This is a genomic window from Streptomyces sp. NPDC002463 (genome assembly GCF_042889835.1).
Classification (GTDB): domain Bacteria; phylum Actinomycetota; class Actinomycetes; order Streptomycetales; family Streptomycetaceae; genus Streptomyces; species Streptomyces nymphaeiformis.
On the sequence record NZ_JBIARL010000032.1, the window covers coordinates 1 to 56,704 of the forward strand.

Genomic DNA, 56,704 nt, shown 5'->3' on the forward strand with positions numbered 1-56,704 from the left:
AATCTGGCGTTGATTTTTGGCACGCTGTTGAGTTCTCAAGGTGCGGACGCTTCCTTCGTTCCTGTTTCCAGGCCCTCCGGGCGCTTCCTTCGTTTTCCAGCTTAGCAGATCCGGTTTCCGTTTCTGCCACCCGCTGGAGCGGGCTGCTGGGGCAGGAATTCGCTATTCGCGTTTTCCGTTCCCGGCGGGGTTGAACGTTACCAGGCTTTCTCGGCCCCCTTGACCACATCCCCTGCGAGCACGCAGAGGTGTAGACCACTGGGGTTAGGATCTGGCTTGATAGGTGCTGCCGACCCGCGACTCAAGGCCGCGTTGGGGTCAGGCAGGAGTACGACAGTACATCCCACCGTCAGTAGAGGCAAATCGTCCAGGTAGTCCCTAGCTCCGCAGAACGGGTACGTCTCGTGCGGAACCGGGACTTCCTATGACATACGCTTCAGAACAGTACGCCGTCCAGGACAGGTAGTGACGGCGTAACACGATCTCCGCCCCTGGGAGGCTTCCCATGACAACCGTGACGTCGCCGCTTGCTGGACGCGCCATCGGTCTCGCCGCAGTTCCCGACCCGGTCTTCTCCGGTGCGATGGTCGGTCCCGGTACCGCCATCGATCCCGTACGTGAGCCTTCGGAGGCCGTCTCCCCGCTCGACGGGGTCATCGTCTCCATGCACCCGCACGCGTTCGTCGTCGTCGACGACGAGGGACACGGTGTGCTGACCCACCTCGGCATCGACACCGTCCAGCTCAACGGCGAAGGCTTCGAGCTGCTCGTCAGCAAGGGTGACCGGGTGACGCGCGGACAGGCCGTCGTCCGGTGGAACCCCGCCTCGGTCGAGGAGGCCGGCAAGTCCCCCATCTGTCCCATCGTGGCCCTCGAGGCCACCGCGGACTCGCTCTCCGGAGTCGTCGAGGACGGCGACGTGAAGGCCGGCGACCAGCTCTTCGGCTGGAGCTGAGCCGGTCCGTCGTCGTGACGACCGCGAGTTCGACATTCAACGCGGCGGCCGGAGCCGCCGCTCAATCGGAGACGGGTGAGATGGAGACAACGCTGCGAGGCGTCGGCGTCAGCCACGGAGTGGCGATCGGCGAGGTCCGGCACATGGGCACGGCGGTGCTGGAGCCGCCGGCCAAGCAGATCCCCGCGGACGAGGCGGAGCGCGAACAGGGGCGCGCCCGTCAGGCCGTGGAGGCTGTGGCCGCGGACCTGATTGCCCGGGGCAATCTGGCCGGCGGTGAGGCCCAGGCGGTGCTGGAGGCCCAGGCGATGATCGCCCAGGACCCGGAGCTCATCGCCGACGTCGACCGCCGGATCGCGGTCGGCAGCACGGCCGAGCGCGGTATCTACGACGCCTTCTCGCACTACCGCGAGCTGCTGGCGGGTGCCGGCGAGTACATGGCCGGCCGGGTCGCGGACCTGGACGACGTGCGGAACCGGATCGTCGCGCGGCTGCTCGGTGTCCCGATGCCGGGCGTGCCGGACAGCGACGAGCCGTACGTACTGATCGCGCGGGACCTGGCGCCCGCCGACACGGCGCTGCTCGACCCGGCGCTCGTGCTCGGCTTCGTGACGGAGGAGGGCGGGCCGACCAGCCACAGCGCGATCCTCGCGCGGGCGCTGGGTGTGCCGGCGATCGTGGCGCTGCCGGGCGCGGGTGAGCTGGCCGAGGGCACGCTCATCGCGGTCGACGGTTCCACGGGTGAGCTCTTCGTGGACCCGAGCGAGGAGAAGAAGGCGGAGCTGACGAAGGCCGCGGCGGAGCGCAAGGCCGCGCTGGCCACGTCCAGCGGTCCCGGCGCGACCTCCGACGGGCACAAGGTGCCGCTGCTCGCGAACGTCGGCGGTCCTGCGGACGTGCCCGCGGCGGTGGAGGCCGGTGCCGAGGGCGTCGGTCTGTTCCGTACGGAGTTCCTCTTCCTGGACGACAGCAAGAAGGCGCCGTCCGAGGAGAAGCAGGTCGAGGCGTACCGCAAGGTTCTCGAGGCGTTTCCCGAGGGCCGTGTGGTCGTGCGGGTGCTCGACGCGGGCGCCGACAAGCCGCTGGACTTCCTGACGCCGGTGGACGAGCCGAACCCGGCGCTCGGTGTGCGGGGTCTGCGGTCGCTGCTCGACCACCCGGAGGTGCTGCGGACGCAGCTGACCGCGCTGGCGAAGGCGGCCGAGGGGCTGCCGGTGTACCTCGAGGTCATGGCTCCGATGGTGGCCGACCGTACGGACGCGAAGGCGTTCGCCGACGCGTGCCGTGAGGCGGGGCTGCGGGCGAAGTTCGGTGCGATGGTCGAGATTCCCTCGGCCGCGCTGCGGGCGCGCTCGATCCTGCAGGAGGTCGAGTTCCTGTCGCTGGGCACCAACGACCTGGCGCAGTACACGTTCGCGGCCGACCGTCAGGTCGGTGCGGTGTCCCGGCTCCAGGACCCGTGGCAGCCGGCGCTGCTCGACCTGGTGGCGCTGTCCGCCGAGGCGGCCAAGGCCGAGGGCAAGAGCTGCGGTGTCTGTGGCGAGGCCGCTTCGGATCCGCTGCTCGCGTGTGTGCTGACCGGTCTGGGCGTCACCTCCCTCTCCATGGGTGCGGCGTCGATTCCGTATGTGCGGGCGACGCTCGCCAAGTACACGCTGGCGCAGTGCGAGCGGGCCGCGGCCGCGGCGCGTGCCGCGGACACTGCGCATGACGCGCGGATGGCCGCGCAGGCGGTGCTGTCCGGGGAGTGATCTCCCGGGGTGCTTGACGAAGGGGCTTTCCGGCACGTGGTGGCGGGGAGCCCCTTCGTCGTGTGCGGGGTCAGTGGTGGTTGGTCCAGTCGTCGTCGGGGTCGGGGGCGAGGGGGAGGCCGGCGCGGTACTCGACGCCCGGTTCCGGGGAGAGCGGATCGCCGGTGCGGGCGTCGGTGCAGTAGGCGGCGAAGACCTCGGCCTCGGTGAGGGGGGTCAGGCTGCCGTCGGTGAGGCGCCAGCCGTGGAGCCGGTCGGGTGCGCCGGGGGTGGTGGTGCGGAGGACTACTCCGCCGCGTGCCGCGAGGGCGATGCCGGTGGCGAGTACCGCGGTGAACTCCGGTGCCGCGGTTTCGTCGGTGGGTGGTGTGGTGCCGTGGGTGTGGAGGACGGCGAGGAGTTGGTCGTCGGCGGCCTGGACGCTGCAGACGAGGTGGTGGGTGCCCGGTCCGGCGGCTTGGAGGAGTCGTAGGAGCAGGCGGCCCGCCCGCGCGTAGGCGGCTTTGCCGATGTCCTTGCCGCAGCGGGCGCAGTCTCCTGCGGTGGCGAGGACGGTGGTGGCGTACTCCCAGGTGGCCTGGCGGACGGCGGTGTCGACGAGTTCGGGGAGGAGGGTGGTGAGGGGCTGCCCGGTGTAGGTGACGCGGGCGCCGGTGGTGGCCAGGTGGGCCGTGAAGCGGCTGCGGCTGGCGGGGTGGTCGGGGTCGGTGCCGGTCTCGGCGCACCAGGCCGCGTACTCCTCGGGGTCGAAGAGGGTGACGGTGGTGTGGCCTCCCTGGTTCGCGAGGGTCCGCAGGAGGGCCTCGATCTGTCGCAGGTAGGTGGCGTGGTCGTCGAAGACGAAGGTGCGGTACCGGCGCATGGCGGCGAAGTCCTGCTCGTCGGCGAGGAGTCCGACGGTGCTGGGGACTTCGCGGCGCAAGGCGCGGCGGAGGTGTGCGGTGGTGGTGCCGGTGCGGGTCATGCTCTCCCCCTGGTGACGCTCCGATCAGTGCTCACTCACCGTAACCTTCGCCACTGACAGTGACGGTTCGGTGAGGCGTCGGCGGACGAGGCGGTTCTGTGCGGCGGTGGTGGCGACCAGGGCGGTACCGAGGAGGGGCCAGGCGAGGGGGCCTGCGGAGATGAGGCCGGTCATGAGGAGGGGGCCGGCGAAGCGCTGGGTGGACTGGGCGAGGCCGTGGACTCCGAGGTAGGCGCCCTGGGCGTCGTCGGGGGCGAGGGCGACGGAGATCTCCCAGGAGGCGATGGTGTGGATCATCTCGGCGAAGGTGAGGGCGACCGCGGCCGTGATCATGGCGGTGGTCGCGAGGGTGCGGCCGCCCAGGGCGGAGACGGCGAGGGCGAGCGTGGCGACCGCGAAGAGGCCGGCCAGGGGGCGGAGCAGGCGGCGGGCGGCTTCGGTGGTGGCTCCGAAGCGGGAGAGCGGGACCTGGAAGAGCACGACGAGGGCGCTGTTGACCACCATCAGGAGCGGTGCGAGGCCGACGGGGGCCTCGGTGGCGTGGACGATCCAGAGCGGCAGGGCGACCTGGATGATCGAGTCGTGGAGGTAGAAGACGGCGTCGCCGGCGGTGAAGGCGAGGAAGCCGCGGTCGCGCCAGGGGTTGGAGGGCTTGGCGGCGGGGGCCGGGTCGGTGGAGACGGCGGCGACGCGTGAGGTCGCGGGGGCCGGGGGTTCGGCGCAGCGGAGGGTGAGGGCGGCCATCACGAGGTAGGACAGGGCGTCGCCGATGAGCAGGAGCTGGAAGGCGGTGGCGGAACCGATGGCGAGTGCGGCGGCGGCGCCGAGGCCGCCGAGTGTCCAGCCGAGGTTGGAGATGGTGCGGTTGATGGCCTGGTAGCGGACGCGGTCGGGGCCGGCGACGCGGGCCGCGTAGAGCTTGGTGAGGACGTTGGTGGCGCGGTCGGGCAGGGCGCCGGCGGCGGAGAAGAGGACGAGGAGCAGGTAGTCGTCGGTGGTGAGGAGGGCGAGGAGGGCGGCCGCGCGCAGGAGTTGGGTGCAGACGATGACGCGGACGAGGGGGAAGCGGTCGGCGAGACGGCCGCCGAGGGGGGCGCCGGCGATGCCCGCGGCGCCGGAGAGGGCGATGAGGAGACCGACCTGGCCGAGGCCGAGGCCGGTGACGTAGGTGAAGTAGAGGGCCATGGCCGTGGACCAGAGTCCGGTGCCGCACTTGTCGATGAAGCCGACGAGGAGCATGCGGCGGCCGTCGGTGCCGCCGGGGATGCGGTCCTTGAGGGGCTGTCGGGTGGGTGGTGTGGTGCTGCGGCTCATGGGTCCCCCTTGCGAACTTCTTTGTATCGATACATAATTGATTACGTGGCAGCACAATATGCGATCGAAGGGGCGACGGCCAAGGGGATTGCCGCGTCCGTGGAGCGGGGCGTGTCCGAGGGCGGGCTCGCCCCGGGCGACGCCCTGCCGCCGGTGCGGCGGCTCGCCGACGAGTTGGGGGTGAGTCCGGGGACCGTCGCCACGGCCTACAAGGAACTGCGGCAGCGGGGGCTGATCGTCACGCGGGGCCGGGGCGGGACCGTGGTGGCGGACGTGCCGTCGGTGGCCTCCCGGCGTCCGCCGCGCGTGCCCGCCGGTCTGGTGGACCTGGCCGGCGGACATCCGGACCCGGCCTTTCTTCCCGTACTGCGCCCCCCGGCGTCGGTCGCCCCGGTGTACGGATCCCATCGCGCCGCGCCGCGGCTAGCGCACCTGGAGGCGCTGACCAGGACGTGGTTCGAGCGGGACGGGGTGCCGGCGGAGCACGTGACCTTCGCGCACGGCGCCCTCGACTGCATCGCGCGGCTGCTCTCCACGGAGCTGCGGCCCGGGGACGCCGTGGCGGTGGAGGATCCGGGATTCCACCATCTGCTCGACCTGGTGCCCGCGTTGGGTCTGCGGATGGTGCCGGTGGCGGTGGACGGCGAGGGGCTCGTACCGGAGGCGCTGCGCGCCGCGCTGCGGGGCGGGGTGCGCGCGGTGGTGTGCAGTCCGCGGGGCCAGTGTCCGACCGGCGCGTTCTTCACGCGCGCGCGTAGGGACGAACTGGTGGCGGTGCTAAGAGAGTTCCCCGAGGTGCTCGTCGTCGAGGACGATCACAACGCGGAGGTCGGCGGGGCCGCGGCGTACACCCTCGCGGCGGCCGGTCTCGACCGGTGGGCTCAGGTGCGGACCGCGTCCAAGCACCTCGGCATCGACCTGCGCTGGGCCGGGGTCGCGTGCGACGCGGTGACGCTGGCGCGGCACGACGGGCGGATGCTGATGACCTCGGGCTGGGTCAGTCACGTCCTGCAGGAGACGGTGGCGGGCCTGCTCGCCGACGTGGCCGTGCAGGACCTGGTGGCCGCGGGCGAGGCGGCGTACGCGGAGCGGCGCGCGGCGCTGATCGGCGCGCTCGGCGCGTACCGGATCCGTGCGATGGGGGCGAGCGGCCTGAACGTGTGGGTGCCGGTGCGGGACGAGTCGGCGGTCGTGAACGGGCTGCGGACGCAGGGCTGGTGGGTCGCCGCGGGGGCGCGGTTCCGGATCGCGGCCGCGCCGGCCGTACGGATCACGACGGCGACGCTCGCGCCGGCGGACGCGGTGCGGCTTGCGGCGGACTTCGCCGAGGTCCTGGGAGACGCCCAGGCGACGTACGGCGGTTGACCGCGGCCGGGGTGCGCTCGTGACGCACGGACGCTCCGGGGAGGGCCGATGCCCTTCCCGGAGCGTCCGGTCGGCGTGGGTCAGCGGGTGCGGAAGGCGCCCCGCTGGGTCTGGGTGAGGGTGTTGCCCTGGGTGTCGGTCAGTTCGGCGCGGAGCGAGACGGTCTTGCCGGGGCCGGGGGTGCGGAAGCCCGCCTTGCCGTCGACGACCGGGACGCGCGTCCAGGTGGTGCCGCCGTCGGCGGACATCGACACGGTCAGGGACCGGACGCCGGTCCCGGCGGCCGCGCCCTGGACGGTGACCGGCACCTGGAGCAGGGTCCCGGCCGGGGCGGTGCCGTCGAGGGCGAGGTCGGGGGCGAAGCGGACGATGCTCAGCGGCAGGGCCGTGGCGCCGGTGGTGGCGGCCGAGCTGAAGGTCCAGGAGGCGGTGACGCTTCCGGCCGACGCCGTGCCGTCGCCCCGGGTCGCCGAGGCGGTCAGCCGGTACGAGGCCTTTCCGGGGGTGGTGGTGAACTCGGCGCGGCCGGGCTCGCCCTGACGGGTGCCGATCAGGACGCCGTCGCGGTGGAGCGTGGTGGTCGCGGTGCGGAAGCGCGGTGCGCTCGGGGTGTGGCCGTCCCCGTCGGCGAGCAGCGGGATGTCGAGCGCGATCGTCCTGCCGTCGCGGACGCCGGCCGGGCGGGCGCCGGGCGTCGTGTCGAGGGCGGGCCCGAAGACGGCGTTGTCGAAGGTCTGCGTGACGGTCGCGCCCGCGTGGACCGCGATTCCGTTCGCCTCGTAGCGGTTGGGCGGGGTCTCGGGCGCGGCCGGGCCCGTGAAGGTGACGTCCCAGCGGCCCCGCTCCGGGGTGACCTTCACGGTCGCGGTGGCGGGGAGCTGCAGGGACTGGGCGAGACCGACGGTGGGGCCCGCGCTGGGCTGGACCGAGAGGAACCCGGTGCCCGTCGTGCCCTCGGCGGCCGCTCCCCGGATCTTGACCGTGGCCAGCTCGTCGGCCGCGGGGTGGCGGACGAGGCCGGTCAAGGCGCGGTCGGAGGTGAAGGTGTAGCCGAGCGCGTAGTCGGAGCGCGCCCCGGACCAGTAGGTGTCGAACCACTCCTTGACAGAGCCCGATTCGGCGGCCGGGCCGAGGTGGGCCACGCGCAGGCCCTCGCGACCCATCAGGATGTTCGCCGAGCGGGTGGTGCCCTCGTGGGTGACCTCGACGAACCCGATGCTGTTCAGGTAGCGGGCGCCGGACTCCGGCGGGCGGACGTCCACCGGGGAGGTCGTCCGGGCGTCGACGGTGACGGTCGTGTCGCCGTTCAGGTCCAGGCGGGGCTGGACGACCCAGTCGGTGCCGGTGGCCGGATCGGGACCGGACAGCGTGGAGTCGAGCAGGTAGCGCCCCTTGGGCAGGCGGACGGTGACCGTGCCGGACGCGTCGTAGGGAGCGGCCTCCTCCTGCGCGCCGGGGCCCGAGATGCCGGTGACGTGGGTGCTGTAGCCGCCGGTGGCGGCGCCCGCGCGGTCGAGGTGCCGGATCGTCAGGGTGTACGTCTCGGGGGTGCCGGACGCCGCGACGGCGGTCGGGGGCAGGGCGGAGAGGGTCGTGCCGGCGATGACCGCGGTGAGGGCCAGGGAGCGCAGGAGGGTGCGGCGGCCGGGGGTGCGGGGGCCGGTCGGGCCGGCTGCGGTGGTGGTGTCCGTCGTACGGCTGGGTGTCGAGGAATCGTTCATGCCCAGCACTGCTCGCAGCGGGAGCGGCGTTCCCGTGACCTGGGTCACATCGGCCGGGAGGTCGATGGGGTCGGCGAGGCGTGTGGTCCAGGTCACGGGAACCCCGGCGAACCGGCGCCCAGTGCCAGATGTGGAATCACCTATGAGAGATCGTTTCCGCGCCGGGGACCCCACGGCGCTCGGAGAGGCGTACGACGAGCACGCACGCGTGCTGTACCACTACGCCTACCGGGTGTGCGGGGACCGGGCGGCCGCGGAGGACGTCGTGTCCGCCGCCTTCCTGGAGGCCTGGCGCTGCCGCGGGAAGGTGCACGCCGACGGCGGCAGCCTGCGGCCGTGGCTGCTCGGCATCGCGACCAACATCATGCGCGGCGCGGCCCGCGAGGCGCGCCGACGGGACGCGGCGCTCGCCAGGATCCCCGAGCGCGGCGTCCTGCCGGACTTCGCCGACGACGTGCTCGCCCGGATGACCGACGGCGAGCAGATCCGCGCCGCGCGTGCCGCGCTCGGCAAGCTCAAACGGCGCGAGCGTGAGGTGTTCACGCTCGTGGTGTGGGCGGGTCTGGACTACGCCGCCGCCGGGGAGGCCCTCGGCATCCCGGTCGGCACCGTGCGCTCCCGGCTGTCCCGGGCCCGTGAACGGCTCCGGAAGCTCGCCGAGGCCGAACTGCGCTCGGCCCGGCGCCGGGAGCGGTCCGCCGCTGCCACGGTCCGTTCGACCGGGCGGGCCGCCCGGGGCGGCGACGCGGGCGGGGCGGCGGGCTCGCCCCCCGCCTCCGACGGGGCACTCCCCCACGCCGGACCCGCCCCCAGGCCGGGAGCCGCACCCGGACCCCTCACCGTGCCCGAATCCCTCGCCGTACCCGGCGCCCTCTCCGTCCGCTCGACCGTCCGCCCGGCCCTCGCGCCCCGACCCACCCCGGAGAACCAGGCATGAACGCCTTCGCCCCCCGCCCGCCGCACGCCGACGCGGACGAGCTCCTGCGTGCCGAGCTCACCGAGCTGCTGCCCCCGCCTCCGGTGCCCGAGCCGACCGCCGAGCGGAACCAGCACCTCAGGCACGCCGTCCTGCGGACCGCCCTGGCCGCCGGGGACGGCGCGAGCGCCCGCCCGGTGCGCCCGGTCCGGCCGCGCCAGGGGATCCGGCTCGGCTGGATCGTCGCGCCGATGGCCGCCTGCGCGGTCGTCGCCGGTGTCGCCGTGCTCGCGCCCCAGGACGGAACCACGGGGACCCCGGGCCGCATCTCCGCCGGGCCGGCCTCCTCGGCCGAGGCCGTGAAGGTCCTGTCCGGTGCCGCGCTCGCCGCGGCCGCCGCTCCCGCGCCGTCCGTCCGGCCCGGTGAGTACGTCTACGTCAGGAGCCTCGTCGCCCACGCGGGGCGCGACGCGGCCGGCGGTGCCGCCACGCTGCCGCCCGCGCATCGGCGCGAGGTGTGGCTGTCCGTCGACGGCAGCCGGCCCGGGCTGCTGCGCGAGCCCGGTGCCCCCGACACGGAACTCGGCGCCGAGCTGCCCGTGTACGAGGTGGACCACCGAGGGGCCACCCCGCGGAAGACCACCATGGAGGCGGCGCCGCCGAGCGTCACCAACCCGACGCACGCGTACGTGGCGACCCTCCCCACGGATCCGGGAGTGCTGCTGCGCCTGATCCAGGACCAGACGCGCGCGGGCGGGGGCGATGCCGATCAGCGGGCGTTCGCCACGATCGGGACGCTGCTCGCCGAAACCTGGGCTCCGCCGAAGGTCACCGCCGCGCTGTACGAGGCGGCGGCGCGGATCCCCGGGGTGACCGTGCTGCCGTCCGCGAAGGACGCGGCCGGGCGCGAGGGCGTCGCCGTGGCCCGTACCTCCCACGGCGAGCAGACCCAGTGGATCTTCGACCGCACGTCGTCGGCGTTCCTCGGTGAGCGCACCGTCCTCACCGAGACCACCTCGGCGGGCCGGGCGGGGACGGTCCTCGGGGTCTCGGCTGTGCTCGCCAAGGCGGCCGCCCCGGCGCCCGGCGAGCTGCCGAAGGGCTGACCGCCGAAACGAGCGGGGCCCGCCGATCCGGTCGGATCGGCGGGCCCCGCTCGTGCGCTCAGCCCCGGCGGTTGGCCGCGAGGGTCTCGTAGAAGTGGAGGAGGCCGAGGTCGTCGACCGAGCCGGCGTTGACGGCCTTGGCCAGGGGGGTGCCCTGGAGCAGGCGCTTGACCGGGACCTCGATGCGCTTGCCCGTGAGGGTGTGCGGGACGCCCGGGACCTCGATGATCTCGTCGGGGACGTGGCGCGGGGAGAGTTCGCTGCGGATCGTCCGCTTGATGCGGTCGATCAGCTCCTCGTCCAGCGTGGCGCCGTCCACGAGGTGCACGAAGAGCGGCATCCAGTATCCACCGTCCGGTTCCTCCAGGCCGATGACCAGGGACTCGCGGATCTCGGGGAGGCGTTCGACGGCCTCATAGATATCGGCGCTTCCCATCCGGACGCCCTGGCGGTTCAGGGTGGAGTCGGAGCGGCCGTGGATGACGACCGAGCCTCGGTCCGTGATCGTGATCCAGTCGCCGTGGCGCCAGACCCCCGGGAACATCTCGAAGTAGCTGTCGCGGTAGCGGCTGCCGTCGGGGTCGTTCCAGAAGTGGATCGGCATGGACGGCATGGGGTTGGTGACGACCAGCTCGCCGACCTCGCCGATCAGGGGCTTCCCGGAGGGGTCCCAGGACTGGAGGTCGGTGCCGAGGCCCGCGGCCTGGAGCTCGCCGATGTGGACGGGCAGCGTGGGGACGGCGCCCGCGAAGCAGGAGCAGACGTCCGTGCCGCCGCTGACGGAGGCGATCCACAGGTTCTCGCGGACCTCGTCGTGGAGCCAGCGGAAGCCGTCGGGGGGCAGCGGGGAGCCGGTGGTGGCGACGCACTTCACGGCCGAGAGGTCGAAGTCCCGACCGGGGTGGACGTCCGCCTTGGCGCAGGCCATCACGTACGCGGCGGAGGTGCCGTACAGGGTGGCGCGGGTGCGCTCGGCGACGCGCCACTGGGCCGCGGTGTCGGGGTAGCCGGGGCTGCCGTCGTACAGGACGACGGTCGTGCCGGTGAGGAGGCCGGAGACGAGGAAGTTCCACATCATCCAGCCGGTGGAGGTGTACCAGAAGAACACGTCCTCGGGGCCGAGGTCGCAGTGCAGGCCCAGCTGCTTGACGTGCTCGACGAGGATGCCGCCCTGCGACTGGACGATCGCCTTCGGCAGGCCGGTCGTGCCGGAGGAGTACAGGACCCACAGCGGGTGCGCGAACGGCACCTGCTCGTACACCGGCTCGACGTCGGCGGCGACCAGGTCGGACCAGGCGAGGGTGCCCTCGGGGGCCGGGGTGCCGAGGAGCGGGATGTGGACGACGGCGCGGAGGGTCGGGAGCTCGGCGCGCAGCTCGGCGACGGTGTCGCGGCGGTCGTGCTCCTTGCCGCCGTAGCGGTAGCCGTCGACGGTGAAGAGGACGACCGGCTCGACCTGCTGGAAGCGGTCGAGGACGCTGCGGGCGCCGAAGTCCGGGGCGCAGGAGGTCCACACGGCGCCCACGGCGGCGGTGGCGAGGAGCGCGACGACGGACTGCGGGACGTTGGGCAGGTAGCCGCTGACGCGGTCGCCGGGCTTCACGCCGAGGGCGCGGAGTTCGGCGGCGAGGGAGCCGACCTGGCGACGGAGCTCGCCCCAGGTGATCGGCGTGGGCTCATGTGTCTCGTCCACATGAAGCAGGGCCGTGTCATGGGGGCGCTCTTCGGCGGCGCGCAGGGCGTGCTCGGCGTAGTTGAGGGTGGCTCCGGGGAACCACTCGGCGCCGGGCATGGAACGGTCGCCCAGGACCCGCTCGTACGGGGTGGAGAAGCGGAGGTCGAACCACTCGACGACGGCCTGCCAGAAGGCTTCGAGGTCCTCGACCGACCAGCGGTGGAGCGCCGCGTACCCGCCCTCGGCGGGGGCGCCGTGGTGCTCAGCGGCCCAGGCCTGGAAGCGGGTGACGGCGGCCGTGGCGATGCGTTCCTCGTCCGGCTGCCAGAGCGGCTCGGTCGGCACTGCTGATGTCATTTGGGGCGGCTCCCTGGCTGTACGCGGGTCTGCGTGTGTCTCGCGCACGTGCTGGGGTGTGCGCGTGACGCGGCTGACAGGACGATGCCATGTGATCGTCGATCGCACCAGGTCTGCCCGCCCATGGTCGGGCAGTTGAACATGTGCTCCCACCACGGGTGAACGGCAGCTGAACGGAACCGGTTCATGCTCCGGCGGGTGGCAGGGTGAGCTGCATGGACGGTCGGGAACTGGTGCGTTCGATGAAAGTGTTCGGTTCGGTGCAGGGCTTGCGGGCGGTGCGGTCGGCGTGGCGGCGGCGCCGTACGGACGCGTGGGGGCTGCCGCCCCGGGGGGCGGAGCGGGCGAGGGTGCCGGGGCTCGCGGTGGAGGCGGAGGCGGCTCCGGGCGGGGGGACCGTCCGGTTCGCCCGGTCCTCGCTCCGGATCTGCGTGTCGGCGGGCGGCACGGTGTTCTGGGGATGGGACGGGGCCGAACCGCTCCCCTCGTACGCCCTGGCCGACGAGGCGCCCGACCCGGATCCTCGGGCCTCCCTCGAACCGGACACCGACGGGGGGTGGCGGATCGTCTCGGAACGGGTGACGGTGACGGTCTCCCGGCACGGGGCGGTGGAGATCCGGACCCCGGGCGGGGTGCTGCTCCGCCGTGACCTCCCGCCGCGCTGGTGGGAGCCGGTGGCGGGCGGGGGTGCGGCGTCCGCGGCCGGTGACGGCGACGCGGGGTCGGTGGCGGGTGACGGCGCCGGGGCGATGGCCGGCGAGGGTGCCGGGACGGTGGCGCCGGGGGGCGGGCGGTGGGTGCAGCGCAGTGAGGTGCCGGCCGACGCGCGGTTCTTCGGGCTCGGCGGGCGGTCGGCGGGGCCGCGCCTCCGGGACGGCTCGTACCGGCTGTGGAACACCGACCCCAAGGGCGGCTTCGGCCCCGGCGACGATCCGCTCTACCTGACCATGCCCGTGCAGTTCGTGGTCTCGGACGCAGGTACGCACCTGGCCTTCCACGACAACACCTGGGACGGCCGGATCACCCTCGCCGAGGGCGAGGAGGGGGCCGGGTCCGGGCACGACCGGCCCGGCACCAGCGAGGTGCGGATGACGGGCGGGCCGCTGCGCTGCTGGGTGGTCGTCGGCACCCCCGCGCGCGTGCTGCACGGCTGGGCGGCGCTGACGGGCGCGCCCGCGCTGCCCCCGTCCTGGGCGCTCGGGCCGCAGCACGCGCGCTGGGGCTTCGGCAGCGCGCGGGAGGTACGCCGGGTGGTGGCCGGGTACCGGGAGCGGGGGCTGCCGCTGTCCGCCGTGCACCTGGACATCGATCACTACGACGGGCACCGGGTGTTCACGGTCGACCGGGAGCGGTTCCCCGATCTTCCGGGACTCGCGGAGGAGCTGCGGGAGCAGGGCGTGCGCCTGGTGTCGATCGTGGACCCGGCGGTGAAGGCCGAACCCGGCGACCCGGTCTACGACGGCGGGGCGGCAGCCGACGCCTTCGTGAAGGACGCGCGCGGCCAGGAGGTGCGCGGGGTGGTGTGGCCCGGCGAGTGCGCCTACCCGGACTTCACCGATCCCGCGGTACGGGAGTGGTGGGGCGGTCTGTACGAGGAGCGGCTCCGGCAGGGCTTCGCCGGGGTGTGGCACGACATGAACGAGCCGGTGTCCTTCGTCCCCTTCGGCGATCCGACCCTGCCCCGCTCGGCGCGGCACTCCCTGGAGGGGCGGGGCGGCGACCACCGGGAGGCGCACAACGTGTACGGACTCGCGATGGCCCGGGCCGGCTACGAGGGGCTGCGCCGGCTGCGGCCCGACGAACGGCCCTTCCTCTTCTCGCGGTCCGGCTGGGCGGGCATGCAACGGTACGGGGGCACGTGGTCCGGCGACGTCTCGACGGGCTGGCCGGGGCTGCGGGCCTCGCTCTCGCTGGTCCTGGGTCTGGGGCTGTGCGGGGTGCCCTACTCGGGTCCCGACGTGGGCGGTTTCGACGGCAGCCCGTCGCCGGAGCTGTTCCTGCGCTGGTACCAGCTGGGCTCGTGGCTCCCGCTCTTCCGCACCCACGCGGCGATCGACGCGGGACGGCGCGAGCCGTGGGAGTTCGGCCCCGAGGTCCTGGAGCACGCGCGCGTGGCGCTGGCCGAACGGGAGCGGATGCGGCCGTACTTCACGACGCTGGCCCGGCTGGCCCGGATGACGGGCGCGCCGTACGTCCGCCCGGTGTGGTGGGGGAATCCCGAGGACCGGGCTCTGCGCGACTGCGAGGACGCGTTCCTGCTCGGCGACGGGCTGCTCGTCGCGCCGGTCCTCACCCGGGGTGCGGACCGGCGGGCGGTGCGGCTGCCGCGCGGACGCTGGTACGACACGACGACGGGGCGGGCGTACGAGGGTCCGGGGCAGGTGCTGCTCGACGCGCCGCTCTCCCGCGTGCCGGTCCTGGCCCGGGCGGGGGCCGTGCTCCCCGTGCGCGGCGAGGAGGACGAGCTCGTCCTGGAGGTGTGGGCCCCGGCCGCGGGGCGTACGGGCGGCGGGCTCGTCGTGCGGGACACCGGGGACGGCTGGGAGCCGGCCGCGATCGAGCGGTACCAGTCGCGGCTCGTGGACGGACGTGTGGTGGTGGAGCGGGTCACGGACGACGGGGTGGAGGAGACGGGGCTGCCGGTGCGGGTGCGGGGGTTGTGAGGGCGTGGATCCAGTAGCCAGTAGGCGGATCCAATCTCCAATATCCAGTAGCCGAATATTGGAGATTGGATCCGGATCCTGGAGATCGGATCCCCGGTGGTAGATCCCGGGTGCTGGATCCCAAAGGTTGGATCCCGGTGATTGGATCCCGAGCGCTGGATCCTGGAGGCTGGATCCAGCACCCGGGGCCAGTCACCCGTACGCCCCGTCGAACCACTTCCGTACCGCCTCCGTGTGCAGCGGGAAGGCCAGTTCCTCGGGGGCGTGGAGCAGGTGGTGGCCGCTCGTCTCGTCCGTGGGGGTGGACGGCGGGAGTTGGGCGGCCGGGCGGGGTGGGAGGAGGCCGAAGAGAAGGAGGTGGCCGGACGGGGAGCTCATGGCGTCGGCGAGGCGGATCTCCTCGGCCGAGGCGGGGATGCCGGTCTCCTCGCGGAGTTCGCGGGCGACGGCGGCGCGCCAGTCCTCGTCGTGGTCGATGAAGCCGCCGGGCAGCGCGACGCCGCCCAGGGCGGGTTCGATGGTGCGGGTGACGACGACGAGGCCGGTTCCCCGCGTGTCGGTGACGGGGAGGAGGGCGACGGCGACGGGCAGCGGGTTGCGGTAGACGGTGTGGCCGCAGGCCGGGCAGGTGCGGGGCCAGCCGGCGTCGGCGGGGTGGGCCGCGCCGCAGGAGGAGCAGTGGGAGTCCTTCACGGCCCGACGGTATGCGATCACCCTTTCCCGGCGCTGCCGGAACTGATAGACGGTGCGCATGACTGGACTCGCAAACGCTTTCCGTACCCTCGCCGTCGCGGCCGCGGCCGGACTCCTCGCCGTCACCGGTTCCGTCGTCGCGCCCGCTCCCCCGGCCTCGGCCGCGCCGGAGCCGAAGGCGCCGCGGGAGTTCGTGGCCCTGGGCTCCGTGGACCCCACGATCCTTCAGGAGATGCGCTACACGACCGAGCACAACTTCGTCGGCGAGCCGGTGGACGGCTACCGGCAGCCGCTCTGCATCCTGACCCGCCCCGCCGCCGAGGCGCTGCACCGCGCGCAGGTCCGGCTGCTCGCCCGGGGCTACACGCTGAAGGTGTACGACTGCTATCGGCCGCAGCGGGCCGTGGACCACTTCGTGCGCTGGGCGAAGGACCTGGAGGACGAGCGGATGAAGAAGGAGTTCTATCCGCTCGTCGACAAGTCGAGGCTGTTCGCGGACGGTTACATCGCGGAGAAGTCGGGGCACAGCCGGGGGTCGACGGTCGATCTGACGATCGTGCGGCTGCCGGCGGCGCCCACGCGCGCGTACGTACCGGGTGAGGAGCTGGTGGAGTGCTGGGCTCCGCAGGCGGAGCGGTTCCCTGACAACTCCGTGGACATGGGGACCGGGTACGACTGCTTCGACACGCGCTCGCACACCGAGGACCCGCGGGTCCAGGGCGTGCAGCGGGCCAACCGGCAGCTGCTCGGGGGCGCGCTCGCCGAGCAGGGGTTCGTGAACCTGCCGGAGGAGTGGTGGCACTTCACCTTCAAGCCGGAGCCGTTCCCGGCCACGTTCTTCGACTTCCCGGTGGCGCGGAGGTCGGTGGCCGGGCATTGAGCCCTTCTCAGTACCGACCTCCCATGGCACACTTCTGACGCTTCGTCAGATCACGGGAGGTCCCGATGGCACGGACGCGCAGACCGGTGGCGGCCGGATGGTTCACCGACGACACCGTGCCGGAGGCGGAGTTCCGGCTGCTCGGCACCCGCTGCACGGCCTGCGCGTCGGTCTTCTTCCCGCGCGAGGACGACTGGTGCCGCAACCCCGGCTGTCCGGGCGGCGGGGAGCTGGCGGAGGTCCCGCTCTCGCCGCGCGGCCGGGTCTGGTCGTACACCGACGGGCGGTACCGTCCGCCCGCCCCGTACGTCTCCGATCCGGACGCGCCCTGGGAGCCGTACACCCTCGTCGCCGTCGAGCTCGTGGCCGAGGCGATGGTGGTGCTCGGGCAGGCGGCGCCCGGTGTGTCGACGGCCGACCTCGCCGTCGGGACGGAGGTCGAGGTGGTGCCCGGGGTCCTGAACGAGGACGAGGAGCACGTCTGGACCACATGGAACTGGCGGCCGGTCGCCCGCGGCGTACAGGAGGAGCGGTCGTGAACGACATCGCCGTGCTCGGGGCCGGGATGCACCCCTGGGGCAAGTGGGGCCGGAGTTTCGTCTCGTACGGGACGACCGCCGCCCGCGCCGCGCTCGCCGACGCCCGTCTGGAGTGGTCCGACATCGGCTCGGTCGTCGGCGCCGACACCATGCGGTGCGGCTACCCCGGGTACGTGGCGGGGGCGACCTTCGCACAGGCCCTCGGCTGGCAGGGGGCGCGGGTCACCAGCGTGTACGCCGCCTGCGCCTCGGGCGCCCAGGCCATCGGGACCGCCCGGGCCCAGATCCTGGCGGGACTCGCCGACGTGGTCCTGGTCGTGGGCGCGGACTCGACGCCGAAGGGGTTCCTGGCCCCGGCCGGCGGCGAGCGGCCCGGCGACCCGGACTGGCTGCGGTTCCGGGTGCTCGGGGCGACCAACCCGGCGTACTTCGCGCTGTACGCGCGCCGCAGGATGGCGCTGTACGGCGACACGGTCGAGGACTTCGCCCAGGTGAAGGTGAAGAACGCGGCGGCCGGCGCGCTCAATCCGCTGGCCCGCTACCGCGCGCGCGTGACCGCCGAGGAGGTCGCGGCCTCGGCCGTCGTCGCCGATCCGCTGCGGCTCCTCGACATCTGCGCGACCTCGGACGGAGGCGCCGCGCTCGTGCTGTCCAGCATGGAGTTCGCGCGGCGGCACGGGCACCCCGACCCGGTCCGGGTCCGGGCGGTGTCCACCGTCTCCCCCACGTACCCCAAGGCGGTGCTCGACCTCCCCGACATCGCGACCGACTCGGCGGCGGCCGTCTCCCCCGCCCCGCTCGCCTTCCGCGCCTCGATCGCCCGCGCCGCCTACGAGGAGGCGGGGGTGGGGCCCGAGGACCTGTCCTTGGCCGAGGTGTACGACCTGTCCACCGCGCTCGAGCTGGAGTGGTACGAGGACATCGGGCTCTGCGCGCCGGGCGAGGGCGCGAAGCTGCTGCGGGACGGCGCGACGGCCCTCGGAGGACGCGTCCCGGTCAACACCAGCGGCGGCCTGGGCTCCTTCGGGGAGGCGGTGCCCGCGCAGGCGATCGCCCAGGTCTGCGAACTGACCTGGCAGCTGCGCGGTACGGCGGGCGACCGGCAGGTGCCGGGGGCCAGGGTCGGGATCACCGCGAACCAGGGCCTGTTCGGGCACGGTTCGGCGGTGGTGGCGGTGCGGTGAGCCCGCCGTGAGGTGCCCTGGGGCCCAGCGCTGGGCCCCCCGCCGTCAGGTCGTGACGGCGGCGGGGCTGCGGTCCGCGAGGACGAGGGCGTGCTGGACGACCGCCACGAGGACGTTCTTCACGGACTCGCGGTCCCGGGCGTCGCACATCAGCAGCTCCACCTCGGGGTCGAGGTCGAGCGCACCGCGCACGCTCTCCGCCGGGAACCGCTGTGCGCCCTCGAAGCAGTTGACGGCCACCGTGAACGGGATGCCGCGCCGCTCGAAGTAGTCGATGGCGGCGAAGCTGTCCTCCAGGCGGCGGGTGTCCGCGAGGACGATCGCGCCCAGGGCTCCCTGCGCCAGCTCGTCCCACAGGAACCAGAAGCGGTCCTGCCCGGGCGTGCCGAAGAGGTAGAGGACGAGGTCCTCGCGGAGGGTGATCCGGCCGAAGTCCATGGCGACCGTGGTGGTCGTCTTGGTCTCGACGCCGTGCAGGTCGTCGACGGGCCGCCCGGCCTCGGTGAGGACCTCCTCGGTCCGCAGGGGCCGGATCTCGCTGACCGCGCCCACCAGCGTCGTCTTGCCGACCCCGAACCCGCCCGCGACGAGGATCTTCAGGGTCACCGGCTCGACGAACGGCTTGGTGCGGCTAGAGCGCCCGAAGGCCATTGATCACCTCGCGAAGGATGCTCACGTCCGGCAGCTCGGCCGGCGGAACGGGGCGGGTCACATGGACGAGTTCGTCCTCGACGAGATCGCCGACGAGGACCCGGACCACCCCGACGGGGAGGTCGAGTCCGGCGGCGAGCTCGGCGATCGACTGTGGCTGCTCGGAGCAGCGTTCGACGATCTCCACGTGTTCCGGGGAGAGCGTCTGGTCCCGGCCGGGGTCGTCGGCGGCGGGCTCGGGGACGACCACCGCGATCAGGTCGAGCCGGTGGCGGGTGGCGGCACTCGTCCGTCCGCGGGTCATCGCGTACGGACGGACCACCGGCCCGGCCTCGTCGTCGAACCAGTGGTGGTGGCCGGGGGTCGGGCCCGGCTCCCGCCGGCTGCGCTCGGCTTCGTCACTCATGACGTCCCACTCACCCTCCCGAGGGCAGGCCGGTCCGGGGAGCCGTCGTGAGGTGGGCCCCGACCCGCTTCACCATCAGCGTCATCTCGTAGGCGACCTGGCCGACGTCCGAGTCGGCGTCCGCGAGCACCGCCAGGCAGCTGCCGTCGCCGGCGGCCGTGACGAAGAGGAAGGCGTCCTCCAGCTCGACGACCGTCTGGCGGACCTTGCCCGCCTCGAAGTGGCGACCGACGCCCTTGGCCAGGCTGTGGAAGCCGGAGGCCACGGCGGCCAGGTGCTCGCCGTCCTCGCGGGTCAGCTCCTGGGAGGCACCGGTGGGAAGTCCGTCGCTGGAGAGCACCAGGGCCTTCCGGATGGACCCGACGCGCTGGACGAGCTCGTCGAGGAGCCAGTTCAGTTCGCCGTTTCCGGAGGTCGTGCTGGGTGCTGCGGCGTTCGGTGCGGTCATCGACCGTCCCCCTCGGGTGTCGTTCCTTGTGCTGTCGGGTCGTCCGGCTCTGTGGTGTCCCGCCGGCCGCGCTGCCAGCCGCGCTGCATGGCGGCCATGCGGGCGCGTACCTCCTCGGCGTCGCGCTCGAAGGAGTCGGGCCCGTCGGACGGAGCCGTGGTGCCCGTACGGGTGTCGGTGCGGCTTCCCGCGCCCCGGCCGGCCTTGGCCTCGGTCTCGCGCAGCTGGGGCGCGAGGCTGGCCTGGCGGACGCGGCGCGGCAGGCCGCCGAACGGGTCCGGGTCCTCCGGCGGTACGGGACCGTCCGGCGGTACGGGGACGAGGACGGGACCGGCGCCCGGCCCCGGCAGGACACCCCGCGCGTCGCCCTGCGGGAGACCCGGCCAGTCGCCGTGCCTGGCGCCGCGCCGGTCGTCCTGCGGGAAGTCCGTCCGGTGCTCCTGCGGGTGCGCGCGATCGGGCTGCGGCTGGGAGCGGTCGGCCTGCGCGTGGGCGCGGCCCGGCTGCGGGTGCCCGCGGTCGGCCTGCGCGTGGGCGCCGTCCGGTTCGTCGAGGCGGCGGCCGTGGTCCACGACGAGCGTCGGGGTGCGGCGGCGCGGCAGCTGTACGGGGCCGGGGAGCGTGCCGTCGGCGGGCGCGTCCTGGTCGCCGCGGCCCGCGGTCCGGTCCGGGGCCTGCTCGTGCTGCTCTCCGGCGGGCGCGAGTCCGCTGCGGCGCCGGTCGCGGGGCCGGAAGAGGCCGCCGCGCTCGCTGTCGCTGTCGAGGAGGTCGGCGGACCGGTCGAGGAGGACGTCGAAGTCCTCGGTGCCGAGCGGTGCCTCCAGCTCCACGGGGCCGTCCAGCGGTCCGGGCGCCTCGGTCACGTCGGGGACCTTGGTGAGGGCCGGCCTGCGGAGGGGCAGGGCTGCGTCGGTGGACGCGTCGTCGGTCCCGCCCGGGCGCTCCAGGGTCTTGCGGTCGAGCCGGAATCCGGCGCCCTGGGTCTCGGGCGCGTCGGTGAGCAGGGCGGCCGGGATGAAGACGACCGCGGTGGTCCCTCCGTACGGGGAGGTCTGGAGCGAGACCCGGACGTTCTGGCGCTGGGCGAGCCGGCTGACGACGAACAGGCCGAGCCGGTCGGTGTCCGAGAGCTCGAACTCGGGGGTCTCGGCGAGCCGGAGGTTGGCGTCGAGCAGGGCGTCGGGGTTCATGCCGAGGCCGCGGTCGTGGATCTCCAGGGTGAAGCCGTTGGCGACGCGCTCGCCGAGGACCTGGACGGCGGTGTGCGGGGGCGAGTACACCGTGGCGTTCTCGAGGAGTTCCGCGATGAGGTGGGTGAGGTCCGCGACGGCGGGGCCGCCCACGCCGAGGCGGGGCAGCCGGCGCACCTCGATCCGCTCGTAGTCCTCGACCTCGGCGACGGCGGCGCGGACCACGTCCATGAGCTGGACGGGCTTGCGCCACTGGCGGGAGGGGGCGGCGCCGGACAGGATGACGAGGCCCTCGGCGTGCCGGCGCATGCGGGTGGTGAGGTGGTCGAGCCGGAAGAGGTCGGCCAGCTCGTCGGTGTCCTCCGTGCGCCGCTCCATGGTGTCGAGGAGGGTCAGCTGACGGTGGAGCAGGACCTGGTTGCGGCGGGCGAGGTTGACGAACACCTCGGAGACGCCGCGGCGGAGTTCCGCCTGCTTGACGGCGGCCTCGACGGCGGCGCGCTGGAGGGTGTTGAGGGCCTGGCCGACCTGGCCGACCTCGTCCTCCCCGTACTTCAGGTGCGGCACCTCGGTGCCGACGTCGACCTGCTCGCCGGCGGCGAGGCGGCGCATGACGCTGGGCAGCCGGACGCCGGAGACCTCCTGGGCCTCCTTCTGCAGGCGGCGCAGGTCGCGGATGAGGCGGCGGCCGATGCGGACGGAGATGACGATCGAGGCGAGCAGGGCGAGGAAGCCGAGGACGCCGGCGATGCCGACCTTGAGGAGGACGCTGTACGCGGCGGGCTTGACGCGTTCCTGGTAGCGGTCGCCGGCGGCGGTGTTCTCGCGGGCGAGGTCGTCGAGGACGGGGCTCGCCTGGTCCTGCCAGCGTGCGGCGGTGATGGCGCGCGGGCTGTCGGTGGGGCCCTCTTCGATGATCGCGTTCTCGGCGGTGCGCAGCGGCTGGGTGTCGGGGCTGCGCCAGTACTTCTCGAAGTGCTCGCGCTCGGCGGAGGGCAGGAGTTCGAGGTTGACCTCGTAGAACTGCTCGCGGTTGGCGACGAGGTCGGAGATCGCGCGGATCTCCTCGGAGGTGACGCGGTCCGCGACGAGCGCGGAGAGGACGAGGGCGTCCTCGCGGGAGAGCAGCTCACGCGCGCGCGTGATGCCGACGAGGGCGCGGCCCTGCTTGTCCATCTCCACGTTCTCGAGGGCGTGGAGGGTGATGAGGAAGCTGTAGCAGGGGTCGACGAGCCGGTTGTAGAACTCGAGGGCCTGCATGCGGCCGATGCCGCGGTTCTCGACGGAGCGGCGCAGCGAGGCCAGGCCGTCGAGCGCGTCGAGGAGGGAGTTGAGCCGCTGGCTGGTGACGGGCCGCATCTCCTCGCGGACGCTGGGGTCGGCGGCGTTGGCGCGGATGCGGGCGATCTGCCGGTCGGTGGCGCGGCGGGTCTCGCGCAGGGATGCGAGGGCGTCGGAGCCACGGGGGTCGGCGAGGTAGATGAGCGACTGGCGGCGTTCGATCTGGATGACCCGGGCGGTGTCCTCCAGGGGGTAGCCGACCTTGTCCACGATGTAGTGGACGCCGAGGAGCTGGTCGGCCTCGCGGCCCGTCAGGACCGTGGCGAAACCCCACAGTCCGGTGAGGGAGACGAGCGGTACGAGCAGCAACGCCACGATCTTCCTGCGGATGGACTTCCCGCGAAAGCGCATGGCCTCCCCCAGCTCGGCCCCCGTGCGCCACGGAGGTCCTTCACGTTCGTGACGGCCGGCGTCAACACGCGGCGTCAACCTTGGATTTCAACAAACGGCGGCGCGAGCCTACTACTGCATCACGGCCATCCCGAAGGCGTGTCCGAACGATTTTCAGCCTGTCGAGTGAGTCTTGATCATGAGATGTCCTGGTATTGCTGGAGTTGGGGATTGGCCACTGTGGCGTAGGACACCTGATGGTGTGCCATTTCTCCGGCCTGCACGGATGGCTGGAACTGTTCGTTCCGCAGGGACGCGGGCCACGTTCACCCCCACCCGGACGAAACCTTTTCCCACTCTCGTGCGTCAATGAGTGCGGGGAGGGTTGTGTCCGTGTAAAGGCGCTCAAGACGGGCAGCCGACCCTGAGGTCGTTCAGTGGTGGGGAGTGACGGGACAATGGAACACGAGGCGCGGCCGGCTGGGACGTTGTGGGTGGAGGAGGAGCGGGGCCGACGGCGGATGCCCGACCCCGTGCGCAACGCCGCCGTGCGGGCCGTGATGATCACGTCGGTGACGCTCATCCAGGCCGTGGTGGCCTTCTTCAGTACGGTCGCGGGCTCCTGGCTCGGCTTCCCGGTGACCATCACCGCGGTGGCGTCGACGGTCGTGGCCACCTGGAGCGTCCTCGACGTCTGGATCACCCGCCAGGTGTGGCGTCAGCGCAACGGCGTGGTGTCGGAGCCGAGCAGCACGGCCCGTCCGTCGATACGGACGCGACGCGAGGAGAGCCGGGCGGAGACGACGCCGCTGTCCGAAGCGGCCTGAACAACAGCGACGGCGAACGGCCCGGCCCCCTTTCGAGGGGCCGGGCCGTTCGCCGTCGTTCGGGCCGGGGCTACGCGTCCTCCGCCGGGGCGCCGTCGTCGGACTGGTGCCGGCGGAACATCCGCGTCGCCGTGATCTCGCCGTGGATCGTCTCCCCCTCCGCGGCGGGCTGCGGAAGTCCGGGGCGCAGGTGCTCCTCCACGCTGATGTACTTGAGTCCGGCCCGCAGGTCCGCGTCGTTGCGCAGCCGGATCACCAGCGGGAACTCGGCGAGCGCGGTCGTGTCGAACAGGCCCGTCGTGTAGAGGAGCTGGACGCCCAGCGCGTCCGACACGGCCCGCTGGAGCTCCAGGAGGTACGTGGCGTTGGCGCGGCCGATCGGGTTGTCGAGGAACAGCGTGCCCGCGTGCCGGTGCTTGTCGCGGCCCCGGTCGTTGGAGCGGAGCGCCGCCATCGTGCAGTACAGGGCGATGGCGGCGGTGAGCAGCTGGCCGCCGGAGAAGACGTCGCCCATCTGACCGACGGGGACCCGCTCGGCGCGCAGCACCGCGTCCGGCTTGAGGATCTCGACCGAGACGCCCTTGGGTTCGAGCGCGGCCTGGACGCCCCTGAGGAGCAGGGACATGCCGTCGCGCCGCAGGTCGGAGTTCTTCTTGACGGCGGCGCGGGTCGCCTCGTCGACGACCTCGCCGAGCCGCTCGGCGAGCGTGGCCTGGTCGGGCTCCTCGAAGCGGATCCGCAGGAACTCCTGGCCCGACCACTCGCCGAGGCCCTCGGGGAGCCGGGAGAGCCGCTGGGCGGAGCGGAGCGTCGCGAGCGAGGACTCCACGAGCCCGCGCAGCCGGTCCACGATCGAGTCCCGGTTGCGCTCCAGCTGCTCCAGCTCGTCGGTGAGGACCCGCAGCCGGGGCGCGAAGGCCTCGGCCCACTTGGCGGCGTGCTCGGGCAGCGCGGAGGCGGGCAGTTCGCGGATCTGCTGGCGGGCGGGGGTGCGGACCTGCTCGTAGCGGGTGGAGTTGGCATGCCGGACGAGGATGTCGCTCGCCTCGCGCACGGAGGCGTCGGCGGCGGACAGTTCGGCGGTGCAGGCGCGCAGGGCGCGGCGTGCCTCGGCGGCCGTCGTACGGGCCTCCTCCAGGGTGCCGGGGTACGGCTCGGTCTCCTCCCGCTCCTCGTCGGCGTGGTCGCGGAGCAGGTCCCGCAGCAGGGCCGCCGTCTCGTCGAAGCCGCCGGCCGCGTCCTCGGCGGCCCGGTGGTCCCGGAGCAGTCCGGCGTGGGCGGACCGCGCCGCCTCCAGGGCGTCGGTGCGGGTGGCGAGTTCGGTGGTGGCGGTACGGAGCAGGCCCTGGGCCCGCTCGGCGTCGGCGGGCACCAGCTCCTCGGGCAGTTCGGTGTGCGCCTCGCCGTCCTCGGGGGCCAGACGCTCGGCCTCGCCGCGGAGCCGGCCGAGCTTCTCGCTCGCCTCGGAGGCGCGGGTCTCCAGCATCTGGACCAGGGCCTCGGCGCGGGCGGCGGCCGCCTGGCGAGAGGGGCCGTCGGCGCCGTCGGTGGACTCCAGGAGCTGTTCGGCGCGGGTGCGGACCTTGTTGGTGAGGCGGTCGAGCTCGGCGAGGGCGGCGGACTCGTCGCTCTCGGCGCGGGCCTGTTCGGCACGCAGGTCGGCGCCGACGCCGACCTTCTCGTACACCTGGGAGGCGGCCCGGTACGCCTCGCGGAGGGTGGGGAGCGCGGCGCGCGGGGCGTCGGCGTCCTCCTCCGGGAGGTTCTCGGGGGCGCCGGCGATCTCGGCGCGCTCGGCCCGCAGGGCGCGGGCGGTGCGGTGGGCGTCGTCGGCGGCGCGCTGGGCCGCGCGGCGGTCCTCGTCGGCGGCGCGGGCGCGCTCCAGGCAGGTCTGGGCGCGGGCCTCGGCCTCGGCAGCGTCTTCGGCGAGTTCGCGGAGCTTGGCCTGCCAGGCGGACCGCTCACGCAGCCGGAACGCGAGGCCGGCGAGGGCGTCGGCGGCGCGGCGGGCCCGCTGGGCGGCCTCCTGGCGCTCGTCCCGGAGCCGGGCGGCTTCGGCGGCGGTCTCGTCGGCCTCCGTACGGGCCGTGCGGGCCTCGTCGAGGGCGGCGGCCGCGGCCTCGGCGGTCTCGCGGGCGGTGGTGGCGACGGACGCGAGCTCGGCGAGCATCCCGAACGGGCAGTCGGCGCGCCAGGCGCCGATCCGGGACGCGAGGGCCCGGTCGCCGGCGAGGCGGCCGGCGAGGGTGCGGATCTCCTCGTCGCGGGCGGTGGCGCGGGCGCGCAGCGCGTGCCGCTCCTCGTCGGCCGCGTGCTCGTCGTGCATGGCCGGGTTCGGCGGTACGAGGAAGACGCCGGTGTCCTCCGACTGCTCATGCGCCGGTACGGGGGCGAGCAGGGCGGCGGCGGTGCCGACGGCGACGGCGGAGCGGGGCAGCAGGGCGGCGCTGCCGAGGACCTCGCGGGCGCGTCCGTACGAGACGGGGTCGGTGATCACGACGCCGTCGACGAGCTCGGGGCGGGCGGCGAGGACCCGGGCGTGGTCGGCGGGGTCCACGGCCTGGGCGAGGTAGCGCCAGCCGGGGAGGGCGGGGATGCCGTGCTCGCCGAGGTGCTCGACGGTGGCGAGGACGTCGGGGCCCGGCGGCAGCAGGCCGCCGTCGCCGAGGGCGCCGAGGATGCGGGAGTCGTCGGCGGCGGCGGTGCGCAGTTCGAAGAGCTGGCGCTCTGCGGAGGCGACGGCCTGGTCGAGCAGGCCGCGCAGCTCGTCGGCGTACCGGTCGAACTCGGTGACGGTGAGCGGGCCCTGGGGCTCCGCACGCGGACCGGCGTCCTCTTCGGCCTCGGCCTCGGAGGCGGTGGCGGCGCGCTGGCCGGGCAGCGGGGAGCCGGAGGACGGCAGGCTGAGGAGTTCGGCGAGGCGCTCCTCGGAGGCGAGGGACTCGGCGGCGCGGCGCTCCGCGTCGTAGGCGTTCCCGGCGGCCTCGGCGGCGTCCGCGGCGCGGGCGGCGGCGAGTTCGGCGCGGGACTCGGCACCGGCGGCCTCACGTGCGCGTTCGGCCGCGGTGCGGGCGGCCTCGCGGGCGGTGTCCCAGGCGGCGACCGTCGTCTTCTCGGCGTCGCTCGCGGCGAGGGCGGCGCGGGCCGGGTCGGCGTCCGGCGCGGTGTCGTCGAGCCAGCCGGCGCGGACGGCCTCGGCGGTCTCCTGCTCGACCTCGGCGAGCCGCTGGCGCAGGTGGCCGGCCTCGCTGCGGGCCCGCTGGGTCTCGGTGGCGGCGACGGTGGCGTCCCGGTGGGCGGTCTCGCTCGCTTCCTGGAGGGCGGTGGAGCGCTCCTCCTCCTCGGCGGCGTGGCGCTCGCCCTCCTCGGCGGCGGCGGCCAGGGCCCGTACGAGATCGGCGGCGGCCTTGGCCCGGGCGGCCAGGGCGGGCGCGGCGTCGCGCTCGGCCTCGCGGATGGCGGCGGCCACGCGCGCGGAGCGGTCGCCGGCGGCCCGGTGGCGGAGCACCGCCTCGGCCGCCTGCCAGGCGGAGTGCAGGGTGCGGGCGTCGGTGAGTTCGCGGCGCTGGGCGGCGGCGCCCTTCTCGGCTGCGGTCAGCGCCAGGGAGGCGTGCCGGTAGGCGAGTTCGGCGGCGATGAGGGAGCTGCGGCTGCGGGCGGTCTCGGCCTCGGCGACGGCGTGCCCGGCGGAGGTGACCTGCTGGGCGAGTTCGGCGCCGCGGCCGCGCTCCTCGGCGGCGCGGGCGGAGAGCCGGCGGGCGAGGGTGCGGGTGCGGCGCTCGGCTCCGGCGTGGACCTCGCGCGCGTGGGCGCGGGTTCCGGCGGCCTCGACGATCCGGCCGAGGAGGTCGGCGGAGCCGGCGGTGAAGTCGCGCTCGGCGGTCAGTTCGGCGCGGCGGCCGAGCTTGTTGCCGAAGCCGCCGACGAGGTCCGCGAGGCCGTCGGTGTCACGGGTGTCGGTGACGGCGCGCAGCAGCAGGTCGGTGAAGTCGGAGTCCTTCTTGACCGCGAAGAGGCCGGCGGCCTCGCCCTCGTCGGCGTTCATCTCGCGCTGGTAGCGGAAGAGTTCGGGGTCGAGGCCGAGGTCGCCGAGGTGCTCGTTCCAGCGGTCGTGGATCTCCTCCCAGACCACCTCCAGGTGCGGGTACGCCTTCCCGGCCTCGGTGAGCGCGTCGCGGAAGCCCTTCATGGTGCGGCGGCGGCCGCGCGCGCCGGAGGCGCCCTCGACGGGCGGGCGGACGGAGGTCGCCTCGGCGACGGGGAGGTTGTCCAGGCTGAGTCCGGGGCCGGGACGGAAGGAGTACCAGGCCTCGGCGAACTTCCGCGGGTCGTTCGAGACCTGGCGGCCGCGCCACTCGCTGGCCTTGCCGACGACGACGAGTTCGCCGGTGAGGGTGTGCTGCCACTCCAGGGCCACGTGGCCGCAGTCATCGGCCAGGAGGAACTTGCGCAGCACGCCGGAGCTGGCGCCGCCGAGGGTGTTGCGGTGGCCGGGGAGCATGACCGAGAAGATCAGCTTGAGGAGGACGGACTTGCCGCCGCCGTTCTCCAGGAACAGCACGCCCGCGGGGGCCGGGCGGCGCGGCGGGCCGACCGGCTCCTCCTCGAAGAACTCCGCCTGGGTGGGGGCGGGGTGGGGCACGGGCGCGCCGACTCCGCGCAGGTCCAGGACGGTGTCGGCGTAGCGCGCACCGGCGGGACCGATGGAGTAGAGGCGGACCCGGGACAGCTCGTACATGCGGCGGACTCTCGTACTGGAAGTGGTCGGTGGCGCGGGGCGGTTACGCGTGGAACGGGAGTCCCGCGTCGGCGGCGAGTTCCAGGTCGTCGCCCTCGGGCGGCGGGAGGAGGGTCGCGGAGCCGTCGCTGACGGGGACCACGCCGAGTTCGAGGAGCTCGGCCATGGCGGCGGAGCCGGCCATGTCGCGGACCTGGAGCTGGTAGCGGGCGGTGGTGCGGTAGGAGCCGCCGCCCTCGTCGCCGGTGCGCTGGAGGAAGCCGGAGTCGGTGAGGAACGCGGCGGCCTTGCCGACGATGCCGGTGGTGGATCCGGCGAGGCGGCGGGCGTCCTTGGTGGCTCCGGTGGCGCTGCGGCGCGCGTAGATCCGCCAGGCGGCCTCAAGCCCGGGGGCGTCGGAGGCCGGGTCGGTGTTCTCGCCCTGCTCCTCGGCGCGCTGCTCCAGGCGCAGACAGGCCTGGCGTACGAAGGCGTCGACGCCGTTGACCGTGAGCCGGCCGATGTAGGCGTCGTCGGCGAGGTCCTCGGGCCGGGGGAAGGCCATGGCGGCGACCGCGAGGTGGGCGAGGCCGTGCAGGAAGCGGTCGGCGGAGTCGGTGCCGGCGCGGCGGGCGTAGTCGCCCATGCGGACGGCGAAGACGGAGTCCTCGCCGGCGGTGACGGCCATGCCCGCGCGCGGGGAGACCTCCAGGACGACGAGGCCGAGGCCGGTGGCGACGGCGTCGGCGAGGCGCGCGAAGGCGGGGTCCTCGCGGTAGCGGCGCAGGAGCTCGGTGTACTCGGCGTCGCGGGCCGGGAGCAGCTTGGGCTGGAGGCCGAAGGAGACGAGCCGGGCGGCGTCCGCGGCGTCCGCGGGGGTGACGGTGGACGCGGCCGGGGGCTGCGGGGGCTCCTGCTCGCTCCACGCGTCGGTGTACTCGGCGTGGGTTTCGCTCACGGCTGGGGCTCCTCGGTACGGCTCTCGGTCGGTACGGCGCGGGGTACGGGCAGCGGGACGGGGGTGACGGCCGCGGCGCCGGCCGCGGTGGGCCGGTCCACGGGCGCGGGCGGCTCGTCGGTGAGCCGCACGGCCCGCACGGCCGGGAGGTCCCGGCGCCGCGCGGGCGGGGTTCGGGCAGGCTCGGGGACGGACACGGTCCCGAAGCGCGGCCGGCCGGCGGAGGCGGGCGTCTCGGCGTCCGGCTGCGGCGGTACCGGCTCAGGCCGGCGCCCGGCATCCTGCCGGGGTGCGGCCTCGGGCTCCCGTACGGCTTCCGGCTCGGACGCGGCCTCGGGCTCCCGTACGGCTTCCGGCTCGGACGCAGCCTCGGGCTCCCGTACGGCTTCCGGCTCGGACGCGGCCTCGGGCTCCCGTACGGCTTCCGGCTCGGACGCGGCCTCGGGCTGCGGCGGGGCTGCCTGTGCCGGTACGACGGCGTCCGCCGGCACGGCGGGGGCCGGCACGGCGGAGGCCGGCACGGCGGGGAGGGCGGGGTCGGCGGCGGGCGTCCGGGGGACGAGGGTCACGTCGCCTCCGTGCGGTCCGCGGCCATGCCCACGGCGTCGAGCATCGCCGTACCGACGATCAGGTCGGCGCCGCCGAACTCGGGGTCGTCCAGCGGGGTGCCGTCGTCGACGGCGAAGAGCAGGCGCTCCTCGCCCTGGCGGTAGGCGGTGCCGACCGGGGGGCTCGCCGCGTGGACGGCGAGGAGGGCGACGAGGTACGGAAGGTCGGGGTCGAGGCGGCGGGCCTCGGCGAGCAGGCCGGAGAGGCGGCGCGGGGCGTCGTGCTCCAGGTCGAGCAGGCGCATGGCGCTCGCGAGCTGCTCCTCGCTGAAGCGGGAGTCGTCGGGGGTGGCGATGAGGTCGGGCTCGGGCATCTCCGCGCCGAGGTGCTCGCGCTCGACGGGCGGGGTGAGGAGCAGGTCGACGAGGTCGCCGAGGCGGACGGAGGCGGGGGTGCGCAGTCCGGTGCCGCGGGCGAAGAAGGCGTCGGTGACGCGGGTGGCCTGCTCCACGGGGAGCGGCAGGACGGGGGCGACCAGTTGCCCGTACAGATCGAGTCCGGTGTACGCGGTGGGGGCGGCGAAGGCCTGTCGGTCCTGCTCGGCGCGGAAGAGCGGTCCGGCCTCCAGGAGGCGGGACTGCAGCTGGGTGTGGCGCCGGATGCAGTCCTTGACTATGTCGACGAGCTCGGCGGCGCGCCGCTTGTGCTCCGCGGTCTTCGCGTCGGTCGCGGCCTCGGCCTCGTCGCGGGCCTTGCGGATGTTGGTGAGGATCGCGTTCTCGTGGCGGTAGCGGTCGGCCACGTGGTCGAGCGCCTCGGCGATCATGTCGGGGACGGTGTGGAGCCAGTCGACGGCGCGGACGTTGCGCCGGGTGGCCTCCAGGGTCTTGCGGAGGGTCTCGGCGTACTGCACGGTCCGGTAGCGCGCCTGCTCGGCGGCGAGCTGGGCGTCGGCGAGGCGGCCCCGGTTGATGAGGACCTCCAGCTTCACCTCGGCGGCGATCTGGGCGCTGGTGACGTCGGTGTCGAGGGCTCCGACGAGGACGTTGACCGCTTCGTCGGTGGTGCGGAGGTAGACCCCGCCGCCGTAGCCCGGGACCTCTTCGATGAGCTTGAAGTCGTAGTCCCTGCGGACGTAGACCCCGTCGGTTCCGAAGGTGCCGTAGACGGCGCGGAAGCCGCGGTCGACGCTGCCGACGTTGATCAGGTTCTCCAGGACCCAGCGGGCCACGCGCTCGTGCTCGGCGGCGGGGCGGGTGGGTGCCTGGGCGGCGACGCGGGGCAGCAGGCGGGCGACGATCTGCTCGTGGTCGGCGCCGGTGTCGAAGTCCATGTTCAGCGTGATGAGGTCGATCGCGGCGAGGGCCACCTCGGCCATCGCGTAGACCGTGTACTCGCCGGCCAGGTTCGCCTTGCGCGCGTCGAGGTCGTGCAGCGGGGCGGTGCACGCGAGCGCGCGGAGCCGCCGCGCGAGCCCTTCGTCGGCGGCCGGGCCCTGCGCGGGACGCGGCCCCGCGCTGAGCTGGGGCGGAGCGAGGTCCGTCGAGGCAGGCGAAGTCACGGTGGACAGATTAGGTCCTCACCCTGACAACGGTCGAAACGGCGCAGATGCGCCTGGCGCCCTCGGTGGTCTCGTACGGGCTGCGCGCTCAGCCGGAGGAGCCCGCCGGAGCGTCGACGGCCTGGGCGTAGGCGGTGACCACGCGCGTGCGTGAGTCGTCGAGGTAGCGGGCGAGGAGTCGCTCCGCCGAGGCCCGTTCCCCGGCCCGGAGGGCGTCCAGGATCTCCCGGTTCCTCCGGAGGTAGGGCTCGTGCAGTGCGCGCGGGTCGTCGACGACGTGGAAGGCGAGGCGGAGTTCGGCGAGGACGCCGCGCATCAGTTCGTCGGTGCGGGCGCTGCCCGCGAGGGCGACGAGTTCGCGGTGGAAGTGGATGTTGGCCGTGGAGACGCCCGTCCAGTCGTCGGCGCGGGCCGCGGCCTCGCCCTCGGCGACGACGGCGGCGAGTGCGTCGACGGCGAACGGCGGCTGCCCCAGGCCCCGTACGACGGCGCATTCGACGAGCCGCCGGGTGCGGTAGATGTCGTCCACGTCACCCACGGCGAGGACGCGGACGAAGACGCCCCGGTTGAGCTCGTGGACGAGCAGGCGCTCGTGGGTGAGGAGCCGGAAGGCCTCGCGGAGTGTGTTGCGGGACACACCGAGGGCGCCGCCGATGCTCTCCTCGGAGAGCCGGACGCCGGGCGGGAAGAAGCCCTCCGCGATCCGGGTGCGCAGGATGTCCGCGACCCGCTCCGCCGTGCTCGTGCGTCCCAGGAGTACGCGGTCGTCCGTCAGCCCGCCGGTGCCACTCACGTCCACAGCGTCTCGCCCCTTCCGTCGTCCGCGACCGGCTCGACCGCGGCAGCGGCCGAGTCAACCGCAGAAACGGGGAAGCGACAACACGCATCTTGTCGGATCGTTGAACAATCCTCTAGCTTGGCGGGCACCCTTCAGCGGTTTCGGCTCCTTCCGCGACTTCGGCTCCTTCCCGAGGAGGCACCACATGACCCTGGTCCCGATCGACCTCAACGCCGATCTCGGCGAGGGCTTCGGCCGCTGGACGCTGACCGACGACGAGCGGCTCCTGTCCGTCGTCACCAGCGCCAACGTGGCCTGCGGCTTCCACGCCGGGGACGCGGCCACCATGCGGCGGGTCTGCGAGCTCGCGGCGGCACGCGGGGTACGGATCGGGGCCCAGGTGTCCTACCGCGACCTGGCCGGCTTCGGACGGCGCGCGATGGACGTCCCGGCGGCGGAGCTGGCCGCCGAGGTGGCGTACCAGATCGGCGCCCTGGAGGTCTTCGCCCGGGCCGCCGGCTCGCGCGTCTCGTACGTGAAGCCGCACGGGGCGCTCTACAACCGGGTGGTCCGGGACGCCGAGCAGGCGGCGGCCGTCGTCGAGGGCGTGCTGCTCGCGGACCGGACGCTGCCGGTCCTCGGGCTGCCGGGCTCCCGGCTGCACGAGGCCGCCGCGGCGGCCGGACTCCCGGTCGTCGCCGAGGCCTTCGGCGACCGGGCCTACCGGGCGGACGGCTCACTGCTGCCCCGGGGCCAGGAGGGGGCCGTCGTCACGGACCCGGACGAGGTCGTCGAACGGGCGGTGTCCTTGGCCCGGTTCGGGGTCGTCACGGCGCACTGCGGGAGCTCCGTCGCCGTGCGGGCCCGCTCCCTCTGCCTGCACGGGGACACCCCGGGCGCGGTGGGCCTGGCCCGTCGGGTCCGGGAGCGGCTCGAAGCCTCCGGCGTGCGCGTGGAGGCCTTCGCGTGAGGGTGCTGAGGGTGGGCGCCCGGGCCCTCCTGGTGGAACTGGACGACGGCGGGGCGACCGAGGCCCTCCACGCCGAGCTGCTGCGCCGGCGGGCGGCCGGTGCGCTGCCCGCCGTACGGGAGATCGTGCCGGCGGCGCGGACGGTGCTCCTCGACGGCGTGGACGCCCCGGAGCGGCTCGCGGCCGAGCTGGCCGGCTGGGAGCCGGCGCCGCTCCACGCGCGCGTGGGCGAGACCGTCGAGGTTCCGGTCCGCTACGACGGGCCCGACCTGCCGGAGGTCGCCGCGTTCTGGGGCGTGTCCGTGGAGGCGGCTGTACGGATCCACACGGCGGTCGAGTTCCGGGTCGCCTTCTGCGGGTTCGCGCCCGGTTTCGGCTATCTGACCGGGCTCGGCGAGCGGTACGCGGTGCCGCGCCGGGCCACGCCGCGCACGGCCGTCCCCGCGGGATCGGTCGCCCTGGCAGGCCCGTACACGGGTGTGTACCCGCGCTCCTCCCCCGGCGGCTGGCAGCTGATCGGCACCACGGACCTGGTGCTGTGGGACGCCGAGCGGGACCCGGCCGCGCTGCTCACGCCCGGCACCCGGGTCCGGTTCACGGCAGGGGGCGGGCGATGAGCGACCGGGCCCTCGCCGTGGTCCGGGCCGGGGCGCTGACCACCGTCCAGGACCTGGGGCGCACGGGGTACGCGCACCTCGGCGTGCCCCGCTCGGGCGCCCTCGACCCCGCGGCCGTACGGCTCGTCAACCGGCTCGTCGGCAACCCGGAGGACTCGGCGGTCCTGGAGACCACCGTCAGCGGCTGCGCGCTGCGGCCCCGGTGCGCGGTGACCGTGGCGGTGGGCGGCGCGCCGTGCCCGGTCCGGGTGGACGGCCGTCCCGCCGCCTGGGGGACGACGGTCCGGGTCGGCGCCGGGTCGGTCCTGGAGGTCGGCACGGCCGTGCGCGGACTGCGGTCGTACGTGGCTGTCGGCGGCGGGATCGCCGTCGCGCCGGTCCTCGGCAGCCGCTCCACCGACCTGCTGTCGGGCCTCGGCCCGGCGCCGCTCGTGGAGGACACGGTGCTGCCGCTGGGCCCGGACACGGGCGCAGGGGTCGCGGTGGACGCCCCACCGTGGCCGGGACCGCCGGACGAACTCGTCCTGCGGGTACGGCTCGGCCCCCGCGACGACTGGTTCACCGCCGACGCGCTCCGGGCCCTCTCCACGCGCGCGTACCGGGTGTCGCCGGCGAGCAACCGGATCGGACTGCGGCTGGGCGGCCCGCCCTTGGAGCGGGCCGTGGCGGGCGAGCTGCCGAGCGAGGGCATGGTGCTCGGCGCGGTGCAGGTGCCGCCGGACGGACGCCCGGTGGTGTTCCTCGCGGACCATCCGACGACCGGGGGCTATCCGGTGGTCGCGGTGGTGCGGGAGGCCGACCTGGGCGCGGCGGCGCAGGCGGTCCCGGGGACGCCCGTGCGGTTCGTGCCGGTGCGCTGAGGTGTCACAGGGGCGGCGGGCCGTAGCCCCCGCCGCCCGGCGTGCGCAGGACCAGGACGTCGCCGGGGCCCACCTCCGTGGTGGCGGCGCCTTCGAGGTGCTCGACGGTGCCGTCGGCGCGTTCCACGAGGTTCTCGCCGAGGGCGCCCGGCTCGCCGCCGGCCATCCCGTACGGCGGGACCCGGCGGTGGCCGGTCAGGAGGGCCACCGTCATCGGCTCCAGGAAGCGCAGGCGCCGCTCCACGCCGTGGCCTCCGTGCCACCGGCCGCGCCCGCCGCCGTCCTCTCGTACCGCGAAGGCGTCGACCCGGACCGGATGGCGCCACTCCAGGATCTCGGGGTCCGTGAGCCGGGAGTTGGTCATGTGGGTCTGGACGGCGTCGGCGCCGTCGAAGCCGTCGCCCGCGCCCGAGCCGCTCGCGACGGTCTCGTAGTACTGCACGCGCGCGTTGCCGAAGGTGACGTTGTTCATGGTGCCGGAGCCCTCGGCCTGGACTCCGAGGGCCGCGTAGAGCGCGCCCGTCACGGCCTGGGAGGTCTCGACGTTCCCCGCGACGGTGGCCGCCGGGGGGACGGGGGCGAGCATGGAGCCGGGCGGGACGCGGACCTCCAGGGGCTCCAGGCAGCCGCTGTTGAGCGGGATGTCCTCGTCGACGAGGGTGCGGAAGACGTACAGGACGGCGGCCATGACGACGGCGGTCGGCGCGTTGGCGTTGCCGGGCAGCTGGGCGGAGGTGCCGGTGAAGTCGAGGACGGCGGAGCGCCGTTCGCGGTCGACGCGGACGGCGACCCGGATGACGGCGCCCCCGTCGGTCTCGTAGCGGTACTCGCCGTCGTCCAGTCGCGCGACGATGCGCCGGACGGACTCCTCGGCGTTGGCGCGGACGTGCCGCATGTAGGCCTGGACGACGTCGAGCCCGAACTCCTCGACCGTGCGGCGCAGTTCCTCGATGCCCTTCTCGTTGGCGGCGATCTGGGCGCGCAGGTCGGCGAGGTTGGTGTCCGGGTCGCGGGAGGGGTGGCGGGCGCCGGTGAGCAGGGCGCGGGTCTCGGTCTCGCGCAGGTGTCCGTCGCGGACGAGCAGCCAGTTGTCGAAGAGGACGCCCTCCTCGTCGACGGTCCGGCTGAAGGCGGGCATGGAGCCGGGGGTGATGCCGCCGATCTCGGCGTGGTGGCCGCGGGAGGCGACCAGGAAGCGGAGTTCCCTCCCCTTGTCGTCGAACACCGGCGTCACGACGGTGACGTCGGGGAGGTGGGTGCCGCCGTGGTACGGGTCGTTGATCGCGTAGACGTCGCCGGGGCGCAGGTCGTCCCCGCGCCGGCGGAGCACCTCCTTGATGGACTCCCCCATGGAGCCGAGGTGGACGGGGATGTGGGGCGCGTTGGCGATCAGGTTGCCCTCGGCGTCGAAGAGGGCGCAGGAGAAGTCGAGGCGTTCCTTGATGTTGACCGACTGGGCGGTGTTCTCCAGGCGGACGCCCATCTGCTCGGCGATGGACATGAAGAGGTTGTTGAAGACCTCCAGGAGGACGGGGTCCACGTCCGTGCCGGCGGCCACGCGCGCGGGGCGGGGGACGACACGGCGCAGCAGGAGGTGGCCTTCGTCGGTCGCGGTGGCCCGCCAGCCGGTGTCGACGACGGTCGTGGCGTCGGCCTCGGCGAGGATCGCGGGCCCGTCGACGCTGTCGCCCGGCCGCAGGTCCTCGCGCCGGTGGAGCGGGGTGTCGTGGGGTGTGCCGGCGCTGTGCATGCGGACGGTGGCCACGGGGGCGAGGGCGCCGGTCCGTTCGCCGGTGTCCACGAGGACCGGGCCGTGCGGACCGGCGCTGCCGACGGCCTCGACGGTGACGGCCTCGACGACGAGCGGCCGGTCCAGGGTGAAGGCGTACCGCGCGCGGTGAACGTCCGTGAACGCGGCTTTCATCTCCTCGGGCGGTGCGAGGTCGACGGGGAGGCTCGCGTCCGTGCCCGCGTACCGCAGGAGTACGCGCGCGCGCGTGGTGATCGCCGTGTCCGGCAGTCCGTCGACGCGCAGCTCCTCGCGGGTGCGCTCGGCGAGTTCGGCGCACAGGGCCGTCACGCGCGCGTGGGTGCCGTCGGCGTCGAGCTCGGCCTCGACGGACTGCTCCCGCATGGCGGTGGCGTCGGCGAGCCCGATCCCGTACGCGGAGAGCACTCCGGCCAGCGGGGGTACGAGGACGGTGTCGACGCCCAGGGCGTCGGCGACGGCGCAGGCGTGCTGGCCGCCGGCGCCGCCGAAGCTGGTGAGGGCGTACCGGGTGATGTCGTGCCCGCGCTCCACGGAGATCTTCTTGACTGCGTTGGCCATGTTGAGGACGGCGATCTCCAGGAAGCCCGCGGCGACCTCCTCTGGGGTGCGCCCGCCGCCGACCTCTTCCGCGAGGGCCGCGAACCTCTCCCGTACGACCCCGGCGTCGAGGGGGAGGTCCCCGCTCTCGCCGAAGACGGCGGGGAAGTGGTCGGGCTGGATGCGCCCGAGCATGACGTTGGCGTCGGTGACCGTCAGGGGGCCGCCGCGGCGGTAGCAGGCGGGTCCGGGGACCGCGCCTGCCGAGTCGGGGCCGACCCGGTAGCGGCGTCCGTCGTAGTGGAGGACGGAGCCGCCGCCCGCCGCGACGGTGTGGATGCTCATCATGGGCGCCCGCATCCGCACCCCGGCGACCTGTGTACCGAGTTCACGCTCGAAGGCGCCCGCGTAGTGCGACACGTCGGTGGAGGTGCCGCCCATGTCGAAGCCGATGACACGGTCGTGCCCCGCCTGCGCCGAGGTGCGGGCCATGCCGACGACTCCGCCCGCCGGTCCCGACAGGACGGCGTCCTTGCCTCGGAAGTGGGCCGCCTCGCGGAGGCCTCCGTTGGACTGCATGAACATGAGGCGGATCCCGGCGAGTTCGCGGGCGACCTCGTCGACGTACCGGCGCAGGATCGGCGAGAGGTAGGCGTCGACGACGGTGGTGTCCCCGCGCGGGACCAGTTTGATGAGCGGGCTGACCTCGTGCGAGCAGCTGACCTGGGTGAAGCCGGCGGCGCGGGCCGCCGCCGCGACCCGGGTCTCGTGCTCGGGGTGCCGGTAGCCGTGCAGGAGGACGACGGCGGCGGAGCGGAGGCCGTCGCCGTGGGCCGCGGTGAGTGCCGCGGCGACGGCGGGCCCGTCCAGCGGGTGGACGACGTGTCCGCGGGCGTCGACCCGCTCGGGCACCTCGATCACGCGCGCGTACACCGCCTCGGGAAGCACGATGTGGCGGTCGAAGAGCCGGGGCCGGTTCTGGTAGGCGATGCGGAGGGCGTCGCGGAAGCCCTCGGTGATCAGGAGCACGGTCGGCTCGCCGCGCCGCTCCAGGAGGGCGTTGGTGGCGACGGTGGTGCCCATCTTGACGACGGCGATCCGGTCGGCGGGGACGGGGTCGTCGGGGCCGAGGCCGAGGATGAGGCGGATGCCGGCGACGGCCGCGTCCTGCCGTCCGGCGGGGTCGTGGGAGAGCACCTTGCGGCTGACGAGCCGGCCGTCGGGCCGTCGCCCGACGACGTCGGTGAAGGTGCCGCCCCGGTCGATCCAGAACTCCCAGCGCCCGCTCATCCCCCCATTGTGGCCGCGAGGGCGGCCGCGAGGGCGTCGTCCGCGCGCGCGTCGAGGGGAGCCGTGCCGGTGCCGTCGGCCCAGTGCCGCAGTTCGGCCCCGGCGAGCAGGAGGAGCTGCGGGAGCAGGTCGTGGCTGCGGCGCAGGACCCAGCCGGTGCCGGCGGTGGCGAGCCGGAGCAGGGCCTCGGTACGGGTCGGCGGCGGCTGGAGGGGCTCCGGCGAGGGTGGTGCGCCGTGTGCGAGTCCCCGGGCCGCGAGGAGCTCGTGGAAGCCGGCGGCGACGGCCCGGTGGCCGCGTTCGCCGGGGTGCAGCCGGTCGGCGCTCCACAGGGCCCGGTCCTCGGTCCATCCGGGCTCGGCCAGGTGCAGGTGGACGGCACCGTACCGGGCGGACAGCGCGTGCACGACCGCGTTGACGGACCGCTGGCGGCGGGCGAGCGGGCGCGCCAGGGGCGGGGGCAGGCCGAGCATCCGGCCGGGGTCCGGGAGACAGGCGGTCAGGAGTACGGCTCCGAGGGCGTCGAGATCGGCGCAGACCCGGTCCAGGCGGCGGGCGAGGAGCGCGATGTCGAAGGTGCGGCGCAGGGTGTCGTTCACCCCGACGACGACGGAAGCGAGGTGCGGGCGGAACGCGAGGGCGCGGGCGGCCTGCCCGTCGGCGACGTCCGCGCTGAGCGCCCCGCTGACGGCGAGGTTCAGGAGGGCCGTCCCCCGCCCCTCGGCGGCGAGCCCCTCCGCGAGCAGCGCCGCCCACCCCCGCCAGGCCCCGCCGACCCGGTCACCGACGCCCTCGCTGAACGAGTCCCCGAGGACGACGAACCGAACGGGGTCCTCGGCGGCCCCGCCGCCCCGGGCGGCCGGGAACTCGGGCGGGGCGGGCGCGGGGTCCGGGCCGTCGGAGGCTCCGGGCGCGACGGCCCCGGCACGCGCGCCGGGCGCGGGCCCCGGGGCGTGCGGTTCGGCCTCGGTCGTGACCGTGCCCGCGCCCGCCGTGTCCCGTCTCATCGGCGGGCCTCCTCCGGCACGAGCGGGCGGGGTGTCGGGAGGGCGTCGTGGGCGGCGAGGAAGGCGGTGACGGCGCGGTCCCAGGAGAAGACCTCCGCACGCGCGCGTGCGGCCCGGCGGCGGACGCTCTCCGGGATCGCGAGGAGCCCCTGTACCCCGGTGGCGAAGGCGCGCGGTGTGTCGGCGGCGGACGCGCCCGCGGTGCCCACGACCTCGGGCAGCGCGGAGGAGGCGCTGACCACGACGGGGGTCCCGCAGGCGAGGGCCTCCAGGGCGGAGAGGCCGAAGGTCTCCGCCGGCCCCGGGGCCAGGCACACGTCGGCCGCCGCCTGGAGGTCCGCCAGGGCCTCCCGGTCGGCCACGTGCCCGAGGAACCGCACGGGGAGGCGCCGCTCGCGCGCCCGCCGCTCCAGGGTGCCCTTCAGCGGCCCGTCCCCCGCGACCACGAGCGCCGCCGCGATCCCCAGGTCCCGCAGCTCCTCCAACGCGTCCAGGGCCGTACCCGGCCGTTTCTCGACCGAGAGGCGCGAGCACAGCAGGAGCAGCACCCGCTCGCCGTCGGCGTACCGGGCCCGCAGCGCCGCGTCGCGGCGGTCGGGCCGGCAGCGCTCCAGGTCCACGCCGAGCGGGGCGCGTACGACGTTGCGCGCCCCGATCCGTACGAACTCGCGCTCCGCCCACTCCGTCGTGCACACGATCCGTGCGAAGGCCCAGGCGGTGCGGCGGTTGAGCCGGTCAGCCGTGCCGGCCGCGAGCGCGGGCGGGACGCCCCAGGTGCGCAGCACCCCGTCCGCGGTCTCGTGGGAGACCATGGCCGACGGCACGCGTGCGCGTCGCGCCCACTCCCCCGTCCACCGCAGAGTGGTGCGGTCCGAGACCTCGATCCGGTCGGGGGCCAGTTCGTCGAGGAGCCGGCGGACCCGCCGCTTGTCGGCGAGGACCCGGTAGCCGCCGGTGCCGGGCAGGACGGGGCCGGGGAGCGTGACGACCCGGCCCTGCTCGGTGAGGTGGTCGCTCGCGGCGGCGCCGGGAACGACGAGGACGGGCTCGTGACCTGCGGCGAGGTAGCCGCGGCCGAGCTGGTCGAGGACGGTGCGCAGGCCGCCCGACGTGGGGGTCACGAAGTTCGCGAGCCGTACGATCCGCAGCCCGGTGCCGTCTCCCGTACGGACGCCGCTCATGCCGCCACCGCCGTCCGCTCGCGCAGCACCTCCAGGTAGTGGCCGATCAGCTCGTCGCCGAGCGCCTCCCAGGTGCGGCCCTCGACGGCGGCCCGGCCGGCCCGGCCGTGGGCGGCGCGCGTGTCGGGCGAGGCGGCGAGGTCGGCGACGGCCGCCCGCAGCGCGTCCGGGTCGCCCGGGGGTACGAGGAGTCCGGTGCGGCCGTGGTCGACCAGGTCCAGGGGTCCGCCGGCGGCCGGGGCGACGACGGGGACCCCGCTGGCCATGGCCTCCTGGACGGTCTGGCAGAAGGTCTCGTACGGGCCGGTGTGGGCGAAGACGTCGAGCGAGGCGAAGATCCGGGCGAGCCCGTCGCCGGTGCGGCGGCCCAGGAACCGGGCGCCCGGCAGGGCGGTGCGCAGGGCGGGCGCGCTGGGCCCGTCCCCGACGACCACGACCCGGACTCCGGGGAGCGCGCAGGCTCCGGCGAGCAGGTCCACGCGCTTCTCGGGGGCGAGGCGGCCGACGTAGCCGACGAGGACCTCCCCGTCGGGAGCGAGTTCGCGGCGCAGGGCGGTGTCGCGCAGTCCGGGGTGGAAGCGGACGGTGTCCACTCCGCGTCCCCAGCGCCGGACGCGGCCGATGCCGTGGGCCTCCAGGTCGCGCACGGCGGCCGTGGACGGGGCGAGGGTGCGGTCGGCGGCGCCGTGCACGGCGCGCAGGCGACGCCAGGCGGCGCCCTCGCCGGTCCCGACGTACGTGCGCGCGTAGCCGGCGAGGTCGGTCTGGTAGACGGCGACGGCGGGTATGCCGAGCCGGGCGGCGGCGGTCATGCCCCGGACGCCGAGGACGAAGGGTCCGGCGAGGTGGACGAGGTCGGCGCGGTGGGCGGCGATGGCCGCGGCGACCCGGCGGCTGGGCAGGGCGACCCGTACCTGCGGATAGCCGGGCAGGGGAAGGGAGGGGACCCGGACGACGGCGCAGGGGGCGTCGGCGTCCGCGGCCTGGTCGGCGACGGCGGGGGCGATGACGAGCGGGGTGTGCCCCCGCCGGACGAGGTGGCGCGCGGTCTGCAGGGCGCAGTGCGCCACACCGTTGATGTCGGGAGGGAAGGATTCGGTGACGATGACGACACGCATACGGGTGTTGTCGTCGCGCTCGGCGTGTACCTGCCGACGTGGATCTGGACGGGGAGGGAACGTCCCATGAGCGTTTCCCCTGGGGCCGGCAGAACGCACCGGCCCCCGGGGCGGGGCCACGGTCGGCGGGGTGTCCGCCGCAGGCCGCGCCGCCCCTGGGGCCGGGTGGCGGGTGGCTCGGGTGCGCGAGGTCGGGCCGGGAGGGGTTGGCCGGACCTGTCGCTGCCCCGGAGCCGGGGTCAGACCTGGAGGTCCGGCCCTATCCGGTTGCGCACCGCCGTCTGGACCTCGACCTCTTCGGCGGGGTCCGCGGCGAGGCGGCGCAATCGTTCGGCGACGCGCACGTCACCGGTCTCGGCGTGCTGGGCCGCGACCTCGCGGGTGGTCTCCTCGCAGTCCCAGAGGCATTCGACGGCGAAGCCGGTCGCGAAGGTGGGGTCGGTGACGGCGAGGGCGCGGGCCACGCGGCCGCGCAGCTGGGAGGAGGTCGTCTCGCGGTAGACGTGGCGCAGCACGGGTGCCGCGCAGGCGATGCCGAGGCGTCCGGCGCCGTCGACGAGGAAGGCGAGCTCGGGGGCGTCGGGGCCCTCGGAGCGCACGGTGCCGCGCAGGGCGCCGAGGACGAGCGTGGTGTCCTGGGCGGTGCCTCTGCAGGCGAGGACCTCGGCTGCGGCGGTCCCGAGGGCGTCGGTGCGCCGGACCCACGCGCGGGCGCGGGCGACGGCGTCGTCTCCGCACATCCGCCGGTAGGCGGCGACGGCGGCGTCGGCGGCCTCGCGGGAGTCGCCGTCGGCGGCGGCCTCGACGAGGTCGAGGACGGCGGGGTCCCGTGACTCGGCGAGGTGGTGCAGGGCGGCGCCGCGGGCTCCGGTCGCGCCGTGCCGGGCGGCGGCGAGGATCTCGGGCCGGTCCTCGGGTCCGGCGACGGCGGTCAGGCAGCGGGCTGCGGGTCCGTAGAGCAGGGCTCCGCGCTCGTACCCCTCCTGCGCCCAGTCGAGGACGGCCTTGACGCTCCAGCCGGGGCGGGGCCCGGCGGGGCGCATCTGACGCTGCCAGCGGTCGAAGGAGCCCTGTTCCCGGGCAGCCCTGACCCGGGCGCCGACGGCCTCGCGCGGGTCCTCGGCCCACAGCCGCCAGGGCCGGGGCTCGAAGGCGTCGCGGACGGTGCGCGCCAGCTCGGCCTCGCCCTCGGGGTCGGCCGGGAAGCGGGCCAGTACGGGCAGGGCGAGCGCGCGGAGCCCGGCGTCGTCGTCGCGGAGGGCCAGCTCGTCCAGGGCCCAGGCCCAGTTCGCTCCGGTCGCGGCGTACCGCCTGAGGAGCAGCAGGGCGTCCTGGCGTCCGTAGGAGGCGAGGTGTCCGAGGACGGCGAGCGCGAGCCCGGTCCTGGACTCCTCGGTGTCGAGGTGGTCCTCGGCACCCATGAGGTGCGCCTCGATCTCGTCCAGGCCTCCGTGGAGGTCCAGGTAGAGACGGGCGTAGTAGAGGGAGCGGTTCTCGACCTGCCAGTCGTGGCGGGGGTCGTCGAGAACGCAGCTGTTGAGGGCCGCGAGGGCCTCGGCGCGTGGCGCGGCGAGCGCGTGCAGGGTGCCGTCGCCGCGGCCCCGCTGCAGCAGGCCGAGCAGGGTGCCGCTCGGCGCTATGACTGGATCGAACATGGAAGACGCCTCACATCAAGCTGTCGACACGACCGGGGGATACCGGGGGGAAGCCGGTCGGGCGGTACACCGCCCGTACGCCTAGGCCGTGCGGCAACATTCGGGGCCGCCCGTCGTCGTGATTCGCCTGCCAGTGACCATGTTCCTCAGCCTCTCGTCGGTGGCCCGTTTTGCCGGGCCCGTCGTCATGATGACCCACCCATTTCGCCACCGCGACCACATTTACGACGCCGCTCCCACCTGGGGTTCAGCCGCCGTTCACCTGGATCCGAAGAGCTCCAGGAGTTCGGTCCTGCCGAACATGCGGGCGGTGTCGAGCGCGGACGGAGTCCCGGCCTCCGGATCCGCGCCGGCGGCGAGGAGGGCGCGGATCACCGCGTCCTCGCCCTTGAAGACGGCGCCGGCGAGCGGGGTCTGGCCGCGGTCGTTGGCGCGGTCGGCCTCGGCGCCGCGCTCCAGGAGGGCGGTGACCGCGGCGGCGTGGCCGTGGTAGGCGGCGAGCATGACGAGGGTGTCGCCCTTGTCGTTGGTGAGGTTCGCGGGGACGCCCGCGTCGAGGTAGGCGGCGAGGGCTTCGGCGTCACCCGTGCGTGCGAGGTCGAAGACCTTGGACGCCAGCTCGATGACCTCGGGGTCCGGAGTCTCGCTCATCGGGTGGGACCGCCTCTCTCCTGCGTTGTCGACCGGTGCACGGCAAGCGCGGCCGTACGAGTGAATCGACAGGGTACTGCCCGTCCGGCGACATGACCGCGCCCGACCGAGGCAAAGATCACGTCATTCGATACCGGCGCCCGTCCCTAGCGCACGCCGGGCATTTCGCCACCCGAGGCGGCGTCGGGCGTCCGCCGGTCAAGTGAAATCGCCCGTTTTTCACCCGAATGCAGCTTTAGTCACATAGATACTTGCTGTGAACCTGGAAGGACTCATGGTGACTGTCCCCTCAACCAGGAGAACAACCAATGATCCTGTCCATCTCAGGCGTGGTCCTGCTCGGCATCATCTGCTTCCTGTTCTTCAAGAAGGACGGGATGAAGGCCTCGCACGCCCTCGTCAGCTCGCTGTTCGGCTTCTACCTCGCGGGCACCGCCATCGCCCCGAGCATCACGGCGGGCGGCCAGAGCCTCGCCGGCCTCCTGGGCGGGATCAAGTTCTGACGCCCTCCAGTCCCTTCCACCGATTCAGGAGTACTTCGTGGCCCGGCGACCACTCCCCCGCATTCTGAGCAGCGGCAGCGCACAGATCGCTCGCAGTCGAGAGATCGCGCGCACGGCCGCCGACAGCGCCACCGACGTGCTCCATCCGCTGATCACGGTCTCCCGCGGTCTGCGGAAGCTGGCCGCGACCGCGCGCGCCAAGTGGGCCGCGACCCCGAAGGAGCGGCGTGGTCCCACGCTGCTCCTGGTCGCGGGCTGCGTCCTGGTCGTCGCGCTCATGCCGTACGGGCCGCTGCTCGCGCTCGTACTGCTCATGGCCGTGGCCGCCTGGATGGGCCGAGAACGCCCGGTCGTGAAGACCGGGCCCGACGACGCGGAGATCGCGCGCCTCAAGGGCCTTTACGAGGCCCTCGTGCCGTACTTCTCCGTGCCGGAGGACCCCGCGCCGCTCTTCGCCCACGGCGGCGAGTGGAGCGGCGCGTTCGGGGACTACGCCTTCGACGAGGACGGGCGGCTGACCCGGCTGAGGATCGCGTACCCCCCGTACTTCACCGACGGCGAGCCGGCCGCCCGCGCCCGCGTGGAGCAGCTGCTGCACGCCAAGTCGGGGCGCGGCCGCGAGTACCTCTTCGACTGGGACGAGGAGGGCAACCGGCTCGTCATGAGCGTGCTGCCCGCCCTGCCCACCACCATCGCCGCCCAGCGCTTCGTCACGGTGCCGGGCGAGACCGTCCTCGGGTTCACCGACGCCGACGCCGTGCAGCGGACCGTGCCCGTCGTCTCGGCGGACGGCACGGAGGACGCGCCGGCCGTCGTCTGGCGCACCGGCCCCCGCTCCACCGAGCCGCACCTGCTCGTCATCGGCCAGCCCGGCAGCGGCACCACCTCCCTGCTGCGCTCGATCGCGCTCCAGGCCCTCCCGCACGGGGACGTGGTGATCGTCGAGGGCGGCGGCACCGGCGAGTACGCGTGCCTCACCGGCCGCGCCGGCGTCCTCGCCGTCGAGTGCGGGCTGGGCGGCGCCCTCGCCACCCTGGAGTGGGCGGCGCACGAGACGGAGCGGCGGCTGATCGCCGCCAACCGGGCCGCCCAGGCCGGGCAGCCCGCGCCCGAGGACACCCGCCGCCCGCTGTGGATCCTCCTCGACCGGCCGGGCATCCTCGGCCAGCTCGCCGCCGCCGACGGCCGCCCCGACCCGCAGGACCTGCTCCAGGTGCCACTGCGGCACGGACGCGCGGCGCAGGTCACGGTGGTGGTGGCCGAGCAGTTCGACAGCACGGACACGCTGAGCGAGTCGGTACGGACCCACACCAGGGCCCGGATCGTCCTCGGCCCCGCCGCCCCGGAGCAGATCACGGCCGTCCTCGGCGCCCGGCCGCACACCACGCCGACGCCCGAGGTCCCGGCGGGCCGCGGCTACGCGCGCCTGGGCACCGGCCCGGTCCTGCGGATCCAGGTGCCGGCGACGCCCGACCCGTACGACGACGCGACGAACGAGGCTCAGCGCCGGGCGGTCCTGGACCTGCTCCCGGAGCGCACGGTCACGGCCCCGGCGGCGCCCGCGTCCCCGCCCGTGGTCACGGTCAAGGCCCCCGCCGCGATCACGTCCCAGGACACGGTCACGCTCTCGGCCGCCGCCGTCGAGACGGTCCCCGGCTCGGCCCCCGAACCGGCCCCGGCACCCCGGGCCGAACCGGACTCGGGCGCCCCGTTCCACACCCCGGTCCCCGCGGAGGGCTGAGGACGGAACCGGTCCCCGCAGAGGGCCGCGGACGTACGAAAGGGTCCCCTACGCGCGCGTAGGGGACCCTTTCGTACGTCCGCGCACCCGGGGTCACGCCTTATGCCACGAACGACCTCGGCGGTTCCGTTCCCCCGCTGCCGGCGCCGGACTCGACCAGGCGGGCCGCGGCGGCCAGCCGGGCGGCCGCCTCGTCGGCGACCGGGCCGCCGACCGTGAAGGGCAGCCGGACGAAGCCCTCGAAGGCGCCGTCGACACCGAAGCGGGGCCCGGAGGGGACGCGGACGCCGACCCGCTCCCCCGCCTCGGCGAGCCGGGAGCCGGACAGGCCGCCGGTGCGGACCCAGAGGGTCAGACCGCCGCGCGGCACCGCGAACTCCCAGTCCGGGAGCTCCCGGCGGACGGCGGCGACGAGCGCGTCCCGGTTCTCCCGGGCCTGGTCCCGGCGCAGGCTCACGGCCTCCTCCCAACCGCCCGTCCGCATGAGCCAGTTCACGCCGAGCTGCTCCAGGACCGGGGTGCCGAGGTCGGCGTACGCGCGCGCGGCCACCAGGGAGCGGATCACGTCGGGCGCGGCCCGGACCCAGCCGATGCGCATGCCCGCCCAGAAGGCCTTGCTGGCCGAGCCGACCGTGAGGACGGTGGCTCCCGCCGGGTCGAAGGCGCAAACCGGCCGGGGCATCTCCAGGTCCTCGTCCAGGTGCAGCTCGGCCATGGTCTCGTCGACGACGAGGACCGTGCCGGCGGAGCGGGCCGCCTCGACGAGCTGCCGCCGCTGGTCCTCGTCGGCGAGCGCGCCGGTCGGATTGTGGAAGTCGGCGACGACGTACGCGAGGCGGGGCGCCGCGTCGCGCAGCACCTGCCTCCAGCGGGCCAGGTCCCAGCTGCCGAGGCCCTCCGCCATGGCGACGGGCACGAGCCGGGCGCCGGCCGAGCGCATCAGCTGGAGGATGTTGGCGTACGAGGGCGACTCGACGGCGATCCGCTCGCCGCGCCCCGCGAACAGGTGGCAGATGGCGTCGATGGCACCCATGGCGCCGGTCGTGACCATGATCTGCTCGGGCATCGTGGGGATCCCGCGCGCGGTGTACCGGTCGGCGAGCATCTGCCGCAGCGCGGGCAGCCCGGCCGGGTAGTCCCCGTGCGTGTGGGCGTAGGGCGGCAGCTCCTCCAGGGCGCCCTGGACGCCCCGGGTGAGCCAGGGCTCGGGCGCGGGCAGGGCCGCGCAGCCGAGGTCGATCATCGAGCCGAGGGACTCGGGCGGCAGCGGTTCGAGGCCGCGCGCGGGCAGCGGGTTCCCGGCGGGCACGGCGGTCCAGCTGCCGGCGCCGCGCCGCGACTCCAGGAAGCCCTCGGTGCGCAGCGCCTCGTAGGCCGCGGCGACCGTGGTGCGGCTGACGGTGAGCGCGAGGGCGAGTTCCCGCTCGGCGGGCAGGCGGGCTGCGACCGGCACGCGGCCCTCCAGGACGAGCAGCCGGATGCCGTCGGCCAGGGCACGGTAGGCGGGCGGCTTGCGGGCGCCGGGTCCGGCGGGCCGGGGCTGCTGCGCCTGGAGCTGCCGGGCGAGCTGGGCCGGCCCCACCGCCGAAGTCCACTGAGCCATGGAAATCAGTCCACCTTCCTCGAATTGGCCATGGTTGACATCCGATCTCCCGCCACAGAGTGTCATGAGTCAGTCCACTACCACCACCTTGGGGGGCAGTTCCTTGTCCATCACCTCCGGCCTTCGAGGCCGGCACCTCGCCCGTCGGCTCGTCCAGCTGTACGTCGGACTGACGCTGTACGGGGCCAGCTCGGCGCTGCTCGTGCGCAGCGGACTCGGCCTGGAACCCTGGAACGTCCTCCACCAGGGTCTCGCCGAGAAGACCGGGCTGACCATCGGCGTGGTGTCGATCATCGTGGGGGCGGTGGTGCTGCTGCTGTGGCTGCCGATCCGGCAGCGGCCGGGGCTCGGCACGGTCTCGAACGTGTTCGTGATCGGTCTGGCGATGGACGGCACCCTGGCGCTCGTCCCGGACGTCCACGGCCTGGTGGGGCAGGTGCCGCTGCTCGTGCTCGGCATCGTCCTCAACGGGGTCGCGACCGGCCTGTACATCGCGGCGCGGTTCGGGCCCGGCCCGCGCGACGGTCTGATGACCGGTCTGCACCGGCTCACCGGCCGGTCGATCCGGCTGGTGCGGACGGCGATCGAGGTCGTGGTGGTCGCCACCGGCTTCCTGCTCGGCGGCTCGGTCGGGGTCGGCACGGTCCTGTACGCGCTGGCGATCGGACCGCTCGCCCAGTTCTTCCTGCGCTGGTTCGCCGTCCCGGAACAGGCTTCCGAGACCGCCGCGCCCACCCCGGAGCGGGCCTCCGAGACCGCCGCGCCCACCCCGGAACCTGCCTAGGAGACCACCGCGCTCACCCCGGAACCTGCCTAGGAGACCACCGCGCTCACCCCCGAGCCGCACGCCGGCGGCATCCTGGTCGCCACCGGGACACCGGAAGGCGCCATACTGCGGCCGTGACTCGCGTACGCCACCCCTATCTCGACCATCCGTCCCCTCTCGCGTTCGCCCATCGCGGCGGCACGGCGAACGGCCTGGAGAACACCGCTGCCGCCTTCCGCCGGGCCGCCGCGGCGGGCTACCGCTACTTCGAGACCGATGTGCACACGACGTCCGACGGGGTGCTCGTCGCGTTCCACGACGAGACCCTCGACCGGGTGACGGACACCTCGGGCCGGATCCGCGACCTGCCCTGGGCGGCGCTCCGGGAGGCCCGCGTGGCCGGGAAGGAGCCCCTGCCGCTCTTCGAGGACCTCCTGGAGGAGTTCCCCGAGGCCCGCTGGAACGTGGACCTGAAGGCCGAGTCGGCCCTTGCCCCGCTGATCGACCTGATCCGCAGGACGGGCGCCTGGGACCGGGTCTGCGTGGGCTCGTTCACCGAGTCCCGGGTGGCACGGGCCCAGCGTCTGGCCGGGCCGGAGCTCGCCACCTCGTTCGGGGTGCGCGGGGTCGTCGGCCTGCGGCTGCGCTCCTGGGGCATCCCGGCGGCGCTGCGGGCCGGAGCCGTGGCGGCGCAGGTCCCGGAGCGCCAGGCCGGGGTCCCGATCGTGGACCGCCGGTTCGTGCGGGAGGCGCACGCGCGCGGGCTGCAGGTCCACGTGTGGACCGTGAACGATCCGGCGCGGATGAACTCTCTCCTCGACCTGGGTGTCGATGGCATCATGACCGATCACCTGGAGACGCTGCGCGGCGTGCTCACCGACCGGGGAGCGTGGGTCTGAGCCGCGTCCCGGCCACGGGAACGAACAAGGGGGGCGTGGCCTTGACCGCAGACACCATCGAGCCGGAGGAGTACGCCTCCGATCCCGCCGAGCGACGGCGCGAGCAGAGGGGCTGGTACTTCTACGACTTCGCGTGCTCGGTGTACTCGACGAGCGTGATCACCGTCTTCCTCGGCCCGTACCTGACGTCGGTGGCGCGGGCGGCGGCCGACGCCGAGGGCTTCGTGCACCCGCTGGGGATACCGGTGCGGGCGGGCTCGCTCTTCGCGTACGCCGTGTCGGCCTCGCTCGTGGTCGCGATCCTGGCGATGCCGCTGGTCGGCGCGGTCGCGGACCGTACGGGCCGGAAGAAGCCGCTGCTCGCGGCGGCGGCCTATCTGGGGGCGACGGCCACGGCGGGGATGTTCTTCCTGGCGGGCGATCGGTATCTGCTCGGCACGTTCCTGCTGATCGTGGCGAACGCCTCGCTGTCGGTCTCGATGGTGCTCTACAACGCCTATCTGCCACAGATCGCGGAGCCGGACGAGCGGGACACGGTCTCCTCACGCGGCTGGGCCTTCGGCTACACCTCCGGCGCGCTGGTCCTCGTCCTGAACCTGGTCCTCTACTCGGGGCACGACTCCTTCGGCCTCACGGAGGGCGAGGCGGTCCGCATCTGCCTGGCCTCGGCCGGCCTGTGGTGGGGCGCCTTCACGCTCGTGCCGCTGCGACGGCTGCGCGACCGGCAGGTCCGCCCGGAGGGATCCGGGCGGACCGGTGAGGGCGCAGTGGGCAGCGGCTGGGGCCAACTGCGGGCGACGCTGAAGGACATGCGGCGGCATCCGCTGACGCTCTCCTTCCTCCTCGCGTACCTGATCTACAACGACGGCATCCAGACGGTGATCTCGCAGGCCTCGATCTACGGCTCGGAGGAGCTGGACCTCGACCAGACGACACTCATCACGGCGGTCCTGCTCGTCCAGGTGCTCGCGGTGGCGGGCGCCCTCGGGATGGGACGACTCGCCCGGTCGTACGGCGCCAAGCGGACGATTCTGGGCTCGCTGGCGGTCTGGACGCTGATCCTTGTGGCGGGGTACTTCCTGCCGGCCGGCTCGCCGGTGTTCTTCTACTGTCTGGCGGCCACGATCGGTCTGGTCCTGGGCGGCAGCCAGGCCCTGTCGCGCTCGCTGTTCTCGCATCTGGTGCCGCGCGGCAAGGAGGCGGAGTACTTCTCGGCGTACGAGATGAGCGACCGGGGGCTCAGCTGGCTGGGTCCGCTCGTGTTCGGTCTCGCGTATCAGCTGACCGGAAGCTACCGGGATGCCATCATCTCCCTGGTGATCTTCTTCGCCGTCGGCTTCACGCTGCTCGCCCGGGTCCCGGTCCGGCGCGCGGTCGAGGCCGCGGGGAACCCCGTACCCGAGCGGATTTAGACGTGGCGGGGAAAGGGCGGTAGTGTACGCGTTTGGCCTGCCAGGCGGACCGTTACTGCGTGCTGCTTTGGTGAAGACACCTGGTCACATCTGCCGCCAGATGTGACAAAACGGGCACTGGTGGGTACAACAAGGGGCGGCACGACGGGCGACGCATGACCCGGAACGGGAATCTTCACCGCCGACCGGACGTTGACCGGATAACGACGACAGCGACACCTGTCCTGTGGGCGACAAGCCCGGGAGGCACGATTCATGAGTGAGCGAGCTCTTCGCGGCACGCGCCTCGTGGTGACGAGCTACGAGACCGACCGCGGCATCGATCTGGCCCCGCGCCAGGCGGTGGAGTACGCATGCGAGAAGGGACATCGTTTTGAGATGCCCTTCTCGGTCGAGGCGGAGATTCCGCCGGAGTGGGAGTGCAAGGTCTGCGGAATCCAGGCACTCCTGGTGGACGGGGACGGACCTGAGGAGAAGAAGGGCAAGCCTGCGCGTACGCACTGGGACATGCTCATGGAGCGGCGCACCCGCGAGGAGCTGGAGGAGGTCCTCGCCGAGAGGCTGGCCGTCCTGCGCTCCGGCGCCATGAACATCGCCGTGCATCCGCGCGACAGCCGCAAGTCCGCCTAGCGGATCGCCGCACAAGCACAACGCCGCGGGGCCCGGTACACACATCGTGTACCGGGCCCCGCGGCGTTCCCGTGCCCCGGCCCCTCTGAAGAGAGGGCGCCGGGGCACGCGTGTCGGATCAGGGCGTCAGCGGCGGCAGGGGCCCCTCGGGCCGCGGAGGCCCCTGGGGCGCGTCCTGGCGGATGACCTCGCCCTGCACCACCTTGCCGTCCGGCCGGTGGATGCGGGCCTGCTGGAAGGCGTCCTGGAGGCTGCCGGGAGGTGCGGCGCTCATCCGGCGCTCGACCGCCTTCTCCGCGTACCGCCCGAGGAAGGAGCGGACCTGCGGGATCAGCAGGAGCAGACCGGCCGCGTCCGAGAGCAGGCCGGGGACCATCAGGAGCAGACCGCCCAGCATCAGGAAGCCGTTGCGGTCGTCCGCGCCGGCCCGGTCGGCGGGCGAGGGGGCCACGCCCGTCTGCGCGGCCGCCTGGGCCTGCTGGAAGGTCGAGGTGAGGTTGCGGAAGGCACGGCGGCCCGCCCGCTTGACGACGGCGGCACCGAGCACGGCACCGCCGACGAGCAGGGCGAAGACGGTCAGTCCGCCCGCCGCGTTCGCCACCACCGTGAGCAGCCAGATCTCCAGGACCAGCCAGGCGGCGACGCCGAGCGGAAGGTACGTACGCGCGCGTGAGCGCTTGGGGGCGAGGGGAGGCGGTGCGCCGGTCGTCATGCTGCCCAGTGTGCCTGGCGCCCCGCCGGAACGTCGTAAAGAAAGGATCAGTACGGAAGGTCCGTACGGAGGTCAGGAGGACTTGCGGCCGAGCAGCTTGCCGACCTTCTCCGCCCGCGCCGTCAGGCCCCAGCCGGTGACCCGCCACAGCGCCTCGACGACGATGTTGCGGCTCATCTTCGAGTCGCCGATCTCGCGCTCCACGAAGGTGATCGGGACCTCGACGACGTGGAAGCCGGCGGCGATCGCGCGGCGCGCCAGGTCGACCTGGAAGCAGTAGCCCGCCGAGGCCACGTCCTCCAGGCCCAGGCCCTCCAGGGTCTCCTTGCGGAAGGCCCGGTAGCCGCCGGTGACGTCGCGGATCGGCACGTCGAGCATCACGCGCGAGTAGAGGCTGCCGCCCCGGGAGATGAACTCGCGGGACTTCGGCCAGTTCACGATCCGGCCGCCCGGCACCCAGCGGGAGCCGAGGACCAGGTCCGCGCCCTTGAGGGCGGTGAGCAGCCGCGGGAGCTCCTCGGGCTGGTGGGAGCCGTCGGCGTCCATCTCGACGAGGACGCCGTAGCCGTGCTCGATGCCCCACCGGAAGCCGGCGAGGTAGGCGGCGCCGAGCCCCTCCTTGCCCTTGCGGTGGAGGACGTGCACATGATCGTCCTCGGACGCGATCTCGTCCGCGAACTTGCCCGTGCCGTCGGGGCTGTTGTCGTCCGCGACGAGAACGTGCGCCTCGGGTACGGCCTCCCGCACCCGCGCGACGATCGGCTTGATGTTCTCCGCCTCGTTGTAGGTCGGAATGATCACCAAGGCCTTGCCGAGCGGGCCGTAACGCCTCTGGCCACCGTCGTTCACTACTGCCCCTTCGGATACATACGCAGGCCCCCACCATAGCGAGGTCCCCGGCGTGCTCCGGCGCGGCGGGTCGGGTGGTCCGGGTGACAGACCGGACGGAAGGGACCCACGGGACGGATGACGTGCGGTGCGGGGCCCGGCGTCCTTCGGTCCGACCTGGGATCCGCTGGCTGCGGGTCGACCGAGAGCCGTTGTCTACTGAACGTCCGGGCCCCACCCGGGTCGCACCTCCCGCCGGAGAAACCTTCCCTCGCGGCCGAGGCGCGGGCGGCGTTCGGCTACGGCGTGGGGGTGCGGTCCGGTCGGACGTCCTGTGGTGGACGCGGTGAACCTACCCGCCCCTGACGGGCGACTGTCAATACCCGCTTGACCTGCGGAGACTCCATGAAAGGCCAGGCCGGAGGGGAAGATCCGCAGGTCGGGGACAAGCGTGCGGGCCGACTGTGCGGGGTCTGAAATATCCCCATATCACTCGTTCGGCCGTACGAACACCGTCTGTCCGTACACCACCGTCCGCAGACAGACGGGGAGCTCCACGCCGGGCGACATATCGGGCAGACCGGGCGTTCCGGAGCGGGGGTCGGTGGACCAGCGGGCCACCCGGTCGTCGGGCGCCTGGACGACGAGCTCCTCGGTGCGCCAGACCGCGTAGTCGGCGGGGGCACCCGGGACCAGCGTCCCCGCGTCGTCCCGGCCGACGGCCCGCCAGCCGCCCCGGGTGTGGGCGGTGAAGGCGGCCCGGGCGGAGATCCGGTGCTCGGGGGTCCGGTGGAAGGCGGCGGCCCGGACGGTGCCCCAGGGGTCGAGCGGGGTGACCGGGCTGTCCGAGCCGAAGGCCAGCGGGACGCCGGCGCGGAGCAGGGCGGCGTACGGGTTGAGGGTGCGGGCCCGCTCGGCGCCGAGCCGGTCGGCGTACATCCCCTCCTCGCCGCCCCAGAGCGCGTCGAAGGCGGGCTGGACGGAGGCGGTGAGCCCCAGCTCGGCGAAGGCGGCGATCGTCTCGGGGGTGAGCATCTCGACGTGCTCGACGCGGTGCCGGGCGGCCCTGATCCGGGCCAGGCCGAGCTTCTCGGCGGCGGCCCTGACGCCCTCGACGACGGCGGTCACGGCGGCGTCCCCGATGGCGTGGAAGCCGGCCTGGAGGCCCGCCTCGGTGCAGGCGACGACATGGAGGGCGATGGCGGCCGCGTCCAGGTGGGCCGAGCCGCTGTGCCCGGCGTGGTCGGCGTACGGCTCGTGGAGGCAGGCGGTGTGGGAGCCGAGGGAGCCGTCGGCGAACAGGTCGCCGGCCGCGCCGAGGGCACCCAGAGCCCGCGCCCGCTCGACGTCGAGGTCGGCCCAGTAGCCGACGACCCGGGGCCCGGCCTCCTCGCGCGCGAGGTCCAGGAGGCCCGTGAAGTCGTCCTCGGAGGAGATCCGCGGCCCGCCGCACTCGTGCAGGGTTCCGATGCCGAGGGAGGCGGCCCGGAGCCGGGCGGCACGCTGCGCCTCGGTGCGCTGGAGCGGGGACACGGCGGCGAAGGCGGCCGCGCGCACGGCGTGGTGGGCGTCGCCGGTCAGCGGCCGCTGCCCGTCGTGGAAGCCGTCCAGGTCGCGGATGCCGGGCACGAGGTCGAGCAGGGCGGTCGTGACGACGGCCGAGTGGACGTCGATCCGGGTCAGGTAGAGCGGGCGGCCGCCGGTGAGTTCGTCGAGCTCGGCACGGGTGAGCGGGCGGCGCTCGGGCCAGCGGGAGGCGTCCCAGCCGTGGCCGATGAGGATGCGGTCCTCGGGCCGGGCGGCGGCGTGGGCGCGGATCAGCTCCGCGGCCTCGGCGAGCGAGGCGGCGGAGGACAGGTCGAGGCCGGTGAGGGCGAACCCGGTGGCCGTGGTGTGCACGTGCGCGTCGACGAACGCCGGGGTGACGAGCGCGCCCTCCAGGTCGACGACCTCGTCCACGCCGGACGCGAAGGCGTCGGCCGCGCCCTCCGAGCCCACCCAGGCGACGTGACCGCGCTCCACCACCATGGCGGTGGCGAAGGGGTCGGCGGGGCTGTGGACTTCTCCACCGCGCAGCAGCACGGTGCGGTGGTCGCCGGAAGACGCAGGAGGCATGGACTCACTCATGGCACCAGGCTAGGACCTGCCGGGACACGGTTTGTCCGGCAGGTCCCCCTTGGTGGCCCCGGCGCGTCGGACACGGACGGGCCACCTCGCCGGATGCGGGACGGCCCGCCTCGTCGGATGCGGGGCGGCCTGGCGCGTCAGATGCGGGGCGGCCTGGCCTCGTACGGCGTGGAGAGGACGACGGTCGTGCGGCTGGAGACCCCGGCCTGGGAGCGGATGCGGGTGAGCAGGTGCTCCAGCTCCAGCGGGGTGGCGACGCGGACCTTCAGGATGTAGTTCTCGTCACCCGCGACGCTGTGGCAGGCCTCGATCTCCGGGATGTCGGCGAGCCGGTCCGGGGTGTCGTCGGGGGCGCTGGGGTCGAAGGGTTTGACCGAGATGAACGCGGTGAGCGGCAGGCCCACGGCCTCCGGGTCGACGACGGCGGCATAGCCGCGGATGACACCGCGCTGCTCCAGGCGGCGGACGCGCTGATGCACCGCCGACGTGGACAGGCCCGTGGCCTTGCCCAGGTCGGTGTAGCTCATGCGCCCGTCCTTGACGAGCAACTCAACGATCTGACGATCCAGCTCCTCCATGCGGTGACCCTAGTGCTCCGCGCGGGCGGGGGCACAGTCAGGGGCGGCGCTTATAGGGCGCTATGGGCGGTCACGGGGCACCTGCGACAAGCATGTGACGAACGCCACAGGTTTGCGCCGGGCCCGGGGTGCCGCCTCACGGTTATGCGGAGTTCCGCATGGGAAGTGCTTGCTGTGGTCGAGGCCGCACAGATCCGGCCGACCCAGCCGAGGGGGAGAATCCCAATGCAGGAGCCTGTTGAATCGGTCGACACGTCCGACGAGCTCGACGCGTACGACACCTTTGAGATGTTCCGGGTGGTCTGCCCGGAGTGCGAGCAGCCCATCGCGCTGCTCGCGGACGAGGACGCGCTGCCGGAGCACGCGCTCTGCCCGACGCCGTGGAACCCCTTCGTCCTGACGGTCTGCCAGGGCACGGGCCTCTCGGCCTCCGAGGCCCGCCCCGCCGACGACGACGTCCTGGGCATCCAGGAGCAGGACACCGCACTGCTCCTGACGCTCCCCCAGGGGCTCGACTGGCGCACGCAGCCCTTCTCGCACGTCGGCGGTCCGGGCTCGCGTCCGATCCGGGTGCCGCAGATGCGACGCGCCGCCTGATTTCCCCGGCTACCAGTAGGTTCCCTGCACCATCGCCGCGAGCGTGGCGTGGTGCAGGATCAGGGCGTCCGGGTCGCCGGGCACCTCGACCTCTCCGAAGTGGGCCTGGCGGTACGCGATCCTGAGCATCACGATCGCGTGCCGCAGCGCCGCGTAGAGCGTGTGGAACTCCATGTCGCGCGGGGTGTGCCCGGTCAGTTCCGCGTACCGCCGCTCGACCGCGTCGCGCCGCAGGAAGCCGGGGAGCCCGGGCTGGCCGAAGCCGACGGTCAGGTCCTGGAAGAAGCGGTGCAGATAGACCGTCCAGCCGAGGTCGACCTCGCGGGGGACGTACGAGGCCATCTCCCAGTCGAGGACGGCGGCGGGCGTGAATCCGTCGTAGACGATGTTCCCGATGCGCGCGTCGCCCCAGCCGAGGACGGCCGGGCCCTCGTCGGCCGGCCAGTGCTCCTCCAGCCAGGCGAAGGCCGACTCGATGAGCGGCGAGGGCGCGATCCCCTCCACCACCCAGGCGTAATAGGCGCGTTGGGCGTCGACGTGCCGGCGCAGCGGGCTCCCGGTGCCCTCGGGCAGCAGGAATTCGGCCTCCTTCGCGGGGAACTGGTCGTGCAGCCTGGCCAGTACGGAGACGGACTCGGTCTCCAGGAGGTCGCGTTCGGCGTCGGTGGCGGCGTGCAGCCAGTTCCCCTCGTACGTGTAGGGCATGACGTCCGGCGGGACGCGGCCCTCGGCGCGGGCCATCACGAAGAAGGGGGCGCCGAGCGGTTCGGGGTCCTCCTCCAGCCAGAGCACGCGCGGCACCGGGACGTCGG

Annotated in this window: 46 protein-coding genes (1 of these 46 cut by a window edge); 20 read left to right on the forward strand and 26 right to left on the reverse strand. The window is 74.2% G+C overall.

The window, feature by feature from the left end; genetic code table 11:
• Positions 1–505 precede the first annotated feature (505 nt).
• Together ACFYX3_RS38605 and ptsP are read left to right on the forward strand one after the other, a co-directional pair.
• Positions 506–955 carry a PTS glucose transporter subunit IIA gene (locus tag ACFYX3_RS38605; protein WP_116162103.1) on the forward strand — a complete coding sequence of 150 codons (450 nt, stop codon included), beginning with the start codon at positions 506–508 and terminating at the stop codon, positions 953–955.
• 80 nt (positions 956–1,035) lie between these two features.
• Complete coding sequence (ptsP, locus tag ACFYX3_RS38610; RefSeq protein WP_352024379.1) at positions 1,036–2,706, forward strand: phosphoenolpyruvate--protein phosphotransferase; 1,671 nt, start codon at positions 1,036–1,038, stop codon at positions 2,704–2,706.
• Positions 2,707–2,776: 70 nt separating this feature from the next.
• On the opposite strand, the gene ACFYX3_RS38615 is transcribed toward ptsP, so the two are convergent.
• Both ACFYX3_RS38615 and ACFYX3_RS38620 read right to left on the reverse strand, forming a co-directional pair.
• Positions 2,777–3,670 (reverse strand): hypothetical protein, encoded by an 894-nt coding sequence (locus tag ACFYX3_RS38615; RefSeq protein ID WP_389024258.1) that lies wholly within the window; start codon positions 3,668–3,670, stop codon positions 2,777–2,779.
• Positions 3,671–3,694: 24 nt separating this feature from the next.
• Entirely contained in the window at positions 3,695–4,984 is a 1,290-nt protein-coding gene (locus ACFYX3_RS38620) for an MFS transporter (RefSeq protein ID WP_389024262.1), read from the reverse strand.
• Between the two features lie 45 nt (positions 4,985–5,029).
• On the opposite strand from ACFYX3_RS38620, the gene ACFYX3_RS38625 reads away from it, so the two are divergent.
• On the forward strand, positions 5,030–6,349 hold the full coding sequence (locus ACFYX3_RS38625; protein WP_389024265.1) for an aminotransferase class I/II-fold pyridoxal phosphate-dependent enzyme: 1,320 nt from the start codon (positions 5,030–5,032) through the stop codon (positions 6,347–6,349).
• An 80-nt stretch (positions 6,350–6,429) separates the two neighbouring features.
• Here ACFYX3_RS38625 and ACFYX3_RS38630 read toward each other — a convergent pair whose 3' ends face one another.
• Positions 6,430–8,166: a serine protease gene (locus ACFYX3_RS38630; protein ID WP_389024268.1), complete on the reverse strand. Its 1,737-nt coding sequence runs from the start codon at positions 8,164–8,166 to the stop codon at positions 6,430–6,432.
• A gap of 46 nt (positions 8,167–8,212) precedes the next feature.
• Between ACFYX3_RS38630 and ACFYX3_RS38635 the strand changes: the two genes are divergently transcribed.
• Together ACFYX3_RS38635 and ACFYX3_RS38640 are read left to right on the forward strand one after the other, a co-directional pair.
• Complete coding sequence (locus ACFYX3_RS38635; RefSeq protein ID WP_389024271.1) at positions 8,213–9,007, forward strand: RNA polymerase sigma factor; 795 nt, start codon at positions 8,213–8,215, stop codon at positions 9,005–9,007.
• Positions 9,004–10,092, forward strand: a complete 1,089-nt coding sequence (locus ACFYX3_RS38640) for a CU044_5270 family protein (RefSeq protein WP_389024273.1) — start codon at positions 9,004–9,006, stop codon at positions 10,090–10,092. The genes ACFYX3_RS38635 and ACFYX3_RS38640 overlap by 4 nt, the downstream gene beginning before the upstream one ends.
• 58 nt (positions 10,093–10,150) lie before the next feature.
• Here ACFYX3_RS38640 and ACFYX3_RS38645 read toward each other — a convergent pair whose 3' ends face one another.
• Positions 10,151–12,124, reverse strand: a complete 1,974-nt coding sequence (locus ACFYX3_RS38645; RefSeq protein ID WP_376590723.1) for an acetoacetate--CoA ligase — start codon at positions 12,122–12,124, stop codon at positions 10,151–10,153.
• Between the two features lie 215 nt (positions 12,125–12,339).
• Between ACFYX3_RS38645 and ACFYX3_RS38650 the strand changes: the two genes are divergently transcribed.
• Entirely contained in the window at positions 12,340–14,787 is a 2,448-nt protein-coding gene (locus ACFYX3_RS38650) for a glycoside hydrolase family 31 protein (protein WP_389024276.1), read from the forward strand.
• A gap of 192 nt (positions 14,788–14,979) precedes the next feature.
• Here the strand turns inward: ACFYX3_RS38650 and ACFYX3_RS38655 are convergent, their stop codons facing one another.
• Positions 14,980–15,540 (reverse strand): NUDIX domain-containing protein, encoded by a 561-nt coding sequence (locus ACFYX3_RS38655; protein WP_389024279.1) that lies wholly within the window; start codon positions 15,538–15,540, stop codon positions 14,980–14,982.
• Between ACFYX3_RS38655 and ACFYX3_RS38660 the strand changes: the two genes are divergently transcribed.
• The 3 genes from ACFYX3_RS38660 to ACFYX3_RS38670 all read left to right on the forward strand — a co-directional run bounded on the left by ACFYX3_RS38660 (position 15,539) and on the right by ACFYX3_RS38670 (position 18,083).
• Positions 15,539–16,360: a M15 family metallopeptidase gene (locus ACFYX3_RS38660; RefSeq protein ID WP_389024282.1), complete on the forward strand. Its 822-nt coding sequence runs from the start codon at positions 15,539–15,541 to the stop codon at positions 16,358–16,360. The genes ACFYX3_RS38655 and ACFYX3_RS38660 overlap by 2 nt on opposite strands.
• Before the next feature lie 65 nt (positions 16,361–16,425).
• On the forward strand, positions 16,426–16,899 hold the full coding sequence (locus ACFYX3_RS38665) for a Zn-ribbon domain-containing OB-fold protein (RefSeq protein ID WP_389024285.1): 474 nt from the start codon (positions 16,426–16,428) through the stop codon (positions 16,897–16,899).
• Positions 16,851–18,083 (forward strand): lipid-transfer protein, encoded by a 1,233-nt coding sequence (locus ACFYX3_RS38670; RefSeq protein ID WP_389024288.1) that lies wholly within the window; start codon positions 16,851–16,853, stop codon positions 18,081–18,083. The genes ACFYX3_RS38665 and ACFYX3_RS38670 overlap by 49 nt, the downstream gene beginning before the upstream one ends.
• A gap of 45 nt (positions 18,084–18,128) precedes the next feature.
• On the opposite strand, the gene ACFYX3_RS38675 is transcribed toward ACFYX3_RS38670, so the two are convergent.
• From ACFYX3_RS38675 to ACFYX3_RS38690, 4 genes are read right to left on the reverse strand one after another with little or no spacing between them, the layout of a single operon-like run.
• Positions 18,129–18,734 (reverse strand): ATP/GTP-binding protein, encoded by a 606-nt coding sequence (locus ACFYX3_RS38675; RefSeq protein WP_116162091.1) that lies wholly within the window; start codon positions 18,732–18,734, stop codon positions 18,129–18,131.
• Positions 18,715–19,140, reverse strand: a complete 426-nt coding sequence (locus tag ACFYX3_RS38680) for a DUF742 domain-containing protein (protein WP_116162090.1) — start codon at positions 19,138–19,140, stop codon at positions 18,715–18,717. The genes ACFYX3_RS38675 and ACFYX3_RS38680 overlap by 20 nt, the downstream gene beginning before the upstream one ends.
• A gap of 10 nt (positions 19,141–19,150) precedes the next feature.
• Complete coding sequence (locus ACFYX3_RS38685; protein ID WP_116162089.1) at positions 19,151–19,588, reverse strand: roadblock/LC7 domain-containing protein; 438 nt, start codon at positions 19,586–19,588, stop codon at positions 19,151–19,153.
• Positions 19,585–22,470 (reverse strand): nitrate- and nitrite sensing domain-containing protein, encoded by a 2,886-nt coding sequence (locus tag ACFYX3_RS38690; protein ID WP_389024293.1) that lies wholly within the window; start codon positions 22,468–22,470, stop codon positions 19,585–19,587. Before ACFYX3_RS38690 ends, ACFYX3_RS38685 begins: the two co-directional genes overlap by 4 nt.
• A 500-nt stretch (positions 22,471–22,970) precedes the next feature.
• Here ACFYX3_RS38690 and ACFYX3_RS38695 point away from each other — a divergent pair, with 500 nt between their 5' ends.
• Positions 22,971–23,276: a hypothetical protein gene (locus tag ACFYX3_RS38695; RefSeq protein WP_389024296.1), complete on the forward strand. Its 306-nt coding sequence runs from the start codon at positions 22,971–22,973 to the stop codon at positions 23,274–23,276.
• Between the two features lie 70 nt (positions 23,277–23,346).
• Here ACFYX3_RS38695 and ACFYX3_RS38700 read toward each other — a convergent pair whose 3' ends face one another.
• From ACFYX3_RS38700 to ACFYX3_RS38720, 5 genes are all read right to left on the reverse strand, one after another.
• The gene (locus ACFYX3_RS38700; protein ID WP_389024299.1) at positions 23,347–28,014 is read right to left on the reverse strand and encodes a hypothetical protein; all 4,668 of its coding nucleotides are present in this window, start codon (positions 28,012–28,014) and stop codon (positions 23,347–23,349) included.
• A gap of 43 nt (positions 28,015–28,057) precedes the next feature.
• A complete protein-coding gene (locus tag ACFYX3_RS38705; protein ID WP_376590743.1) occupies positions 28,058–28,951 on the reverse strand; it encodes a hypothetical protein in 894 nt (297 codons plus the stop codon).
• On the reverse strand, positions 28,948–29,520 hold the full coding sequence (locus tag ACFYX3_RS38710; protein ID WP_389024302.1) for a hypothetical protein: 573 nt from the start codon (positions 29,518–29,520) through the stop codon (positions 28,948–28,950). The genes ACFYX3_RS38705 and ACFYX3_RS38710 overlap by 4 nt, the downstream gene beginning before the upstream one ends.
• Complete coding sequence (locus ACFYX3_RS38715) at positions 29,517–31,061, reverse strand: hypothetical protein (protein WP_116162083.1); 1,545 nt, start codon at positions 31,059–31,061, stop codon at positions 29,517–29,519. The genes ACFYX3_RS38710 and ACFYX3_RS38715 overlap by 4 nt, the downstream gene beginning before the upstream one ends.
• Positions 31,062–31,149: 88 nt before the next feature.
• A complete protein-coding gene (locus ACFYX3_RS38720; protein WP_389024306.1) occupies positions 31,150–31,854 on the reverse strand; it encodes a GntR family transcriptional regulator in 705 nt (234 codons plus the stop codon).
• A gap of 190 nt (positions 31,855–32,044) precedes the next feature.
• On the opposite strand from ACFYX3_RS38720, the gene ACFYX3_RS38725 reads away from it, so the two are divergent.
• The 3 genes from ACFYX3_RS38725 to ACFYX3_RS38735 are packed head-to-tail and all read left to right on the forward strand — an operon-like array spanning position 32,045 to position 34,286.
• Positions 32,045–32,809, forward strand: a complete 765-nt coding sequence (locus ACFYX3_RS38725; RefSeq protein WP_389024309.1) for a LamB/YcsF family protein — start codon at positions 32,045–32,047, stop codon at positions 32,807–32,809.
• A complete protein-coding gene (gene pxpB, locus ACFYX3_RS38730) occupies positions 32,806–33,426 on the forward strand; it encodes a 5-oxoprolinase subunit PxpB (RefSeq protein WP_389024312.1) in 621 nt (206 codons plus the stop codon). Before ACFYX3_RS38725 ends, pxpB begins: the two co-directional genes overlap by 4 nt.
• Positions 33,423–34,286: a biotin-dependent carboxyltransferase family protein gene (locus ACFYX3_RS38735; RefSeq protein ID WP_389024315.1), complete on the forward strand. Its 864-nt coding sequence runs from the start codon at positions 33,423–33,425 to the stop codon at positions 34,284–34,286. Before pxpB ends, ACFYX3_RS38735 begins: the two co-directional genes overlap by 4 nt.
• A 4-nt stretch (positions 34,287–34,290) precedes the next feature.
• Here ACFYX3_RS38735 and ACFYX3_RS38740 read toward each other — a convergent pair whose 3' ends face one another.
• The 6 genes from ACFYX3_RS38740 to ACFYX3_RS38765 all read right to left on the reverse strand — a co-directional run bounded on the left by ACFYX3_RS38740 (position 34,291) and on the right by ACFYX3_RS38765 (position 43,496).
• The gene (locus tag ACFYX3_RS38740; RefSeq protein ID WP_389024319.1) at positions 34,291–37,884 is read right to left on the reverse strand and encodes a hydantoinase B/oxoprolinase family protein; all 3,594 of its coding nucleotides are present in this window, start codon (positions 37,882–37,884) and stop codon (positions 34,291–34,293) included.
• Complete coding sequence (locus ACFYX3_RS38745; RefSeq protein ID WP_389024322.1) at positions 37,881–38,891, reverse strand: SGNH/GDSL hydrolase family protein; 1,011 nt, start codon at positions 38,889–38,891, stop codon at positions 37,881–37,883. The genes ACFYX3_RS38740 and ACFYX3_RS38745 overlap by 4 nt, the downstream gene beginning before the upstream one ends.
• On the reverse strand, positions 38,888–40,072 hold the full coding sequence (locus tag ACFYX3_RS38750; RefSeq protein WP_389024325.1) for a glycosyltransferase: 1,185 nt from the start codon (positions 40,070–40,072) through the stop codon (positions 38,888–38,890). The genes ACFYX3_RS38745 and ACFYX3_RS38750 overlap by 4 nt, the downstream gene beginning before the upstream one ends.
• A complete protein-coding gene (locus tag ACFYX3_RS38755) occupies positions 40,069–41,190 on the reverse strand; it encodes a glycosyltransferase family 4 protein (protein WP_389024328.1) in 1,122 nt (373 codons plus the stop codon). The genes ACFYX3_RS38750 and ACFYX3_RS38755 overlap by 4 nt, the downstream gene beginning before the upstream one ends.
• Before the next feature lie 239 nt (positions 41,191–41,429).
• On the reverse strand, positions 41,430–42,845 hold the full coding sequence (locus ACFYX3_RS38760; protein WP_389024331.1) for a HEAT repeat domain-containing protein: 1,416 nt from the start codon (positions 42,843–42,845) through the stop codon (positions 41,430–41,432).
• Between the two features lie 258 nt (positions 42,846–43,103).
• Positions 43,104–43,496, reverse strand: a complete 393-nt coding sequence (locus ACFYX3_RS38765; RefSeq protein WP_389024334.1) for an ankyrin repeat domain-containing protein — start codon at positions 43,494–43,496, stop codon at positions 43,104–43,106.
• A gap of 308 nt (positions 43,497–43,804) precedes the next feature.
• Here ACFYX3_RS38765 and ACFYX3_RS38770 point away from each other — a divergent pair, with 308 nt between their 5' ends.
• A complete protein-coding gene (locus ACFYX3_RS38770) occupies positions 43,805–43,999 on the forward strand; it encodes a hypothetical protein (protein ID WP_030691317.1) in 195 nt (64 codons plus the stop codon).
• A 37-nt stretch (positions 44,000–44,036) separates the two neighbouring features.
• Positions 44,037–45,740 carry a hypothetical protein gene (locus tag ACFYX3_RS38775; protein ID WP_389024337.1) on the forward strand — a complete coding sequence of 568 codons (1,704 nt, stop codon included), beginning with the start codon at positions 44,037–44,039 and terminating at the stop codon, positions 45,738–45,740.
• 100 nt (positions 45,741–45,840) lie between these two features.
• Here the strand turns inward: ACFYX3_RS38775 and ACFYX3_RS38780 are convergent, their stop codons facing one another.
• On the reverse strand, positions 45,841–47,343 hold the full coding sequence (locus tag ACFYX3_RS38780; RefSeq protein ID WP_376590771.1) for a PLP-dependent aminotransferase family protein: 1,503 nt from the start codon (positions 47,341–47,343) through the stop codon (positions 45,841–45,843).
• A 103-nt stretch (positions 47,344–47,446) separates the two neighbouring features.
• Between ACFYX3_RS38780 and ACFYX3_RS38785 the strand changes: the two genes are divergently transcribed.
• From ACFYX3_RS38785 to ACFYX3_RS38800, 4 genes are all read left to right on the forward strand, one after another.
• Positions 47,447–48,127 (forward strand): YitT family protein, encoded by a 681-nt coding sequence (locus ACFYX3_RS38785; RefSeq protein ID WP_389024340.1) that lies wholly within the window; start codon positions 47,447–47,449, stop codon positions 48,125–48,127.
• Between the two features lie 116 nt (positions 48,128–48,243).
• The gene (locus ACFYX3_RS38790; RefSeq protein ID WP_389024343.1) at positions 48,244–49,008 is read left to right on the forward strand and encodes a glycerophosphodiester phosphodiesterase; all 765 of its coding nucleotides are present in this window, start codon (positions 48,244–48,246) and stop codon (positions 49,006–49,008) included.
• Positions 49,009–49,049: 41 nt separating this feature from the next.
• Positions 49,050–50,420, forward strand: a complete 1,371-nt coding sequence (locus tag ACFYX3_RS38795) for an MFS transporter (protein ID WP_389024346.1) — start codon at positions 49,050–49,052, stop codon at positions 50,418–50,420.
• Between the two features lie 255 nt (positions 50,421–50,675).
• On the forward strand, positions 50,676–51,050 hold the full coding sequence (locus tag ACFYX3_RS38800; RefSeq protein ID WP_015032218.1) for an RNA polymerase-binding protein RbpA: 375 nt from the start codon (positions 50,676–50,678) through the stop codon (positions 51,048–51,050).
• 118 nt (positions 51,051–51,168) lie between these two features.
• Here the strand turns inward: ACFYX3_RS38800 and fxsA are convergent, their stop codons facing one another.
• The 4 genes from fxsA to ACFYX3_RS38820 all read right to left on the reverse strand — a co-directional run bounded on the left by fxsA (position 51,169) and on the right by ACFYX3_RS38820 (position 55,295).
• Positions 51,169–51,762, reverse strand: coding sequence for an FxsA family membrane protein (gene fxsA, locus ACFYX3_RS38805; RefSeq protein WP_389024349.1), 594 nt, complete (start codon positions 51,760–51,762; stop codon positions 51,169–51,171).
• A gap of 72 nt (positions 51,763–51,834) precedes the next feature.
• Entirely contained in the window at positions 51,835–52,611 is a 777-nt protein-coding gene (locus tag ACFYX3_RS38810; RefSeq protein WP_086824078.1) for a polyprenol monophosphomannose synthase, read from the reverse strand.
• A 468-nt stretch (positions 52,612–53,079) separates the two neighbouring features.
• Positions 53,080–54,717: an amidohydrolase gene (locus ACFYX3_RS38815; protein WP_389024353.1), complete on the reverse strand. Its 1,638-nt coding sequence runs from the start codon at positions 54,715–54,717 to the stop codon at positions 53,080–53,082.
• Positions 54,718–54,854: 137 nt separating this feature from the next.
• Entirely contained in the window at positions 54,855–55,295 is a 441-nt protein-coding gene (locus ACFYX3_RS38820; protein ID WP_030691308.1) for an Lrp/AsnC family transcriptional regulator, read from the reverse strand.
• Between the two features lie 225 nt (positions 55,296–55,520).
• Between ACFYX3_RS38820 and ACFYX3_RS38825 the strand changes: the two genes are divergently transcribed.
• Positions 55,521–55,892: a hypothetical protein gene (locus ACFYX3_RS38825; protein WP_389024357.1), complete on the forward strand. Its 372-nt coding sequence runs from the start codon at positions 55,521–55,523 to the stop codon at positions 55,890–55,892.
• Between the two features lie 9 nt (positions 55,893–55,901).
• Here the strand turns inward: ACFYX3_RS38825 and ACFYX3_RS38830 are convergent, their stop codons facing one another.
• Positions 55,902–56,704, reverse strand: partial view of a phosphotransferase family protein gene (locus tag ACFYX3_RS38830; RefSeq protein ID WP_389024360.1) — the 3' portion only. The gene runs 289 nt beyond the window's last position; only the last 803 of its 1,092 coding nucleotides appear in the window; the start codon falls outside the window, past its right edge; it ends in the stop codon at positions 55,902–55,904.

Coding starts and splice junctions, on each gene's coding strand:
- ACFYX3_RS38605 (WP_116162103.1), top strand. CDS start 506: ATGACAACCGTGACGTCGCCGCTTGCTGGACGCGCCATCGGTCTCGCC.
- ptsP (WP_352024379.1), top strand. CDS start 1,036: ATGGAGACAACGCTGCGAGGCGTCGGCGTCAGCCACGGAGTGGCGATC.
- ACFYX3_RS38615 (WP_389024258.1), bottom strand. CDS start 3,670: ATGACCCGCACCGGCACCACCACCGCACACCTCCGCCGCGCCTTGCGC.
- ACFYX3_RS38620 (WP_389024262.1), bottom strand. CDS start 4,984: ATGAGCCGCAGCACCACACCACCCACCCGACAGCCCCTCAAGGACCGC.
- ACFYX3_RS38635 (WP_389024271.1), top strand. CDS start 8,213: ATGAGAGATCGTTTCCGCGCCGGGGACCCCACGGCGCTCGGAGAGGCG.
- ACFYX3_RS38640 (WP_389024273.1), top strand. CDS start 9,004: ATGAACGCCTTCGCCCCCCGCCCGCCGCACGCCGACGCGGACGAGCTC.
- ACFYX3_RS38645 (WP_376590723.1), bottom strand. CDS start 12,124: ATGACATCAGCAGTGCCGACCGAGCCGCTCTGGCAGCCGGACGAGGAA.
- ACFYX3_RS38650 (WP_389024276.1), top strand. CDS start 12,340: ATGGACGGTCGGGAACTGGTGCGTTCGATGAAAGTGTTCGGTTCGGTG.
- ACFYX3_RS38660 (WP_389024282.1), top strand. CDS start 15,539: ATGACTGGACTCGCAAACGCTTTCCGTACCCTCGCCGTCGCGGCCGCG.
- ACFYX3_RS38655 (WP_389024279.1), bottom strand. CDS start 15,540: ATGCGCACCGTCTATCAGTTCCGGCAGCGCCGGGAAAGGGTGATCGCA.
- ACFYX3_RS38665 (WP_389024285.1), top strand. CDS start 16,426: ATGGCACGGACGCGCAGACCGGTGGCGGCCGGATGGTTCACCGACGAC.
- ACFYX3_RS38670 (WP_389024288.1), top strand. CDS start 16,851: ATGGAACTGGCGGCCGGTCGCCCGCGGCGTACAGGAGGAGCGGTCGTG.
- ACFYX3_RS38675 (WP_116162091.1), bottom strand. CDS start 18,734: ATGGCCTTCGGGCGCTCTAGCCGCACCAAGCCGTTCGTCGAGCCGGTG.
- ACFYX3_RS38680 (WP_116162090.1), bottom strand. CDS start 19,140: ATGAGTGACGAAGCCGAGCGCAGCCGGCGGGAGCCGGGCCCGACCCCC.
- ACFYX3_RS38685 (WP_116162089.1), bottom strand. CDS start 19,588: ATGACCGCACCGAACGCCGCAGCACCCAGCACGACCTCCGGAAACGGC.
- ACFYX3_RS38690 (WP_389024293.1), bottom strand. CDS start 22,470: ATGCGCTTTCGCGGGAAGTCCATCCGCAGGAAGATCGTGGCGTTGCTG.
- ACFYX3_RS38695 (WP_389024296.1), top strand. CDS start 22,971: ATGCCCGACCCCGTGCGCAACGCCGCCGTGCGGGCCGTGATGATCACG.
- ACFYX3_RS38700 (WP_389024299.1), bottom strand. CDS start 28,014: ATGTACGAGCTGTCCCGGGTCCGCCTCTACTCCATCGGTCCCGCCGGT.
- ACFYX3_RS38725 (WP_389024309.1), top strand. CDS start 32,045: ATGACCCTGGTCCCGATCGACCTCAACGCCGATCTCGGCGAGGGCTTC.
- ACFYX3_RS38735 (WP_389024315.1), top strand. CDS start 33,423: ATGAGCGACCGGGCCCTCGCCGTGGTCCGGGCCGGGGCGCTGACCACC.
- ACFYX3_RS38740 (WP_389024319.1), bottom strand. CDS start 37,884: ATGAGCGGGCGCTGGGAGTTCTGGATCGACCGGGGCGGCACCTTCACC.
- ACFYX3_RS38745 (WP_389024322.1), bottom strand. CDS start 38,891: ATGAGACGGGACACGGCGGGCGCGGGCACGGTCACGACCGAGGCCGAA.
- ACFYX3_RS38750 (WP_389024325.1), bottom strand. CDS start 40,072: ATGAGCGGCGTCCGTACGGGAGACGGCACCGGGCTGCGGATCGTACGG.
- ACFYX3_RS38755 (WP_389024328.1), bottom strand. CDS start 41,190: ATGCGTGTCGTCATCGTCACCGAATCCTTCCCTCCCGACATCAACGGT.
- ACFYX3_RS38760 (WP_389024331.1), bottom strand. CDS start 42,845: ATGTTCGATCCAGTCATAGCGCCGAGCGGCACCCTGCTCGGCCTGCTG.
- ACFYX3_RS38765 (WP_389024334.1), bottom strand. CDS start 43,496: ATGAGCGAGACTCCGGACCCCGAGGTCATCGAGCTGGCGTCCAAGGTC.
- ACFYX3_RS38770 (WP_030691317.1), top strand. CDS start 43,805: ATGATCCTGTCCATCTCAGGCGTGGTCCTGCTCGGCATCATCTGCTTC.
- ACFYX3_RS38780 (WP_376590771.1), bottom strand. CDS start 47,343: ATGGCTCAGTGGACTTCGGCGGTGGGGCCGGCCCAGCTCGCCCGGCAG.
- ACFYX3_RS38800 (WP_015032218.1), top strand. CDS start 50,676: ATGAGTGAGCGAGCTCTTCGCGGCACGCGCCTCGTGGTGACGAGCTAC.
- fxsA (WP_389024349.1), bottom strand. CDS start 51,762: ATGACGACCGGCGCACCGCCTCCCCTCGCCCCCAAGCGCTCACGCGCG.
- ACFYX3_RS38815 (WP_389024353.1), bottom strand. CDS start 54,717: ATGAGTGAGTCCATGCCTCCTGCGTCTTCCGGCGACCACCGCACCGTG.
- ACFYX3_RS38820 (WP_030691308.1), bottom strand. CDS start 55,295: ATGGAGGAGCTGGATCGTCAGATCGTTGAGTTGCTCGTCAAGGACGGG.
- ACFYX3_RS38825 (WP_389024357.1), top strand. CDS start 55,521: ATGCAGGAGCCTGTTGAATCGGTCGACACGTCCGACGAGCTCGACGCG.